The following is a 57,671-nucleotide window of genomic DNA, read 5'->3' as shown; positions in this document are numbered from 1 at the left end:
GAAAGCATTTTAAGATAGGCAGACCTGTTGGCCTTATATTCCGTACCTGCCATTTCAATCGTCAGCACTTCGGCTTTCAGCTCATCCAGATTGCTTCTGAATGCAACACCGTTGGCCAGAGCAGCTTCTGTTTTCCGGACCTGGGTCTGGTAGCTGGCTTTGTTGAGCTCGTTTTGTTTCAGCTGGGCATCCATCAGTAATATCGAGAAAAACAGGGTATTGATCCTGCTGTTCAGAGTATAGAGACTGGCTTCAAGATTCTGCTCCTGCAGTTCTGTATTGGCTTTGATCAGTTCCTTCTGGTTTTTTGTACTCCCTCCATCATAGAGAAGCTGGCTGATTTCTCCCTGAATTTTATACTGATCTTTACTGATGGAAGGAAGCGAAATACCTCCAGGCAGTGCAGAAAGTGCATCAGGAAAACTGACGGTCTGTGACTGATAGGTAGCCTGTCCGGAAAAACTGACCTGCGGGAGGAATTTTTTATTCGCGTTCTGAATATCGAATTCGGCGGTTTTTGAGATAAGGTCCATTTTTTTAATGGCCGGATAGTTGGCTTTTGCCAGCCGGTAGCATTCTTCAATAGTTAAGGTCTGTCCGGCGGTACTTATGGTCATACATAAAAGACCAACCGTTAAAATCATTGTCTTAATCATTGTTTTTAATTTTATGATTTAATCATTTGATTAATCTATAGGCAAAAAAAATTATTCCGCCTGCATCATGGCTTTGATCCATACAGGAACCAAGGTTTTGCGTTTTTCCATCATCTCATTAAAAGCTGTTGCATTGGTTTCACTGGCACCCATTAACAAAGGTTTTGCGATGAAAGGGAAAACAATCAACCCCATGAGGTTCATTAAAAAGTGTAGCGGATTAGGCTCTTTTATTTTTCCTTCAGCGACTGCTTGCTGATGCTGCTTGAAAAAGACAGAATTCATCAGAACCTCTCTGATGGGAAGCTTGTTTAATAATAAAGCAGGATTGCTGCGGATTTCCGAAACAATAAAGGTCGGGATTTCCGGTTCCTCCGTAATCAGATCAATATACCTCGTGGCAATTTCTGAAACTTTATCATCAAGATTTGTTTTTTCATCGTTCAAAACAGTGATCATATTTCTGACAAATCCGGACAAGGTCTCGATCATAATGATTTCAAATAACTTCTGCTTGGACCTGAAATAATAATTCAGCAGGGCAAGATTAATCTCCGCTTCTTCAGCAATATCCCTGGTACGGGTGGCGGCAAATCCTTTTCTGTAAAAAACAATTCTGGCTGCTTCCTTTATCTTTTCTTCTGTTGAAAAATCTTTTTTACCCGAATCCTTTGCTTTTGCCATTGTGTTTTGTTTCTAGAGCAAATATATAACTTTTTTTTGATTTAATATATTGTTTTAATCATTTGATTAATTTTAGGATCTGTTAACTTTTATGTTAATTAAGTAAATAATAATGAAAATATAAGACACTACTTAGTGTTTTGTTTGTATATTTGTCCGGAATGGAAAAATCTGCAGAATATCGCTGCAACCTTACAATAAGAAAAAAAATCAAATAAGATTTTGAATATGATAGCACTAATAACCAAATTTTTTCTTTTAATGTTAAACCTGATTTCCGGCATTGGATCCCTGTTTTGGACTGCGGTTCCCAATCAACATGAACGGCCTCTTTTAAAAAAAACTGATTCTGTTCTGGTCGTAACCTCAGAAAAGCAAACACTTCATCAAAAGAATGCCGACTCATCCGTAAGTATTCTTTAAACTGACTTTCAGTGATAAGTTTAGAAAAATAATCCCTTTGCAGAAATATGTGAAGGGATTTTACCTGATAACAGAAGATCTTCAAAATCAGTAGTATTGCCGGTTAAGTTATAAATTCTTATTTTACCCTACCCAATTTCCGATCGTCTAAAAACTTAACAATCATGAAAAAAATACTGTTCACTGGCTTCCTTCTGCTGAACCTTTTCATTTTACAGGCACAAACTATAGAATCGTCCAGCCGCAGTACGACGGGCTATATCCAACCGGACGGAACTATTGAGAACAGCAGCCGTTCCACAGTCGGGTACATTAAATCAGACGGTACGATTGAGAATAAAAGCCGTTCTACCATCGGTTACATTAAAAGCGATGGAACGATAGAGAACAGCAGCCGCTCTACGGTAGGTTACGTTAAAGAAGACGGAACGGTGGAAAACAGCAGCCGATCAACTATTGGATACATTAAAGAAGATGGAACAGTAGAAAACAGCAGCCGGAGCACGATTGGTTATGCTAAAGGCATTAAGAAAGAGTGGGCTGCGGTGGTGTATTTCTTTTTTAAGCTGGATTGATGAGGTGAGAAGGTTGTTTTTTGTTTTTTTGTTGCTGGTTGCTGGTTGCTTGAAACTGAGTTTCTAAGTAGTGGAGTAGAGGTTCAGGAGTGAATCAGGACCCGGATGTTTCCATGGTCATAATGTATTTATCAATTCCTTTACTGAATCCATCCGGGACAATCTCTACCGTTTTAAAACCGTTCCTTTCATAAAACCCGGCGGTATGCTGTGACGTTTCAATAGTGTAGGGCATGGAAGGGTAGGTCTTTTTAAGCAAATCAATCCGGTATTGGGTAAAATCTTTTCCAATGCCTTTTCCATGATAGTCCGAGTGAACCATTCCCCAGGATAATCCTGCCAGATTCTTTTCTGTATCTAAAAAAATGCCGCCACATCCAATAATCTTACCATCCATTTTAACCACGAAGTAGTTATCTTCAGTATATTCATCTAAAAAGCTTTCAAAGATTGGTAATTCTTCTATCGCAAAAAATTTAGGCAAATTACTCCTGAAGATTTTAATGCAGTCTTCCCTGAAAATTTTTGTGTAATTGATGATTTTCATAGTGTTAGTTTAGTAATGGAAAGATACGGGAAATTTGGTTATTGATGTTGGAAAATCGCAAAGACGCAAGGTTTTTAAACTGTGTAGATAGTTTAAGGCGCAAGAAAATCAAAGATTTTCAGCTATGTGATAAATGGTGGGATAAGGAAAGCAGTATTCAATTTTATCAGAGATAAAATCTTTGCGCCTTAAAAACGGTTTTTGAATATAATTTTGCGTTTTTGCGATTTTCCAATAAAAAATCAATACAGCAACCGACTATATTACTTAAATTCCCGCTTTTCCAATACTCCGTTTTTATACAATTCAGTATAGATCAATGTTCCTTTTTTCCTGGTATTTAAGATAGGTTCTCCTGTTTCTTCATTATAGTTTTGCAGTAATTTATAGAATCTCCAGGTTCCGGTGGGTAATCCATTTTTATATTCTGCTTCCAGATAGGTGTACGGATCTGTAAATTCCGGATTTTTTTGTAATTCTATAGCGTTGTTTGCTTTGGTTTCTGTCCATTTTCCTTCCTTAAGGTGGTTTTTCACTGTGCCCTGTTCCTCATTATTTTTATAGGAACCATCACGATCATAGTATCGGGCAAATTTTCCGGAAGGCAGAATCTGGTATTGCTGTACAGGTTGTAACTGAAAAGGGTTTTCCGTCAGTTCATAATCCTGGAGAGAAATAATATAATTTTTATCGATGTTGAACAAAGTATAATTGGCAAATCCCATTTCTCCCTGATGATTAAGGTATATCCGCTTCATATCGATAAGCTTACCACCTTTTGTTGATACTAAATATATTTTTTCAATAAATGGCTCGGCATAAAGGACGGTATTATAAACCGCCATAAAATACAGGGAATGGTCTCCATAACACAGAAAATCAGATGCCATGCTAATGCGGTCATATTTTTCATTGACGCTGGTGCCGAATGGCAAAATCACATTGTATTCTTCGGAAAGTGTTACGAGGTCCTTTTTTACTGATTTTTCAAACCGCAAGTCATTAAGTTCTTTCAGTTTATTTTTATCATCGATGGCAGACATAACGGATTCAACGGTGGCCCGTTTTGAAAGATCTGAATATCCGAAGGGCAGCGTTATACAATCAGCTTTATTGGTATTCAATACCATTGATGCCTGATCTGCTGAACGGGCATCCGCAGGTATTGCCTTATTTTCCGTCTGAGCCTTAGTCTGGCAGGAAAAAAGGAAAAACAAAACCGTACAACAAAGTATATTAATTTTAGGCATATATATCTGATATTTGATTAAACCCGTGAATATGCAGGTGATTATTATGCCGGGGAGTAGCGGTATGGATGGTATGAGGCAGCCGTGAATTGGCATTATCTGCGGTGCTGGCGTTTGCAGTATTGCTGAAGTTTTCTGAGCGGCCTAACAGAAACCCGAAATCATACAGAATATTCCGGAGAATTACTGCATTGTCATAATCAAAATTCGCTGCGGTGAGGACGGTATTGACTCCATCCTGCTGAGTCGTTAATAAATTCAAATCTCCCGCTTCTCCATTCACGTGTTCTGCGCTGGGATAGCACGACGCATCAGCATAGGAAAACCCCTGGGAAACAATGTAATGAGTGTGTCCTTCCTGTCTGAACTGTGCCAATGACCCTAAGAAACCGGCAAATAGATCCGGCTGGATGCTCCTTCTTCTGGTATGCTGAAATCCATACCGGATGATCACGCCGTTCTGATTATAATTGAATGCTTCAAAAATCTGCGGCCCAACTCCTGCGTTCCCGATAATATCCATATTGACCATGTCTACATTTCCCGGTTGGTTAGCATACCATTTGTCGGTGGCTCCATCCCCGAGAGTTCCGTTGGAATACACCCGTAAATAATGGGCATCTATATTTTCTCCGGCAGCTCTGTTCGCTGTATAATCTATGGTTTCCAGAAGAGTTCCTCTTTGGGCTACCGGTGGAATGGTATTGACTCTTCTTTTTCTGGTTACACTTTCTTTGGTTCTGGCGCAGATCCTGTGCTCGTTGTCGTTTTGATCGTAATAGAAATAAATAACTTCGGTAGAATGGGCATTCTGAACTTTCTGAATCCGTCTTCTCCCTCCGGTATTATTCTCCGCGAGGGTATTGTACGTATTGCTGCCGTGGAATATGGTGTATATATTTTTATTGACCACTCTGAATCTTGCGGTGTCATCATCCAGGAAAGTACCGGCTCCGTTTACCTCTTCCTGTCCGTCCTTATAGGCACAAGGGTTATTGTCTGTTCTTTCTACTGCCACTTCCAAATTAATACTGCCGTCTGCCAGTCTTTGGCTCCACTCATCAAAAGTTGCCCTGCCATCCGGCCTGAGCTGCAGCTTAATAATGGCTTTGTTGATATGGTCAGCCTGTAAATTGGCGTAATGATCATGTCTGCCGTTCCTGTTGTTAAGGGCATCAAAATTTCCTACCTGTACTGTGAACATTCTCTGGACCTCATACCGGTCAGGAGATACAAAACGCATGAGCTGTAAGGTATCTGTATTTTCCGTCATGGTATTGGCTGATGGTCTTATCACCACATCTATGCTGAGGTCTGTCATATTGGTAGTTTCTATGACCAGATACACCGTTTTTCCTAAAACGGAATCATATGGAATCGCCTGATTCTGATCATCCTGCTGGGCGTGGGCAGAATCAATTTTTGTAAAACTCACCCTTGTTCCATCGTCTGTCGTCACTTTTTTGGCAAAATAAACATCGCTGATCCGCTGCAGTGAATCATCGGGAGTATCCGGCGCTAATGGAGGATTTAACGTCTGTGTTTGCCCGGAATCTGTTATTGTAATACGTGTCGCCATGTTAAGATTTTCTTTTTTAATATGGAATTTTGAGAGTTCCTTAGATGATCTTCGGTTTTATTTTCTTAAATGAGTCTATCCTGTTTTTTATACTTCATCATAGCTTACTTCTTTGATATGATAGATGATTTTCTTCTGGTAGTTTTCTCCGAGGGAAAATTCTATCGTAAGCTTATGCTCCAGCACTTCTTTGGTCACAAAGTCCAGTAAGATCTGCCCTTTGTATTTGTCCAGTTTTGGGACATCTGTTTCCCTGTTATAAGCTACTTCCTTTCGGTTCATTTCTCCGTAAAACATTTCCCAATTTTTATCTGATGGAATATTTCCGGTATATTGTACCAGTAATAACTCCTCATCACAACGCATAGCCTCTGTCTGTACGGTTTCGTCTATATCTATTACGGTATGGGTCATAAAATTAAGGTAACGCACCGTATGTTTTCTCTGATTCTCTTTTTCATACCTTCCGTAGAATTTATGGAGGATCATTCCAAAATGATTGTTTTTTAGAAAATCCTGACCTACTACATTTTCATTCCGGTAGAATGCTTTTAAATTCTGATAAGAATCTTCCGCCTTTTTGCCGACATAGGACCGGGAAAGCTTTTGTACCGTTTTTTCCGCTCTGTCCTGAAGAGCCGACAATTCCTGTACATTTTTTAATTTTGCATATTCATCCGTAATGAGCACTACATCATGATTGATCTCTGCAATTTTGGCTAAAAAATCTTTTTCGGACAATGAGAGTTCCTTATCCTTGTGAACCCTGTCAAACATTTCAATATGATATTCAAACCTATCTTTTTCCAAACGTTTCAGCGTCACATGAAAAATTTTGTTGAGTTCGTTTCTATGGGTTTTTCCATTAATGATGGTATATTCATTGCAGGAAAAGCGATAGAATTTCTTTCCTTCCAAAAGACTTAACTGAATATTTATAGGAAATACAGGCTCCATATTATTTCACTTACTTTATAACTTATTATAGCCCATTCAACTATTATTTTCCCGCGAAGACTACTTTTCCTCCGGAGGAAACCCACTGGCTTTTTTTGTTCCATGATCCGTCACAATCCTGCTGCATCTGTTTGATTATTTTGGCTTTTTTCAGATCAATAATGGCACAGGTGTAGTTTTCATGCAAGGTACTGTCTTTATCACTTTCGTGCACATATTCCTTGATAATGGCATCCACGACTACATAGTTTGCGTTGGGAGACAGGGAAGAAAAGAGCTCACTTCCGGTACCTTTGAATTCACTTCCTTTACCTACTTTTATCTTCTTCTTTTTATTAATGATATGGAGGTTATACCAGAGTTTCATAGGGCTGTTGTAGGAAGCATAGTACAATGAGAACGTATCATTTAAAACAATGATGGTGTCTTTCTTTGCTGCTTTATCCTGCACCTCATGATTTCTGTAGGAAGCCGTGTTTCCACAGGTGATGCAAATGACCAGGATCATCAGGATGGATGTAATTTTTTTCATGACAAGTTTGAATTTTTCTGCATTTTTTCATACCGCTGATCCATATCGGTACCTCTTCTTTTATTCCCGTAATCATCAAGGATTTCCTGCTCGTATTGACCGTGCTTATCTCCCCAGTCGGCAGGGTTCCTTGATAAATTTTCTAATTTTTCACCTTCTTTTTTAGTTTTGTTTTCTTTGGCCGTATTGGCGTCTTTTTTTGCGAAAAAACGGTCCAGCGCGGCACCGAAATCATCTTTTACAAATCCCGGGCGGTTAATGTGATGATCCAGCGCGGTGGCTTTTCCTAATTTCGATTTTAAATAATCCGACAGTTTATAGGAATATCCTGTAGGTACCAAAGGAAGCACTACTTCTTTTAACCTCTTAATAAAATCCAGCACCTGCTTTTCCTGGAATGTTTTATCAATAACCGCGTTCACGATCGGCTGAAGAGGTTTACATTCCACGGTTTTTCCAAATAAAGATTCCTTACAGTTTTCCCTGATCTTATCGGATAATGTATTTCCTGTAATTTTCTCTGCTTTGGAATCTGCAGTATCTTTATAATACAGGATCCCGGATTCTACCGTCCATCCGCATGTTACGAACAGCTCGTCATATTTTTCAGGATACTGCTCTTTAAATTCTTCAACCTGTGTGGTAAATTCTCCTTTTCCGGTATGGTCCACTGTTTTCTGCATGGCCCCGGCCGTTAAGATCATCTGCTCCCCGGAAAGGTCCCAGTCATAGGATTGAACTGAGTCCAGTTTACCTTCATTTTCAGACATTCCGACCAGAATAGACTTCTCTTCCTCTGTAATTTTCTTGTCTTCAATCAAGGTATCCCAATCGGCATAATTTTCAAGCTTTTTCGATCCCCAGTAGGCCGGGCCATATCTTTTGCTGTACCGGGTACAGGTGATGTCATAATTGTTTCCGCAATTACAGTACCTGATCTCAAACCTGTCGTTTTCTTTATTTAAAAACTCATGCGTATCATCCGGAAATTTCACTTCATCCTCTGTTCCTGTTACTTCAGCTTTGAAATATAAAAAGGCGTTAAGGTCCGGTCTTTTACTGAATTTCTCTATCAGTTTCTTTAAATCTTCATCACTTTTGGGACGCATGGTTATTTCTTTGGAATAGACCAGTGTACCGTCAATCGTGAATTCAATTTTGCTTTTTTCCTCTTCGCCGTCTAAAAACTTCACAGGATTTTCATAGACATTTTCTGCATTTTCCAGTTTGTTTTCATGGATCTCCACGGACAGCTTTCCGCTGGCTCCCTGACATTCTGCCACCACCCATACTTTCTTTTTAATGGTAGTGCTGTTTATTCTCTGAAAATCAAAATCGAGGGTGCCATCCGCTTTTTTGGCCTGTACTTCTTCTTCCCAGGTGATTTTCACCGATTGTTTTGCGCCTAATCTTACAGAATCATCCTTATCTGCCTGGATGTTTCTTCTTCCTTTTTTTTCATACTTCTTTTTCACATCAGATACCTGGCCGCCCTTTTGGACGGAATACGTTTCTTCCTTACGTTCCCAGATCATTTTAGGAACTTGTTTCGCAAAATATATTTTCACCACATTCACTTCATGATCCACCTGGTGCGGCGTATCATAAACCTTCTGATTGGGATTTGCAGAATAATTGTCTTTCTCTTGTTCTTCACTCATACCATTTTATTTTAAGCCGGTTATTGAAAATCGTTTGAGCTGTTATATTTTGTTTCCAGGTCTTTCATCAGTTTTGATTTTACTTTTGAGGGTAAATCCTTTAATGTAATGTTCAGATTGTTATTCAGTTTGCATTTGCCGTCTTCTCCGCAATAGTATTTGATATGATACAGGTATTTTTTATGGTTGTAGAATATCATATAGGAGACTTTCGTATCATTGTCCCAGTTTCCGCAATACGTAAAAGGGATGAATACTGCCTGGCGTTTATTGATGGTATAATCCGAAATATTATCTTTCTTTAAATTGATTAAACCTGATTGTGCATGGGGATAATTGTAAACGATACTGTCACTGTAATTTTTATTTTTAACCGCAGCGCTGATTATGGTGACCGCGCCGTCAAATCTTTCCTTTTCAGCGTTACACGGATTGATTACTTTTACGGTAAGCTTATTGGATACCGCCCCGTCTTTAAAGCCCTTATGGATCATCAGTGAGTCCTGATAATACACTTTCAGACTGTCATTCACAGACTGTTGTCCACAAACTGAAACAGAAAGAAATACGATAAAACTAATAGCTAAGCTTTTCATTTTTTGTATAGTAAATTGGTAATTCATCATCTTCAGTCTTTTTGGTATATTCTGTAGGGTAAATGGAAGAAGTTCTTTGTCCAAAGGTTCCCACGCATACTTTGTTCCCCTGATTTCCTCCAAGATAATATATGGTTTTGCCGTCACTGCTCTTTCCGACTGCCATGCTTACGTGATGTTTATTCAGTAAAACACATATGGAACCCAGTAAAGGCTGATTACCTGCTATCAATTTTCCCCATACCGGATCATCAAATTCTTCTTTTGCCAGGCCTTTTTTATCTGTCGGGTTTTTCTTGTATCCTGCTCTGTACCGGGTGTTTTCATGTCCGTAAGAATAGGCACCGGGATCTAGCTGGGCAGAATATCCGGATTTATTTAAACACCAGCCTACAAATGATGCACACCAGGAGCTGTTGTCGGTATTTGCGCAGGCAGTAGGTTTATTCTGCCGGTTTATGGCATGATATTCATCTACAATTTTTTTACAATGGGTGGATTCTGAAACGCCAAGCTCCTGTTCTTCACGGGCTTTGACAATCCATGGCTGCTCAAAATATTTTATTTTAAAATACTGACCTCCATTCAAAAAGGTGTTTTTTAAGCTGTTTTTACCTTCCTGACCAAGATATTCAATTTTGGGTTCATCAGAAGTGACTTCAATATAAACCGATGCTTCTTTGTCAGTGCTTGCTGCAATCAGTTTGGCAAGATCGAATGATAGATCATCAGCCCGTTGATTCAGCATCAGCCTTACTACGGCTTTATTTTTGAATTCTGCTGAATTTTCTATAGTGGGATCATTGGCAAAATTATCAACAGCCACTTCAAATTCAGTTTTTGCTTTTATACCCGCATATTTTGAAGCATCCGTTACCTTTTCCACATCGGTTAGATCAATTAAACCCAAATCAGCATCCACGTCTGTTAAAACCTTTGTTTTCCCGCTTTTAACCTTAACTTTTATCTTTTTCCCGGAAAGACCTTCCGTCTCAACAATTAAAGCAACCTGATAGCTTAATCCCCGTTCTGATATTTTTTCTGTAGCTATTTTCGTGGTTTCTACTTTCTTTTTTACGGTAACTTTCTTGCCCTTTTGCTTGCTGTACACTTCTTCCTCTTTTTCAACAGGGGTGCCTTTTTCTGAGGTCCATTTAACGAAATAAGCATCAAGAATTTTAGGCGCATCATCAGTCTGAATCTCACTTTTTATACTCGCAGCCTGCGGAATTGCTGAAGGAGAAGCCGTATTAAATTCAGGGTCACAATTGATAAAAGATTCTTTTACCAAAGCGGTCTGTTCCTGTATCACAGAGGTTCCCAGGTTCTGCCACGGACTTAATTTGATCACGCTCATACAAGGTGGGGGAGACATATTTCTTGCCGGCCATTTTGGGTGTCCACAGGTTCCTTTGAACTGAAGGTTGACCATATTGTTTCCATCACCCTTTGTGGCAAATATTTTATCCTGAAGATTGATTTCGTTAGACGTCACTTTCAACTCCCCGGGGCCTTGGGCATAAGGACACTTCAGCTCGGCTCCATGCAACACCATTTCCCTTTTTTCTGCAGGAGAATCTTCGCTGGATTTTTTTTCCTTTTCTGCTCTTTTTTCAGAAAGCTTATCATCGTGCGCTGAAGTATTTGGATTTTCCATGTGTTAGTATTTTGGATTGGGCTCAATTGCTGAAGCTGGAATCAAATTCACCGGCAACAATTGAAAATTTACTTTCATCACCCGTCATCATTAACCTTTACTTACTTTAACGTCTTTTCCGCCCTGGAATACAGCCAATGTGGTTCCTCTCAGCTTTAAATCACCTTTGGAGGTCTGTATATCGGCCTCTCCGGAAATACTTTTAAAGGCATTACCGGTGCTTTCCGTCTGGTCTTTTTTAACGGTAACGATTTTGTTTTCGGAGGTCTGAGTATATCTTTTGGTAATGGATTCGGTATGGTCATTTCCAATGTACATATTACTGTCTTTCCCGATCTTGGTGGTCATATTCCTTCCCACTGAAATATGCATATCTTCCCCTGCGGTAAAGGTCATATTTTTCGGCGCAGTAACGTTAATATTACCTTGGCCATCCATAAAATAGGTATTTCCGCTTGGATCTTTAATGGTAACACTTTTGTCCGCGTCATTCATTAAAACCTTAATCCCGCTTCTTGTCTGTATAGATTTCAAATGATTGTTTACGCCTCCACCTAAGCCTACCTGCCCGTGAAACATGCCACCCATGGCAAACGGAAAATCGGGATTGTGGTATTCAAATCCCACCATCACCTGATCGCCAATTTCAGGAACAGCTACAAAACCGCGGTTTTGTGTGACAGCATCCGTTCCACCTGCATCGGGACTCATCATTCTGATAAAGTGTGTGGTATCATTTAACTGCCAGTCAAAGCGCACCTGTATTCTGCCCTGATTCAATGGGTCTACATTGGATATGACGGTAGCCACCTGCGGTTCTGCACTGGGCATTTGAAAATCCGGTTTCGGCATAAATCCGGTTCCTTCTGCGATGGCTTCAAAGCTTCCCGTATAGTATCCTCTCGCATCAACTTCATGGCTTACTTCTGTGATCATCAGCGTTGTGAAATGGGAAGTGTCATTGCTGCTGGTCTTTCTCATGGCCAGATCTGCAACACAGCCAATATATAGAAACGGAACGGTGGTTTGCCCTGAAACGGTAAAAACCTCTACCGCTTTGCTTCCCCTTGCACTTTTCTGGGAATCATCCACATCACGGAAAATATTGGCGTTGATGGGAGTAGGGGTCAGAGACCGGGTTGTGAAAATAGTGTCATTCAGGTCATACGCCTTGGAAGATAATTCTCCCACATGTTGTATGCGGTCATCAGAGCCCGTCATTTTAGTATGGCTGCTGCTGTTATAGCCAAAGTATTCCGGTTTGGTATGAACGGCTTTCAGTTCAACATTCACATCATTTACATTACTTCCATAGACCAGCTGGATTGGTTTTTCAGAGGCGGGGAGTTTTCCGAAATGAAGGATTTCACCGTCATAGTAAAACTGTTCTCCGTAGGCTTCTGCAATCCGGGTCAGGTAATTGTAATGGGTTTCGTTGTATTGTGCGCTGTAGCTGATGTAGCTTTTGTTTTGGGTATCTACCCTGAAATCAAATTTGTTGGTCCCTAATGTCTCTTTGATAATCCGGTTGGCAATAATGTTGGTATTCACCTCCTGGTTTCCTCCGAAACTTTGGGTATGCGGAGCAGAATCCATGAGAATAGTGGGACTTTTTCCTTTCAGGATAATGTTTCCCAGACTCATCTTTTCCTGGCTGAATGCTACTTTGGTAATGAGGCCCACAAATGTTCTTTCGGGGCTTTTATCTTCAGCATCTTTATATTTAAAAACAACGGTAATTCTTTTTCCTAAAAACTTCTGGGCCTGTTCAAGGTTGTGGTTTTGTACCTCACCTAAAGAATCATGGGCCAATACCAGTTCAAAATCATGGTGCGTTCTTGCACTCTGTTGTAAACGAAAGTGTTTAAAGTGATTGACAACCTTGCCCTCAACCACAATCTCCAGTTTTACCACACGGTTGATGCCCGCAATGTGGTTTTCTGAAACTTTATCAGAATTTGAGGTATTTTTCATAGTATTTTATGCGTTTTGTTTGGTATTATGTCACCTAAGTTAGATAAAAATCAGAATCATAAAGGAAAAAATATATTAAATTTTGAAAATTGTAGTAAAACTACGACTGAGTGAAAATTTTACTGTAAGTGGCTTTAAATTAATAAGTAACAGGGAAATGGGATTGGGAGGATGGAAGCCGGAAGAAGGAGGCTGGAAGTAATACCAGACTTAATATTAAACACCAGTCCTGGAATTTAATTAAGCAGTTTAGAGAATGAATAAAATTGAATTAAAGTTCTGTTTTTATACTTCAATAACTTCCATCTTCGGGCTTCAAACTTCCTGACAATATTTTGCTTGTGATTAGGACATAAAAAGCCCGTAAACAGGATTAATATTTGCGGGCGATTATTTTTTTTGAGTACTGTTATGTTTAAACCGGATCAGGGTAAAGAGGCGGACAGCTGTTGCGATAGTCGCATCTCATATCAAAAATCTCACATTGTCTTGGAGTACACATCGGCTGAGATAAAATAGGTCCGTCTCCTCCAAAGATTTTTTTCAGTTCTTTTTTCGTAAGCTTACCGGATCGGTTCTTTAAATTTTTCATAAAATATGGTATTTGGTATTAAAATATTTTTTAATCAAAATAGAAACCCAATATACACAAATAAACCATATGAAATGATTGATTGTTAATGCAATACAGAAAGTAATGTGCTGTGATTTCCCGGGAAGCTTAAAAATTACTTGAGAAGCGAATAGATTAAAACCCCAATTCCTGCATAAGCGGTAACCGTAATAATATCAGCGATGGGCTGTGAAAATCGTTTTTCCGCAATTCTCTCGCTATTGATCTGGTTTTTATGAAATTTCAGGATCTTTTTCGGCTGGTGAACGGGGTGTGCAACGAGGCTGTCGCTTTCCCATTTGTCAACAATTACTTTATAGCTCTTGCCATCAACCTCAATCTTAACATTTTTATTAGGGGCCAGCTTCTCCTGAATATTGACAGGAACAGGCACCGGTGGTGAGTTCGGGATCTGGGTTTCCGCTGCTGCATTTTTCATTTGCAGAGATGTATTATTGTCAGCAATACCTGCCTTTTTAGATTCCTTCTTATTGTCAGCCGCCGGATCCGCCGGCTTTTTTATCTGGTAAGTATAGCAGCTGCTAAGCGTCAATAATAGAATGGTGAGATATAGATTCTTTCGCATGAGCCAAATTTAAGAATTAAACGGAATATTTGGTATTTTCTTTTGAAAGATGGTGATTTTTGGAAAAAAATCGGCTGTATAAAGGTTCTGCTGGCGCAAGTGTCTCTCCAACGTTAAGAAGGTTGTTAAGATAAGGCTGAGAAGCGTGAAGTTTATTTAAACCATTAAGATGTATTAAGCTATGAAGTTTAATTAAGATAAATCGAAGATTTTAATAAGCAGAACTTCTTAAGGCACAGCCTGTCTTAATATTATAAAAACCTTAAACCAATCTTAATGGTTTAAAATTATATAAAAGTTTGCTGTTTGTGAGAATATTGCTTTAATATAACGCAAAGGTTTCATCATGCAATCTAATATTTTAAGGTAGCAAAGACAGAATCAATTTCATTGATTCTTCCTAAGCGCACGCATATCCATTCCCCTTCATTAGCGACTATGTCGCCCTCTTAGCTTTCTTAAAATCTACGCTATAAACCCTCAACTTTGCGTTTTAAAAAAGCACCTGATCCAAAGAAACAAAAAAGCCCTTCAAAAAAATTGAAAGGCTTTTAAAATACAGGAAATCTATTATTTAAAAATCTGCTGATCATACAGAAGATTATCATCTTCATCAAAGCTTATGATCAGAACTTTATATTGTTTTGCACTGTCGTTGTTGAAAAACTTAATTCTTGGCGGAACGTAATCACTGTCAAATAAATTAGGATTCCAGTACAGGGTTTCACGGGTATCGTTTTCAACTTTCTTTGCGGGATCATCGTTATCCAGCATTTCAACCGGGAATTCCGAAGGTTTATCATATCCTTTTATGACCGATGAATTGTTCTTTTGCGCTGGCTTTTCATTACTTTTGGTTTTCATATTGCCTTTCATGGTGTAGACCGCTACGGCATCACCTATCAAACCTGCTCCTTTTAAAATTTTTACCATTGCAATATTACTGACCGGTAGATTGGCGATCATGGAAGGGTCACTGGGGCTTTCATCCAGATACAGTTTAGCCTGCTGGCCGCGGATATAAGGTACGGTGACCCCTGAGCTGTTTCTTTGAAATGTTAACCCTGCAGCTCTTCCCTGCAGCCAGTCCAATATATTTACTGATCCGGAAATATGCTGGTCTTCATTAACGAAATCGAAGATCGTGGAGTTCATAGAACTGAACATTCCGGTGGAGAGCTGTTTGTCTAATTCTTCTTTTGGGTCCTGCTTTTTTCCAACCAGTTTTACTTCTTCAATTTCTACGTCTTCGGTTCCGGTTTTTTTATAGTTTTTCTGGGTATTGAGGGCTCTGGAAATGCCTGGGGGAAGGGTTTTCTTTTCACCGGATTTTACTAAGGTGTATTTTGTACCCGGGAAATTCCCTTTGAATGAAGTAGGATTGACCAATGGTTCTATATTGACAAATAAATTATCCGTATTGGATTCCTTATTTTTTTCTGAATTAACGAACAACGAAACCTCCAACGGTTCATCATAGTTTAGATTATTCAGATAAACATATCCATTCTGATCCGTTACAAACTGGTTGATGCCGGGTTCGTTTTTACCTAATTTCAGCACTAAACTTACAGTAGTGTTGGGCAGGAGCGAACCGTTTTTAATAGGTTTTACCTTGTAAGAAAGATATTGCTGAGTATTAGGTTTAATGGCCGGTGCAGATCCGCTGAGTACGGAATTCCAGTCGAATCTCTGCCACTTTTCAGAAATAAGGAGTGCATCCAGGGCTTCGGTATTGGCATTTTTGGAAAAATATTGCGCCGGGCTGTCTATTTTTGAAGTAAAATCTCCTGTTAGCCACAATCCGCTCAATAAATTATCTTCTTCAGGATTCTGCGTGCCGTTGTCTTCACTTACCAGAACCGTATAATTTTTGAAATAGGACTCCGGGGAAAGATCAATGCTGTTGAAAGATCTTGGGGTAGTTTTAATATTCTGGCCTATAACTTCCGCTTTCTCCATCTTTAGCTGACCGGGTTTTATAAAGCAGAGCCTTTGGGCAACCAGATTGTCCTGGTCATCAAAAATAGCCAGTTGCAGAACACAGTTCGCACCGTTGCTGATCTTTACAGGAATAAGACTGGTTGCTTCATTCGTTAAATTGTTGATATTGGCTTTGTAGGCAAGATGGTTATTGATGGTTCCTACAATTTTATAATTCTGAAGCTGCTGTTTTAAGTTGACGCCTTTCAACGTATATTTAATCCCTTCTTTAGAACTGGAAACGGCTAAATTAAGACCGCTTTCCGCAACCGGTGGCAGATCGATGGTTTTACTTTTCCCTGCATTATCCTGAATAATAACCTGGTATTTTTTTCCTGAAGCAGGCGTTATGCTAAAAGAGGCCACGTTTCTGTCAAAAGATTTAAAGGTTGTTACAGGAATATTAGGATTTTGTGTATCAACTACTTTTCCGGTCCAGCTTTCCGGCAGGGAAGTAGCGGCTGATAATCTAACCGCAAATTTCGAAGGTATACCTTTAATGAAAGTTCCTCCTTCAGGAAAAGCTTTTGCAGACCAGTCCGAACTTTTCGCAACCACCAGTGATTCTGTGGATTCAGGATTGTAGACCGGAATCGCTTTTACAATCTGAAAATCTTCACTAAAATTGGTCATATAAGGCGTATAGGCCCGTACAAAATAAATCTGTTCCGGAAGGCTTTCTTTGAGTTGAAAATCTCCGCTCCCTTCACCGTTGGTCAGAAGTATCGTTTTCCAGTCTATTAATTTTTTATCAGCATTGTATAATTCAACGAATAGAGTGGTAGATAAGGCAGAACGGTTGTAGCCGTCAAATACAAAGCTTTTAAACCAGATCTTATCGCCGGCTGCATACTGTGATTTATCGGTAAGTAAGTATACTTTCTCCTGCTCGTAATTATTCTCCAGATTGGTGATTGCTTTTTCTAATTTAGTTTGTGCCAGTACAGGTTGCACCATGGAGAGAAGCAGTACACAGAATATATTTTTCATAGAAATCTTAACGCATTTTAAATCCGGAGCTAAATTACTTAATTAAAGATTTCAAAATCTGATAATTCATCTTTTAATTTGAAAAATAAAGTAGATTTTTAATTAATTGATCAGAATTATGGCGTTTGTTTTTAAAGCAGGAGATAAAATTTCAGATTCTACGATGAAATCACTGCAAGAACCTGATCTCTGCGATTCGATAATGAACCGCTTACTTTAATAACCTCCACTCCAAAATCTTCACTCCAGTCATGAAGTACATTGTTGACCTGAGCTCTGAGTTCTGGCAGTTCAATCTGATCGGCAGGGATCAGATCCGGCTCTTCAACAGGAATAAACACCAAAAGATCAATTTCAGCCATGATGGTTTGAGCTTTTTCAAAAAGATGTTGAATGTTTCTGCGGGGATCCAGAACATGAAGATAGGCTAAGAGGTCAACCACACATCGGTCCAATATCACGTCGTCTCCGCTTTCGGAAATCAGCTGGGCGGAGTAATTAAACTGTTTCACGAAATCCTCAGCATCAGGATCTTCTGAAAAATCATACCCGGAAGATTCCAGTTGATGATAGGGTTCTGCTTCGAGGGTATACCCGGGAAGATGCTCCAGAAGTTCTTCTGCCAATGTGGTTTTACCAACGTTATGGGCTCCGGATATTGCAATTCTCATAGTTCAGTTATTTTGTTTTGGGCGGGCTTATACATTTTTGATATTGTAACAAGAAAAGCCAATCGTAAAATTAGCTTTCTTTTGCGGACTTTATATGCTGTTCAATCACCTTTACTGAAGATATGGGAATGTTTTGGAAGAATGTGGTTTTAAATCAATACGCTAAATGTATTATTTTAATATCCTTTTTAATGTGTTTCAACTAAAATAAACGATTTGTATTTTACTGAAACATTCTCCGCCATTTGGTCATCGTATTTTTGCTTATTCCAAAGTGTTCAGCTACCTGAAGATTAGTCATTCTGTAATTTCTCTGGTAATTAAGGATGCGTAGAATATCCGATTCATTGTAGGAACGGAGTTTCTGATTCATCTTTTTGAAATCCTGGTCTTTGGTACCAAAGATTCTGTTATTCAGCTCCACAATATCCAGGGCAGAAAGTGTTTTTTTTCCTAATAGTTTTTCACATTCTTTTTGTTTATGAGGGAATTTCCGCTCAATAATGTCTGAATAGATTTTTTTATAATCAGGTTGACTTTGTTTTTTCATAGCATGATTTTAAAATTCCAGATAGGCTTTTTCCATTGATAAATATTTTTAGCTTTTCATTTCTGATCCTATGCTGTTATTGATTATGTTTTGCAACCCATTTGCATAAAGTGGTATAAGGGATTCCATACTCATCCGTAATCTGGCGTTTAGTCTTTTCCTGCTTATCTATCAGTTCCAAAATGAAATCTATTATTTCCCGGGTATAGATGTTCTTTCTGAAATGGGGAAGCTTTGAAGAACCGGATTCCCGGAAAGAAGCAGAAGGCGGTGCATAAAGAATCAGGTGTTGGGAATATAGTCTGAAGAAATCATATTCAAGCAGCTTGCTCCATCTTAATAAAATATGGGTAGACAGGTTTTCCTGCATGTACATTTCGTTGATTTCAGTTTCCGTACATTTCAAGAAGTTGCAGATGCGGGGGAGGTCAATATTGTTTTCCTTAACCCGCTGATGTATATATTTTCCAATATGAATATTTCTAAAGTTTGATTTCATAAGTTGTAATTCCACGTTTGTTTTACCTTCAGGCTGAGGTCTGACTGGTATTCTTTATTATTTTACGGATTTATGATCAAGGTTAATCCATTACAGTTTTGCCCTCCTGCCATTATGTTCACAGAGGTCGTTCCGGAAGCAACTGGCGCACCATTGATGTGATATACCAGGTTTCCGGTTCCTATACTGAAGTTTCCGGCTGTAAGAGTAAACGTAAGGCCGTTCTGGGTAAAACTTTGGGCAGCATATGTCCCTCCATTGCCCCCAATATAAGGTATAGTAAGTGTACCCGTATATGCTGCTCCCTGAGTAGCCGCTGCGGGAGCGAATGATGCCGAGGAACACGTAAATCCCGAAACACTGCCGGAGACCGAGTTCATACAACCGGACCACTTTGGCGGATTATCCTGGTATGCTTTTACACATTGTTCAGATACATCATAAACCATCATGCCGGGCTGTGGGTCGCTGATAGAAGCAGTATTGGTTACCCTGTTCAGATAAAGAGCTTTATCCACGGCGCCCAGATCAACGTCAGAGCTGGCGTGTGGGGTTGGCGTGCCTATGCCGACCTGGCTGTAGGAAATAACTCCGATGATGAGTGCAGCGCCGGTCGTTATTCTTTTTAATATAGTAATAGATTTCATTGATTGTTTTTATTGGTTTCAGATTACACCAAACCTTACTGTTGCTGACTTTCCATTTTCCAGGAAAGGGCTGTTGACAACTATAGTGTTTTCCTGGTAAGGTTTGGTGCTCTTATAGTGAATAATGTTCGTTACTCCTGGATGCAGCGTACGGATTTAGCTTTATCTATTTCAGCGTTACCTGTATTAGCTGGGTATACAGTACTGTTCATTAAAGTATTTGTGCCATTGTATACAGCATTGTAGCCATCTGATACAGAATAAACGGGAACAGTAGGGTTAAATATTACTGCAGCATCAGTACCCTCGCCGGCATATGTTAATTTTAATTTTTTGGTTGCGGAATATATACCTCCGCTGCCGGATGCAGTGATTACCGCCTGCCATTCGGTCTTTACGGGTACCTTGTAGCCTTGTGGGCATGGGTTGTTAGGGGAAGAAGCCAGCCATCTGTCTCCTTTTGGGGGTACGGTAAGCGATGTCCATTCACTGGGAACGTTATTGGGTGTTGAAAATATTCTGTAAGGGTAAGTGGGGCTCCACGTTGCTACCTGCCCATATACAACTCCATATTTAAAAGTTCCGTAATTTGAACCACTAACATTTCTTTCCATCAGTTCATGTCCGTCGGCTTTTCTGCCCCACTGCAGGAGGGAGCCCATAGCATTTACATCTGTAGTGGATGTGGCCTGCTGGGTAAGGTTGAAAGCCGGATGGTCGAGATTGGCATAATTGGCCCCGAGATTATTGTTCAACCATATTTTGCCGTCCTCAGCCTGTATTGGCAGATATAGGAAGTTGTGTTCATATTTGCCGGCATTGTCTATCTGGCCAAACATTCTGTCCGGGATTCCAGGTATGTCACGCAACTGATAAGTAGTGAGTGCACCGGTCTGGTTGTATGGGTATTGGAAAGTTCCTAATAATAGTCCCAGATAATCATTCCCTATTCCTGCATTGATATCTAATTTCTTGGCATTCAAAGTTCCGCCAATGGCTTTAAGGGTAGCAGTAAGAACCGTGTTGGAAGAGGTAAGGGTTTGTGCAGCCCAGGATAACTGGACCTGTCTGGATGCACCGTCCTGTGTAAAGTTTGCCGGGATGGTGATCGTATTGCTCCATGCGGAAACCGTTCCGCCACTTCCAGTGACAGTAGCCGGGATATAGACTGTAATGCCTGCAGTAGTAAGGCTTCCCTGTATATCAATCAGGGGGTCTGCATTGCCATCAGCGTTGATTGTGGCTGTAGTGGCAGGTCCTGTAGGAGCAGTGTAAGGCAGATAATCATCATCATATGCGGAAGCGATCCAATAGCGGCTGTTTTGTGCTAATGTAACGCTTCCCGGCAATACACCGCCCGGATTTTCTGTTGCCGGATTTACATTAATTGAAACAGCATTGGCTCCGGAACAACTTTGTCCTCCGATACTTATATTTACTGAAGTGATTCCGGCTGTAACCGGAGTACCGGTAACATGATATGCCACAGTGCCGTTTCCGTTGGCAAAAACACCTAAAGGAAGGGTAAATGTAAGCCCGTTTACTGTTGTGGTTTGTGCAGGATATATTCCACCGTTACCTCCGGTGTAAGGAACGGTTAATGTTCCGGTATAGGCCTGGCCTGCAGTGGCAAAACTTGGAGTAAAATAAGCACCGGCACAATTGATCGTTGTGACCGTTCCGGTAGGTCCTCCGTTTCCTATTATACAGCCTGACCATCCTGCAGGATTACCCTGGTATGCTTTTACGCATTTATCGGTCAGGTCATAAATAAGCATCCCGGATTGCGGATCGGTGATGATTGTAGGATTAGCCACTCTGTTCAGGTAGAGTGCCTTGTCTGTTGAAGCCAGCTCAAGAGAGGCGCTGGAATGCGGGTTTGGTGTATTGATGCCTACTTGACCGTAAGCAGTCATGCTGAGAAGGAACATCGCTAATAAAGTAGTGTTTTTTTTCATTTTGTTAAGGGATTAAATTGTATATCCGGATAAAACCTGATATTTTTTATTCATTCAAAGGGTTGTTTAAAGTTTAGGACATTATTATTTGTGTCTGCATACAGTCTGTATGATCTGAAAATTGGCTGACAACAGGAGTAGAAGGGAAAATCTTCTCCTTCCAAATGAATGCAGGGAGAAGACTTGGTTCATCATGTTATGTTCAGAATCGGTTATCATTTCGGTGCAATATTATCAATACCATAATGCCTGCACAAGCCTGATACAGGAAAAATTCGGAAAGTTTCATATGCTGTTTGAACTGTTTTACAAATTTGATATATTGATAATCAATTGGTTGGAATATTTTAAGGAATTTGTTGAAATTTTAAAAATCCCAGATAGGTATTTGAATTTTTGGGACACATATTTCATTAAATTTGTGCTGATGATAATTATTAAAATGATTTTTAATAGGAAATAATGGACCTTATAAAGGATTCTTGAATATTGAAACCAACAATTGGTAATTAAGAATTTATTGGAAATAAAAATTTATTGATCAATTTATGATAACCTAATCTTCCTTTGGGAAATGCAGAGTTGCCCCCCATTTCATTGCCTTGCTGCTTAAATCTTTGCTATAAAAACTAATTCCTCTTTTTCTCATGAAAAAAAACTACTTATTTTTTATTCTTTTTTCCTTTCATCTGATATTTGCCCAAAATACAACACTACCGGCAAAATCAATTTCAGAAACAGAAATGATTGATGCCGAAATCAAGAAGGCTAAAGCTTCTGCATAATGTCCAGTCTATTTTAACTTACGGAAACAACAGACTGACAATATTCCAGTAAGATTCATGATCTCAGTTTTAAGCAAAAACCCCAAAAAAGAGGGCAGTTTTTTATAAAATGATCTTGGTATTGGTATTTTAAGTAATTTCGAAGACAGTTTTCAATATTTTTATCATCATTTTATTGTAAAATATGAAAAGCCTTCAGTTTTCAGTTCCGGCCAATATCAATACGAGTATTCGTGTCCAGGAGGATGTGATGAATAATTTCTATCCTTATTTTCACCGGCATAATGAAACTCAGATTATGTGGATCGTAAAAGGCCATGGCACTTTGGTAGTAGAGCAGAATATCCTGGATTTTCAGTCAGGTGATATCTTTTATCTGGGAGCCAACCAGGCACACGTCTTTAAAGCAGATTTTAATAAAAATGAAAAGCATATGGTGCATGCCGTCTCTATTTTCTTTGAGCCGGAAAAAAAGATTTCAGCCATATTTGATCTGCCGGAATTTGAAGAGCTTAAAAATTTTATCGCGGATTCGGGGATAGGATTTCATGTAGCCACTGAGGTAAAAGAAGACCTGGGTATGAGTATCAGAGAGCTGCAGCGCTCAAAAGGGATCAGCCAGATGCTGAATTTCATTAAGATATTAGCTGATCTGATGCAGAGCAGACATTTGCATATTCCTTTATCAGCAGGGAAAAATTTACCCGCCTCTATTTCAGATAATGATCAGCGGATTATGGATGCACAGGATTATATAAAAAAACATTTTACAGAACATACTTTAACGCTTGCTGAGGTAGCCAGGCAGGCTTGTCTTACGCCCCAGGCTTTCTGCCGTTCCTTCAAGAAAAGAACAGGCGTTACCTACACCCAATACCTTAATGATCTGCGGGTTCACCGGGCCTGTAAGCTGCTCACCTCTTCCAGCATCAGCAGTATTTCTTCCATTGCTTTTAATAGCGGTTTTAACAGTTTAACCAACTTTAACCGTGTTTTTAGAATGATTATGAAATTTTCACCGAAAGAGTATCTGAAGTGCTATAAAGATACCGTTGCGGGGTAAAAACAGTAAGGTGTTAAAATATGGTTAGGATTCATTAAAATATTAGCATTTCCCGGGTCTTTATTCTACTAGTTTTGTAGAAATATTAATTGAATATGAGTACAAAACTTAGCTGGGAAGGAATATATCCTGCTGTGCTGACTCCTTTTAACAGGGAGGGTGAGATCGATTTTGAAATGTTTGCTAAAAATACAGAAGCACAGATTAAAGCCGGTGTTCATGGGATAATTCTGGCAGGAACATTGGGCGAGGCCAGTACGTTAGAGACGGAGGAAAAATTTGAGCTTTTAAAATATGCCAAAAAAATAACAGCCGGAAGAATTCCCGTTATCCTGAACCTTTCCGAAAATACCACCGGAAACGCGGTCAGCTTTGCAAAAAAAGCTGCAGAGCTGGGCGCCGACGGTTTAATGCTGCTCCCGCCCATGCGTTATAAAGCGGATGACCGTGAAGTAATCGAATATTTCAAAGCTGTGGCCACAGCAACTGAGCTTCCCATTCTTATTTATAATAATCCTGTAGACTACGGAACCTATGTAACCCTTGAGATGTTTGAGGAGTTGATTCATTATCCAACCGTTCAGGCAGTCAAAGAATCTACAAGAGACCTGGCCAATATTACCAGAATGATTAACCGCTTTGGAAAAAGAATCAAAATTCTTGGCGGTGTAGATACCATCTGTCTGGAGTCCCTGATGTTGGGAGCAGACGGACTTGTGGCGGGACTCGTAGATGCCTTCCCGAATGAAACCATGGCGATGTACAATTATATTAAGGCAGGAAATTATCCTGAGGCTGTAGCCATCTACAGGTGGTTTATGCCTTTACTTGAGCTGGATATCCATCCAAAGCTGATCCAGTATATCAAGCTTGCAGCCACTGCTGAAGGAATCAGCAATGTCTATGTAAGAGCTCCAAGATTGGAACTTCAGGGCGAAGAAGCCATAAGGATCCAAAAGATCATTGAAGAGGGAAGGGCCAGCAGACCGATATTAGACTAACTTCTAAATCAAGACTATGATTGAAGAAACATCAAAAGAAGCTATTGACCTTCAGATTCAAAAGGCGGCAGAAGCTTTTCAGTTCCTGAAGAAAATAACGGTGAAAGAACGGGCTGTCTTTATGAATGCCGTAGCCGATAAGATTGAAGCTTTAGGAGAAGAGCTGCTTGCCGTGGCACATGAAGAAACATCTTTACCCCTGGCCCGGCTGAGTGGTGAAAAGATCAGAACGGTGGGACAATGGAGAAGTTATGCCAAAGCCGTTTCCACAGGAATCTATACCGAAGCCCGGATTGATCTTGCCCAACCGGGCACCTTAAAAAGTGATCTGAGGAAGTATAATACGGGAATCGGACCTGTTGTTGTTTTTGGAGCAGGTAATTTTCCGCTGGCATTTTCTACCGCTGGTGGTGATACGGCCAGTGCTATCGGGGCAGGATGTCCGGTCATTGTAAAAGCCCATCCTGCCCATCCCAAAACGTCAAAGATAATGGCCGATACTATTGCCGCTGTGGTAGAAGAATCCGGATGGCCGGAAGGAGTTTTTAGCCATATCACGGGGACATCCCACCAAACAGGAACTTATCTGGTTACCCATAAAGATATAAAAGGGGTTGCTTTTACAGGCTCCTTTCAGGGAGGGAAAGCATTATTTGACCAGGCTAACCAAAGAGAAGAACCGATTCCTGTATTTGCAGAAATGGGGAGCATTAATCCTGTATTTGCTTTTCAGCACGCATTGGAGAGCAGAGCTGAAGCATTGGCCAAAGAATATGCTGTATCCTTAACATTGGGCGTGGGGCAGTTCTGTACAAACCCCGGTGTATTCGTTGCCTTGAAGAGCGAAAGTCTGAACAGGTTTATCACCACTCTGAAAAATGAAATTCATTCGGTAAAACCTATCAGTATGCTGCACTATGGGATTTTTGAAAACTTCGAAAAGCGTAAAGAGCTGACTGTGAGCTATCCTGGAGTATATCGTATTGCAGAAGCGGATACGGAAGCTGCCGAATGGCAGGGAAGGGCGATGGTTGCTGAAACTACAGGTAGAAATTTTATAGAGAACAGTATTTTGAGCGAAGAAGTTTTCGGGCCTTTTGGAATGATTGTGCAGTGTGAAACCGCCGAAGAAATGATGCAGATTGCAAAAAATTTAAAAGGACAGCTGACGGTTACTGTTGCGGCTTTGCATGAAGATATACATGAAAATATGGATTTGATCAGTCAGCTGAAGGATAAATGCGGAAGGTTTTTATTCAACGGGATGCCAACCGGTGTTGAGGTTGTGCATGCCATGCAGCATGGCGGGCCGTTTCCCTCTACAACTGATGTTCGTTTTACATCTGTAGGCCCGGATGCTGTTAAAAGATTTGTTCGTCCGTTTTCTTTTCAGAACTGGCCGGACGAATTTTTACCGGACGAGTTGAAGAACAGCAATCCTTTACAGATTTCACGGATTGTAAACGGTGAACTTATTTCAGGACCCATAAAATTGTAACAAAGTGAGTAAAACATTTTTTTGTATAGATTCACATACCTGTGGTTGCCCGGTACGTCTGGTAGCAGGTGGCGCACCGATATTGAAAGGAAATTCCATGATGGAGCGCAGGCTTCATTTCATCAAAGAATACGACTGGATCCGTAAAAGCCTGATGTTCGAGCCCAGAGGACATGATATGATGAGTGGCAGTATTCTCTATCCTCCCACTGATGAAGCGAATGACATTGGCGTTTTATATATCGAAACCAGCGGGTGTCTGCCCATGTGCGGCCACGGAACCATAGGAACGGTAACCATTGCGATAGAAGAAGGTTTGGTTTCTCCCAAAATTCCCGGAAAATTACGTCTTGAAACACCGGCTGGCCTGGTGCTGATAGATTATATTCAGGAAGGCCGGAAGGTGAAGTCTGTAAAGCTGACCAACGTAAAGTCTTTTCTTTATGCTGAAGACCTTGTGGTAGATTGTCCTGATTTAGGCCCTATAAAAGTAGATGTTGCCTATGGAGGTAATTTTTACGGAATCATCGATCCTCAGGATAATTTCAGTGATATAACAGATTTTAGTGCCAGCCAGTTGATTCACTACGGAAAGATCATCAGAAAACTGCTCAATGATCAGTATAGCTTTATTCATCCGGAAGATGAAAATATAGCAGGATTAAGTCATATCCAATGGACGGGTAAACCTACAGATCCCACGGTCAGCGGGCGAAATGCCGTTCTGGTGGGGGAAAACGCGCTAGACCGGTCCCCATGCGGCACGGGAACTTCCGCAAGAATGGCCCAATGGTATGCCAAAGGAAAACTGAAAGAAGGAGAAGAATTTATCCATGAAAGCTATATCGGGTCCCTTTTTACAGGGCGGATCGAAAAAACAGCCACCGTGGATGGAAGAGCAGCCATTATTCCTTCTGTTGAAGGCTGGGCTAGGATCACAGGTTATAATCATATTATTATCGACGATGAAGACCCTTACTGGTTGGGTTTTCAGGTGATGTAAACAGAAAGATGATACAGAACAAAGGAAAAATAATCGTTATAGGGGCGGGAATAGCAGGATTAAGCTCGGCATTTTATCTCCACCGGAACGGCTGGGAAGTAGAAATACTGGAACAGAATGACCTGACCAATAATTGTTCCTACGGAAATGCAGGGATGATTGTTCCCAGTCATTTTACCCCATTGGCGGCACCCGGCGTTGTAGCTCAGGGAATCCGGTGGATGTTTGACAGCAAAAGCCCGTTTTATGTAAAACCTGTGCCCACTGCAAGCATGATATCCTGGGGGTTGAAATTTTTAAAGCATTCCAATCAAAGACATGTGGACCGGTCGGCCGCCGCCATCAGAGACCTTAATCTGGCGAGCAGCCAGCTGTATAATGAACTTGCAGAAAATGAGGAATTTGATTTCGAGCTTACGCGGAACGGAATCCTTATGCTCTATAAAACAGAAAAAACAGCTGAAGAAGAGATAGAGCTGGCCCACAAAGCCATAAGCCTGGGACTTCATGTAGATATTCTGGATCAGCAGGGAATACAGAAACTGGAACCTGGAATTAAGCTGGACGTCCTTGGTGGGATCAATTATACATGCGACGGCCATATGAATCCGGTAAAACTGATGAGACAGATGATTGCTTATCTTAAAAACAAAGGAATTATTTTTCATACCAACCATAAAGTAACAGGATTTGAAACCTCGGGGAATACGGTGAAAGCAGTTTTAGCCAACCATAAAAAATTTACGGCAGATCAGTTTGTGATGACGGGAGGTTCTTTTCTTCCGGAGCTGGCCCATAAAGCAGGGATAAAGATACAGTTGATGCCGGGGAAAGGCTATTCATTCACCCACCGGCCGGAAGATCCTGGAAAAAGACTGGAGCACGCAGCACTGCTTCTGGAAGCAAGAGTGGCAGTGACTCCAATGAATGGGATGATCCGTTTTGGCGGAACCATGGAACTTGCCCCTCATCGCAATAAGATCAATATGAACAGGGTAGAGGGAATTGTAAAATCCATCCCGAAGTATATGCCCGATTTTCAGGTAGAACTCCCCGAAGAATCTGAGGTTTGGTTCGGCTACAGGCCATGTGCTCCGGATGGGCTTCCTTACCTCGGACAATCCCGGAAGCTCCATAACCTGCTTATTGCAGGGGGCGGCGGAATGATGGGGCTGAGCCTGGGACCTGTATTCGGAAAAACGGTTTCTGAAATAGCAGAAGGGCAGAAGCCTGCTGTTGATATAGGGATTTTTAATCCTGAGCGGTTCAGCTGATCTCAAACTTAACACCAAATTTTTTAATATATGAAAACAACCATTTTAGCAAATTATCTTTTAAGAATTGTTTTCTTAATGGGTTCCCTGTTTTGTTATTCCTGCGAAAGCAGTGAATCGGCTACAGCTAAGGATCAGCCATCGTTACAGTCCGGTGCTGCTTCCAGAAACGCTCCCGGCAGCGGCCAGAAAGTGCATACTTTTTCACCCGAAGCCGGAGGAGAAAGAAGCTATTATATTTCCGTCCCTTCCGATTATTCAAGTACGAAGAAATACCGTCTTGTATTTGTATTTGCGGGGACAGATACTACAGGACAGGAAATGTACACCTGGCTGGGCCAGGGCTGGAATTCCAATACACCTGGTCTGGAGAAGCTCATGGACAATACCATTTTTGTGTACCCGGACCAGAAGTATAACTGGGGCAATGTAAAAGGCTGGGCACTGGGAAATTATGCGGATCCTTATGACGGATGGCATGATATCCAGTTTACCCAGGAGCTGCTTACGCTTATTAAAAACACTTACTCCATTGACGGTGATCGTATTTTTGCCACAGGCCACTCATGGGGTGGCGATATGACCAACGTTACTGCCTATTTTCTGAAAGGCATATTCAAAGCCGTGGCCCCGATAGCATCCAATGAGCCTTTCTGGTTCAGAAACAGCAGCGGAAGCTACGTAAATGAACCCGGCTATACCGGCAATACCGCTGTGTGGATCTTTTTTGGCCTCAATGATGACCATTTTGGAAACAGCAGTGTGAATGGTGATTTTGGAATACAGCAGGCAGATTTCTGGATCCTTAAAAACGGAGCAGACCCGGATCAGTATACTACCACCCAAATTGGAGGGCAGGGAGATGTCACAAAAACTTATTCAGGAACCTCACCGGTTAAGCTGACCCTGTATCAGGGCGGGCAGTATTCCGGCGGCGGCGGTCTTTTGGGTCATCAGCCTCCTGACTATTACTTCCAGGCAGTGAGCAGTTGGTTTATGGCTTTCTGATTTTAAATAAGCAATGTTCCTCCGATATATAATGATCAGTGATGATCATGGACAGCCGATAGAAGTATCGGCTGTTTTTATTTCTGCTGCTCTTGTTTTTTTGAAAAATTATTTCTGTTTACGGATTCTGCTTAATGTTTCTTTTATCTGCCGGTAAGTTCATTCAGGCAGGAACATTTTACATCTTTGGAATATTGTCCTTTGCAATCATCAGGATTTCTGTGTCTTCACAAATTTCACAGATTTTTTCAGAGACCCGATGCTTTAAGTTTTTCAATGAAATAGGAAGGTGTTACACCATGCTCATTTTTAAAGGCAGCTACAAAAACTTTATAGGTGACAAATCCGCTTTCTTCAGCCAGATAACTGATTTTATATTCTCTGTATTTGGGTTCATTATAGAGTTTATCAACAATGAAATTAATCCTTAGGCCGTTGATGTAATTGGAAAAGTTTTTTTCTCTGTAGATTTTAATAATTTCAGAAAGATATTTGGGATTGGTATTAAGATGATTGGCAAGCCAGGTAAGGTTAACTTCTTTTTTCAGGTATTTTTCTGATGCTTCAAATTTATCTAATTTCTGAAGCAATGATTTTACCGTTTCATCCGGGATATTAAGAGAAGTTTTAACTTCACTATCTGTTAGAATTTTGACTGAACTCATAGCTGAATTTTCTCTCCTGCTATTTATTTTAGCAATAATCTCTTCATATTTCCTGTGAAGACGCTTATTTTTTCTTTTCCAGTAAACAATTACAGTAAGGACCAGTATAATTGAAATTACCAGTAAAATAATCATTTTAAATGAAAATTTTTTCTCTTCCGTTTTTTTCGAATCCGAAAGCAGGATATTAAACGAGTGGTCGGCATTATTTTTTTCAGCAATTCTGAGACTGTCTTTAAGATGAGAATATTTGTCCATATATAACTTTGAATTCCTGGTATCACCTAGCTCAGAATAGGCACTCGCGAGGAACTCAAAAGATTCAACTTTATTTTCCGGAGCCGGGAATTTTTTTTCGATACTCAAAGCCTGGTACGCATATTCCATCGCCTTTTTATAATCTTTTTTTTCTATATAAAGCCAGCTCAACTGATTGAGTAATATTGCATTATCTCCTTCTTTCAGATTCTGGTTATTAGTGACAATATTCAGGGCTTCCATCAGGTATTTTTCAGCAATTGCTAAATTTCCCGACTGATCAGCCTCTTCCAGATAGGAAATTGCTAACCGGACGTAATTGAAGGAAATGACATCGTATTTTTTCTCAGCGGTAATCTCTTCGTCATAGTTTTTGATGAGTTTAGCCGTTTCAATACTTTTGTGATGGTAATTTTTTAAAGAATCTATGAAGGTTCTATTTTCGAGTCTTTTGTTGAAAAAATATAAACAAATGTTCTGATAAACTACAGCTACAGTATAATTCCTGGTTTCAGGGTCCTCAATTTTCTCGGCATAATTTACCGCTGTTTTGAAATCTTTTAAGCTGGCGTCATGAAATCCTAAAAACGCAAGAGCCAAGCCACTGGAGCGGTAGATATTGGCCATAGTTCTTACCGCCTGAGGGCCTGCATCAATTTTCTTTAGCTCAGTGGAAAGTTCAATGATGTCTTTATTTTTATTTTGCTTCATGTAAATCTCTATGATCCGGCGGCCGCTTTTTAATATCCCCCATTTATATCCTATTTTCTCAGATTCGGATTTTAATTTTAATAAAGCCTTTTCTTTTTCCGTATCGGAAATCTTAGGATTAAACCGTATTTCTTCTAATTTTTTGTCAATTGCTTCTGTAGGCAGTGCTGTTCCGGATTGTTCATTTTGAGCATTGGCGGAGAAAAAGAATAAAAGCAGAATAAAAAGGTAAAGGGATTTTTTCATTGAATAAAAGTTTGGTTATTAGTTTATTCTTTGACACATCAGGTGTTCAGATGCAAAGGTATAAGATAAATTCAGAATTAAGCCTCAATTGCAGGGATTGGGAAGTTGAGAGTTCATTCAAGCAGGTCTAAAATGGTTCCTGATTTAAATTATTGATAATCACAGGTTATGATTTGTAAAATAGCAAAAACCAGCTGAAATATATTGGAATAATTCGGAAATCGTCAAGTATAACTTTTGTAGGGCAGGTGTGTTCCTCTTAATATTGCTGCAAAATGATTTGTTTATTATGAGGAACATCGTTTTGCAGTACTTAATTCTGCTGTCATTAAAATGTTCTGTATGGTGATAAATACGTTCGCAGAATTAATGTTTGCGGATTCTACCGACAGGTGCAAAACTGATTATAAAAGGGAGCTTTCAACAAATAAAAACACAAAATTAACATCGTTAATATCAATACATATTATAAACCAATGAAAAAAAACTTTATCTTATTCGGAACTTTATTTGTTTCAGGATTTACTTTGGCACAGGTAGGTGTCAATACCGCAACCCCTCAGGCTACATTAGACGTTGTAGGGAAACCTGCAGATACTTCATCTCTTGATGGTGTGATAGCGCCAAGAATTACAGGTGAGCAGTTAAGATCAAAAACCTACGCCGCTGCCCAGCAGGGAGCTTTGGTATATGTAACCACGGCAGATACAGCTCCGGCAGGACAAACAATACATGTTACCAACGCCGGCTATTACTATTTTGACGGAACTTTATGGCAAAAGGCTAAGTCTGATCCCATCAATATTTATAATGCGAACGGTTCCCTTACCGAGAACAGAACGGTAAATCTGAATGGAAAACAGCTTAGGCTTACTTCAGCGGAAAGAGATATTTATTTTGATAATAACGGGCGTATTGCCAATATAGCAAAAGGCACCAATGAGGCGGATATATTTATCAGTTCAGGTTCAGGAAGTACTTACAACCGTTTTGATATTCAGTCTTTTCCAAGTGGCCAGATCAATTTGACAGCAACGGGATCAGGAGCAGAACAAATGCTGATAGGTACTCATATAACCACAAATCCTGCCCCAATATTATTTTCAACAAGTGCAGGAAGCAATGCTTTAGGTACCGAGAGAATGCGCATTACAGGAGAAGGAAATATTGGAGTGGATACTCCGGACCCAACCGAAAAATTCGACAACAATGGAATCACAAGACTCAGAAATCTTCCTCTGGACGGTGCTGCCAATGCTATCTATACAACATCTTCAGGTGGAGCATCGCCGGTTCAGGACCAGACCTTTACCGCTACCCGAACGGTAGTGGCAGATGATAATGGTGTTTTGGGATATGTAAATACCCTGCCGTCCGATGCAGGAACTTCCAGGGTACTTGTACTGGCAAACGCACCGGGTACACAGGATGTGGGAGGGCAGTTTATACCCAATGCCGCTATCGGGCAATTTACCAATGAAAGTCTGGATATTTACAATGCCTGGACCAATAATGTATTTACTGTTCCTGCCGGTTTAGAAGGAGTATATATAATTGTTATGCAAAATTCCAGTACCCACACAAGTACAGGAGCTGCAACACCAACCTGGCATACGGCGGCTTATTATGAAAAAAGTACCGACGGCGGATCCAGCTGGACTACTATGATAAAGGATACTTATTCCAATCTGGCAGGTACCATCGTTGACAATGGCAATACTTTATACTGGACAGGCTTTCTGAACGCAGGAGACAAAATCAGAGTCCGGTTCAGCTGTAATGCCACCACAGCCAATACCATCAATTATGGTGGAATTTCAATCACCAGACTTGCCCAGTGATATCTATATTTTTTTGTAAGCAAGATTGAGTTATCTCCAGATACTTTATCAATCGCTGTGTTGCAAAGATTAACATCCGGTTTTTGATTTAAAACCCTAACAAATAACCCTACAATAAGCAATTGTAGGGTTTTTTATATTTTGAATTAAAAAATTCTTAGAATATGGTAACAACTTGTTGAGCCGGCGTAGCCAAAGTATTGGTAGAAGCGGTTCTGCCTGATGGAGTAGGCCCGGAATTGTACGTAGGAGTACCCGGCTGTACGCAGCCTCTTCCTAATTCAATTGATTCACCATTGGCAAATTCTATTATAATGCTCTGCCAGTTAATAATAGAGGTTAAAGCACTTGGCAAGGTTGCACCGGCATTTACGTTATATATTGCATCAGGAATACCTATATAGTGGGACATAGCATCCCATTGATTGATGGGTGGAGTTTTTGTTGCACTGGTATTCAAAAGATCATAAGTAACAGTGGTGCCCGGTAGCATGGGCCCTGCGGTCTCTCCGGAAACAATCGGATGACAGTCCTGTGTCCATGTTGTTGGGTCTGTGGCTTTAATTTTCATTTTAGTAACAGCAACAGGACTAAAATTATAAACGACCAATGGGTATTGCTGGGCTTTAATTATTACAGCTAAAAGAACTAAAAGTAGTGGAAGAAGTTTTCTCATATTTTTTTTGATGTATTATTGTTTTTATTGATTTGAAATTGAAACAAAGGCTTGTGAAATAATGGCATCATCATCTAAGCCATTAATTTTATCTGCAGTCATTCCTGCTGACAATAAAACTGTTTTTGCCGGTTCTAATAAGATTTTTTTTCTGGCAGGACCGAATCCCTGGTTTCCTGAATTGTTTTCAATTTCTTCTTTAATAAGCGCTGGGTCATTGGCATGAGCTAATGCTTTTTTAAAGTCATCAATTGCCTGATTTTTAGAAATAATTGATTTGTTAATACTTTCTCCTGACTGTTCTTTCATCAGGTTATTTTCTTCAGAACCTTCCAATGAACATGAAATCATGGATAGGGAAGATAACAAAGACAAAAAAAATACTTTTCTCATATTTTATAAATTTATTTGATAGTTCTCAAAAATAGTAAAAAAATAATACACTATGTATTGAAATAGTATTTTTTTAATAATTTTTGAATTATTGGTTTAATTATTTAAGTTTAAAGATGAGATATTTGCATGCATTCCCTATAAATCCCCGAGAATAATGAAGAGGATATAAAGAACAATACGAGCGTATTATTAGTTTATATTTATATCATTGTATAAGTTACCAGCTGCTTTTTCTAAAATTTCTCCCGTTTCATTAAAACTGGTGTTCGTCAATATGGATATTCCCATATTTTTTTTTGGATAAATCATAAGCCAGTTCTGCATTCCGTATATACCTCCGTGATGTCTGTAAATTAATTCATCACCATTTTCTAAGATGTACCAATGATAGCTTTCCCAAAAATCCGAACCTTCTTTGTATAATTTTTGATGAGATTCATTTACAATACGATTTGACTTGTTGAGCTGCAATTTCATATATTTCACTAAGTCCGTGGTCGTAGAGTGCAGTCCTGAAATTCCACCCCATAAAGTTCTACTGAAATTAGGCATTACTTCGTTTTTATCATTATAACCTTTTACCAATCTCTTCCTGTCATTTTTATTGAGTGTAAATTTGGTTTGAGTCATCTTATTGGGTTTCAAAACAAATTCGCTGACTAATTCTTCAAAAGGTTTTTCATATACTTTTTCAAGAATATATGCCGTCAATTCCGGAGCTGTGTTAGAATAGGAATATACTTCTCCGGGTTTTGTTTCAATTTTGATGCGTTTCAATCCTTCAATAAAAGCTTCTTTATTTTCGCTTTTTATGGGGAAATTAGGAAAACCGCTGGTATGTGTGATAAGGTGTTTGATTCTTACAGGTTCGCCTTTAAATTCTAAATTGGGATAGGGTTCCTTAAGATAGATTCTGATATCATCATCTAAATTTATTTTTTTATCAAGTACGGCTTTGGCGGCCACATAGCCCGTAAAAGTCTTAGTTACGGAAGCTAACTCATAAAGTGTGGAATCATTCGGTTTGTTTCTTTTTCCAATAGTTAATTCTCCGAAATGTTTGATGATAGATTTTCCATCTTTAAGTACTGCAACAGAAACGGAATGAAATCTTTTGTCCTCTAATAGCTGAAGAGCATTTTTTGTAATCGCAGTTTCAACCTTTTGCTTATTGGTTTGATGAACACTTTTACATCCAAATAAGGCCAGAAATAGAAAAGCAGATAAATATTTTATAGTCATAATTTATAATTTAAAGGGAATATATCAATCTGCCGTTTCAATGATTGTTTTTTGAAATTTTTCAGATTCATCCTTATGGATTTGATGTCCCGAGTTTTCAAATAAGAATAAATCTTTTTTTGGCGCTTTCAACTGCTTATAGTATCCTTGTGTAATGGAAGTTAATGTTTGAATATCATTTTGACCAACAAAGAAATAAACCGGACAATTGACTTTCTTTAAAGTTTTTGGTAAATCAATTTTCATCACTTCATTCCAGGCAGGTGACCAGGTTTTTGACCACTGGATAAAGCCTTTTTTGAAATCATCAGAGAGTACGTATTCTTTACCATCTTTGTAAAAAAGCCACTTTCTTAAGTAAAACATAGATTCGTCATTGATAAAGGGAAAACGTACTTTTGACAATTCTTCCAGGGCTACAGGATGGTCTTTAAAATGAATTTTTAATGTTTTAAGCAATTCTTTCTCACTTGCCAGCTGACTGATTACCGGATTAACAGCATAATAAGCATATAATAATTCGGGATGATTTCTAACCATATAAAAACCTAAAGCATTTCCCCAGGAGCTTCCTAACAAATAAAGCTTTTTCTGATTGAGTTTTTTGAGAAGGAAATTAATAACTTCATATGTATCTTTTCCCATAAGTTCTACTGACGGCTGGATGGGCGAAGGATTTAATTCCAATGTTTTTCCGGCATCTCTCTGATCCCATTGAACAATCGTAAACTTATTTCTTAAAATATGGGTGAAAGAATCCGCATTTTTCATCATTGAACTTCCGGGACCGCCTGATAAAAATAGTAGGATGGGTCTGTTAACATCATCGGTTTTAATTTCTATCGCCTGTTTTATTCTGCCAATTTCTACTGTTAAAAGAGTGTCCATTTTTACTGCACTTAATTGTGCAAAACAAAATATTGATAATAGAGTGAAGATAAAAAGACTTACTTTTTTCATTATTTCCAAGTTTTAATTTGACTTTAAATTTGTTGGTACAAATATGCTCCGGAAAGTTTTGAATGAAGTACATCAAAAAAAAGTCGGACTCATTTTAATCAATAAATGAGTCCGATTATTTGCAATATAAAGTTTGAGTATTTACAACCGTTTAATTATCAGCTGTTTCTGAATTCTGTGGGCGTTTGGTTTGTATATTTTTTAAAATAGGTATGAAATGAAGATTTTGAATTGAAACCTACTTCATATAAGATTTCTAAAACTGTTACTTCTTTTTTTGTGGGATCTTTTAGAATAGTCATTGATTTTTTAACACGATATTCATTTACGAAATCAAAAAAGTGCTGATTGATGTGATGGTTAATTAATACCGACAAATCGCGAACAGGAATTTTCACCTGATCCGCCAATTGCTGAATCGTTAGCGATGGGTCCAGGAAAGGTTCTTTTTCAACCATATAATTTCTAAGCTGTTCGATTTGAAAGCTTTTTATTTCGTCCGTTTTAATTTGGGTTTCCAACGTTTCTGCAAAATCTTCTGCCGGTTGCAGGGTAGAATCAATTCTGCGGAAAAGCTCAGGATAATTTAAAGCCTTTAGTATAAACCAACAGGAAGTTAATAAAAACACCGTTCCGGCAACAATATTGAGCCAGATAAAGAGATCTCTGTCCTGACTGTATCTTACAATATTTTTTAAAATAATACATAAATGGATAAATAAGAAAATCTTTGTAAGCTGAGACAGCCATTTGTATGATAAAGTATTTGGATTCGTGTAATTTTCAAGATAAATTTTCTTATATTTTTTGAGGACCGAAAATACCATAACAATATAAAAGAAATACTGCAGTTCTGCGATTAACTGATAAAAAAACATTTCAGGAGAGTGCCACATATCTTTAAAAAAATCTTCTTTAGCAGCACCCTCCGAAAGATAAAGCCTTGGAACCAAAATTAAATTGACAGCAATGAACGGAATAAGATGCAGTAAATGTTTTCTTTGTAAGGTGAAATCAGAATAGCAGACAGCATTAACGTACAGATAGAAAAGAGGCATTACCAATAAGTAAGCAGAAATTTTGAAAGCTTTCAAATTATAACTATCCACAAAAAGGTGCATAAAAAGCCCACTGATATCAATGGCGTTAATGATAAGGAACGCTGCAAATAATCTGTTTTCTAATTTTCTTTCTGTTTTTACTGTTAACAGAAATACGGCAAGCAACATTGACGTAAAAGCGGCAATCGCTGCAATAACCTCCAGAAAACTAAATTTGTCCATTTTATCTTTTTGTAAAAATAGGATTTAAGTAGTAAAAAAATGATTGTTAATCATCATTTTTCAAATATTATATTTTGAGTATTCTCAATTTAAAATGAATTCAAAACTGTATTTTATGAGTACCAACAGTTGTTTTATAAAACCTTTTTCTAAGCATTAAATCTGATTTAATTCAAAACATGTTGATATTATTTTTATTTTTTTTATATCTTTAACATATGTATGAAATTGCATTGAAATATATTAATTAGCCTGTATAATTTATATTAATATTTTTTAATAATTAATTATGATTCAAAAATTATCAATGAAAGTTTCTCCGAAAGATTTAATAAATGTACATAATAATAAGTTACATTTTACTGAATGGTCTATTTGTACAATTTTATGCTGGATATATACCAGCAGAATACATTTTAATAATGCAATTTAGCTGCAATAAATCTTCGAAATAGTCTTCTTTTAAATTAACACACCTTAAATTATTATTATGATTAAAAACAAACTATTATTTCTGTTTATGACCATTGGAATTCTGATCATTTCAACTTCCAACATTTTGGCTCATGGCTACGTGATGAGCCCGGCATCAAGAAATTACCAGGGCAGCCTGGACAAAGGCATCCTCGGATATTCCGCAGCTTATGCAAAGTATGGCACGGTTATCAATGAGCCGCAATCCCTTGAATACCTGAAAGGTTTTCCGCTAGCAGGCCCGGCTGACGGAAAAATAGCATCAGCAAACGGTATTCTGGGAGATACCGTATTAGACTTGCAGACTTCTGAACGTTGGAAAAAAACCAACATCTCAACTGGGATAAATTCATTTACCTGGAAATATACGGCCTATCACGCTACAGCAAAATGGCATTATTATATAACCAAGCAGGGATGGAATCCCAACCAGCCGCTTAAACGGGCTGATCTTGAGCTTATCGGGACCATTAATGGCAACGGTTTACCTCCTACGGATAATACACCACATCAAATCACAGTTCCCCAAAACCGCCAGGGATATCATATTATTTTAGCCGTTTGGGATATTGAAGACACAGTGAACGCTTTCTATAACGTTATTGATGTAAATGTAGGTTCGTCAGTAAACCCTTCAGCCCCGGCTACTCCTACGGGTTTATCTGCCCATAATATTACAAGTACTACTGCACAAATTACGTGGACGGCTCAACCGGATGCAGCATCCTATATTGTTTTCAGAAATAATCAGCAGGTTCAGGAAGTGAACGGGGCGTCTTTCCAGGATCAGAGCCTTACTCCCAATACTGCATATTCTTATAAAGTACAGGCAAAATCAGCCTCTGGGCTTACTTCTGCACAAAGTACGGCATTAAACATACAGACATCTCCGGCCAACACTGTAGAAAAGCCAACTGCTCCAACCAATCTTCACTCTATGGGAGTTACTACCCATTCAGTTTCATTAATGTGGGCACCTTCCACCCATTCGCAGGGCATCCAGCGTTATGAGATCTTCCGGCAGGGCGTAAAAGTAGCGCAAACCACGACGACGCAGCATAATGTGACGGGATTGTCTGCCGACACCCAGTATAAGTTCACTGTGAAAGCAGTTTCCCAGAACAATATAAGTTCTGATGCGAGTAATGAACTTACTGTAAAAACCAATCAAAATACAGGAACAGGGCAGATATATTGCGGTTCTGAGGTTTATAATGCCGCCAATGCTTATCCTACAGCCAATACCAGGGTTTTTTATCAGTGCAAAATCTGGAAAAATAAATGGTATGCGAATCCCAATGAACTTCCGGGGACTAATCTCGTTTGGGAAGAAGTCAGCGTGTGTACTGAAGGTCCCGACTGCCAGAACAATCAGCCGGTAACCTACTGTGGAGCCCAGGAATACAACCCTGCCAAAGCGTATACGATTGCCAATACCAAGGTTTTCTATGCATGCAAAATATGGGAGAATCAATGGTATGCGAATCCGGGAGAGATGCCTGGACAAAATATGGTATGGAAACTTGTAAGCAACTGTAATGAGGGAATAAACTGTGTGGGTGCAAAATCTGCTGCTCAGGATAAATTATCAATCCTTGTATCAGACAATATATTAAATCTGGAACCTGTAAGCTCTTATGAAAAAATTAAGGAAGTTAAAATTTTCGATACCCGCGGGACATTGATTTTATCTTTTTCAAAGCCGGCAAAAAACAGCATGTCCATCAGCAGTCTTCCATCCGGAATATATTTTACCGGAATCGTTTACTCAGATGGAACTTATATTACGAAAACATTCAAAAAATAAAGTTTGGATTATAAAATGTTATTAAATCTTTTTTACAGTACTGATCTGGCTGACACTTCCGATCAACTAAAAAATGATTAATCATTATTGTTCATAACAAACAAAATGCTCCATATTTATATCCTTTAGGAAAGGCTGTCTCAAAAATGAGACGGCCTTTTTTGCAGACAAAATCCACGACTTTATCAGCCAATTCAGGAAATTTTGAACTGCTTTATAAAATATATTGTTTATAATTTGTTATAGAGAAATATATATTAGTCCTCTTTGCTTTTATAATATTCGATATTATTGAATTGATGGTAAGAGATTCGCAGCTGCCTCAGCTGTTCGGCAATTATCTTAGAGCTTTCATTACAAAGGTCACCGCTTTTCAAAGCATTATCATATGCTTCAATGGCATGTTTTTCACCGAAAACTACATTTTCCAGGGTTTCTTTATCATTATTACTTTTCGGAATAGAATTCTTAATGTCAATCCATGTCCGGTGTAGATTGCCGGCAAATGATGAGGCTTCTTCATCAGGATTTCCACCTCGTTCAGTAATGAGGTTGATGATTTCATTTTTCATTATCTTAGACTGAGAGATCATTTTATCATATTCCCCTTTCAGATCAGAATAGCTTTCCCAAACTTTTCCTTCCACACTTTCAAAACCTTTAATTCTGTCATTGGTTATATGCAGCAGTTCAGTGAGTGCTGCAATTGTTTTAGTATTTTCCATATTAGTTATTTTAAAAGATTTAATAATAATACTTCGTTGGTGTTTTATTATTTGATGTATGAGGGATTGTTTTTTTGTGATAGTTACAAACTTGAAAATGAAGAAATTCTCAGTTTATTAGCCAGCAGCTCACTCATTTTTTTTCAGTTACTCCTGCAGGCAGAGGTTAAGTTAACCTCACTTAATCTTGTCATAGATAAATTTGGTAACCATAGCACCAAAAATATAATATCCTACGGTCATGAGCTTCTTTTTATTGTTTTCAGCAACCGGCTGATCATTTAAACCCATCTTTTGCGGAAGAACGATAGCTCCGATTCCTGCTACAATTCCACTGGTGAAGTTATGATTTGTTGCAGTTGTTCCATAGTAAATAGCATTGCTGACAATGTCACCTGCTAAAGTTGCTGCATATAATTTATCAGGATCAGAGATTTCAAGTGCTGTAGAATCGGTCACCTTCTTTAAGGCTTCTTCTCCCACTTCATTAATATGTGGAACATTATCAAAATTCTTTCTGACGATTTCGTGGAGTAGGTTGAGTGCGATGGCTCCGCCTAAACCTGCTAACATTTTCTTAAGCATATTATGTATTTTAAAAGTTAATTTTTATTATTTTGACCATTTTTGCCAGGTTGCAAAATCATATTAGCAATAAATAATCTGAAACATCTCAATTCATGTGTGCAACCTCAATGAATGGAGTATTCGCATCACAAATTAAGGGAGGAGAGAAATGGTAATTATTTCTGTCAGCCAGGGTGATGCTCAATTCATTCAATTTGGCAATGGCTTTGATGAAATTAATCCCGGCAAAACTTCCTACTATGACGACAATATGTTTTTTCATAAAAGGATATTTTTGTGATTGGTGTAATAAAATGTATCCAATAATAAGACCAATCACAATAAAAAGTGGATTTGTGGTACTTTTTATAAATAGTTAGATATACGAACATCAATAATCAGAATTTAGAATTTAAAACCGATTGATTCTAAATATTCGCCTTTGGTAAAATCATTATTATTCTTAGATGTAAGAAATTAGATGGATGTATAAAGTATTTTAAAAATTGCACATCTGGCACAATAGATGTTCTATTTGTTACTGAATTAAAAAAAGTAAACATGAAAAAAGAAGAACAATTTCAACAGACTCTATTACGAAAAACAGTCGTAATAACGGGCTCTAGCAGTGGAGTAGGAAGAGCTGCTGCGGAGGCTTTTGCTTTGGAAGGATGCAATATAGTTATCGTAGCAAGAGGACAGAAAGGTATAGATGAGGTGGTTGAGCTATGCAAAGGACTGGGGGTAGAGGTGTTGGGGATTTCTGCCGATACATCAGTTGCTGCAGATATAGAACGGGTAGCGGAAGAGACACTGTCAAGATTTGGCAGAATTGATATCTGGGTAAATAACGCAGGGGTAATGGCGAGTGGAAAATTTGAAGAGATTCCAATGGAGATTCACGAACAGGTTATTAAAACCAATCTGTTTGGATATATGCACGGCGCTTACAATGCCATTAAAATTTTCAAAAAACAGAATGAAGGGATATTGATAAATAATGTTTCTATAGGGGGCTATATGCCGGCACCTTACAGTTCTGTGTATTCAGCTACTAAGTACGGGATCAAAGGGATGATGGATGGTCTTCAGGGGGAGATTTCAAACTACCGAAATATTCATATCTGTAATTTGTACCCTCAGCTTCAAAAATCTACCGGAAATCTTCATTCTGCAAAATATTCGGGGTTTAAAATGGGTATACCTCCCATTGCTTCAGATCCACGGGATACCGCTGCAAAAATGGTTGAATTAGCCAGGGAACCGAGAAAAGATCTATTTCCTGATTTCAGATCTTATGCAATTACATCGATTTATAGGCTTTTTCCCAAATTAGTAATCAATACAGCATCAGCTGGTGTACGTTTAATGATGAAAATTAAAAACGGTCCTGAAGTAGCGGGGAATATACTTGAGCCTTCTCAAGACCCACTCAAAATATATGGTACCCCTCCATTAAATACTTCTAAAAATATTAAAGTAGCTGTAGTAATTGGAATTTTGACCGGTTTTGCAGTAATGGGATTAAAAAAAGGTCTCGTAAATAAGAGCAATTAAGAGTAGTGACTAATGATTACAGGTATTCTCTTATAGAATTTTCTTGGTAGTCCTGTTTCATATTCCTGGGGATAACGTTTTCGCCAGGTCATACTAATATCTCATGCAAATTACATTGAGCTTCCAATGGTTTTTCCCTATCTATAGAATATCCTGATGAAAGGTATTTTACCCATTTTATGAATGGCAGCAGCAAGGAAATGGAACTCGATTTTCTAATGTATCTAATTAGAAATAAAAGCCGCCCTGGAAAATGTTGCTCAATTTACTTTTATAAAAAAAAAGCGCTGCTTGTTTTCAAGTAGCGCTTTTTGATCGTTGGTGATCTTGACGAGCGTATCTTCAAACACTTTTAACGATGATTTGATTCGTTTGAGCCAAATTAAGAAAAAATCGCTAAGCTCACTTATGCCGGGTAATTTTCATATACTTTAAATTACGTACAAAATAATTTTAAGTATTAAAAAAGATGGAAATTGTTATGAATAGTCTTTAGTTAGCTTCAATAGTTTTCTACCCATCGCTGAGGTTTTACAAAAATGTAGTAGAATATTTAAAAAGAATCTTCGTAATTAAAATTAGATTATCTGTCTGAAATACTCTATTACACTTAAAGATTGTTTACTAAACGTATTACTTTCTGACATCGATTTTAAGCTAATTCCTTGCACAAACTTTTGTACTCTTGAAATGAATTTGCAAATTCTTGGGCGAATTCAAAATTACTTATTTGATATTCCTCATTAACACCATTGCTGGAAGAAAACCTTAGCCTTGCATATTGAACGACAGGTATCTGATAATTGCTCTTGAATCTTTTGTCAGGAGTTCCGTTTTTATTGACTTTCGCCCATGTTTTTCTAATAACTTTTGAATCACGAGGAACACAGCTGGTTTCGGTAAAATTTACAGAAGAAAATGTAACATTAAGTTCATCAAATCCAATAATTGCAAAGTTGTGATCACTTTTATACATCAGTATAAATGTTGGATAAAAATATAAATCCGCTCCGTTTACATTTTGAAAATATATGGCTTCATAGTTTGATGTGATGATGGGAAGGGATTTAAAACCAATTCTTGCATCTTTTCTGTTGACCAACGTGCTTGCGCTAGACCGGGCAGCTACACGATCCTGAAAATGCGCTCCCGTAATATCCCATATTTTATGTGCTGTGGTTAGATTTTTAAAAGAATGTTGTAACTGTTCATACTTTCTCTTAGAGGGATCATCGAACTGTATGTCGATATTAACAGCTGAGTTATCAATTACAATCTTGGTTTCTTGTAGAGCTTTTTTTTGTGCATTAATATCCTCATTTATCTGTTGCACAATATTTTTGTTTACCAACCCATATATAAAGATATAACTTGCAACTTTCTTGATCTTGGTAAAGGTTAACGCTTTTTTTATTTTCGTCAGATCCGTCTTCAATTCCACTTTTTGTTGTTGAGCTGTTAAGATAGATTCTTTGATACCTGCCATATTTTGAGATGTGATCTGATGAACATCCGCACTAAAAATGTTATCTGACAACTCAGTGTAAAAAGATTGTGGTTCAGGATAAGATTGCGAGGGAGTAGTTGGTGATGAAGAACCCGAAAGCCTATATGAATTTGAAAAACCTGAAAAATTGGTATTAAGTCTCGTGCCTGATGAGCTCAAATTTATACTCATACCTTTAACCCCAATACTCGTTGAAATTCCTCTTTTGCTGAAATTCAAATGTACACCAGGAATTATTTTGATTCTTTTTCTGTATGACCAAGCCATGATATAGTTTTTAAGATGATTGTAATCACAAATCTAAACTACTACAGGAAGAAAAATTTACGGAAAACCGTAATCTTATCAAGAATTATTCTTTGTTATTTCATTCAGGTTGCTAATCAATTTCTCTTTTTCACCACTTCCTGTAGTGGAAAACCGTACCAATTGAATATTATATTTTTCTAAAATCTCATTCTTCATACGATCTCTTCCGGCTTGCTTGCTTTCCGTTTTATGATACTCATAACCATCAACTTCAATAGCCAATACAGGATTTTTCCCCAGCTTATTATAGATCAGAAAATCAAGATGTGTGGCATGATGTCTAGCATATTTTTCTTCTTCAGGATTTAATCTGGAAAAATCTAATAGTAAATTTCTTAATGGATGATGTAGAATAACGCCATACTTAGAAAATTGATCTAGAGAAAGTATTTCTTTGATAAGTCTATACATTAGATTCTCGCTGTCGAAAACAGATTTCTTTTTTTGATCCGATAAAAGCGCTCTTCTTTTTTCTTCATATCCTTTGTACAGGTAATCGAAAATAGAATGGACTTCACTGTGTATGACCTTGAAATTATTGTAATCTATATAACGGATCAGATCTGAGATGTTCGTGTCATTATCACTTTCATTTCCGTTTACCAATAGAATAAGCTGGTCTTTGGCTCTAGAAATGGCTACATTCAGTCGGTTCGGATTGTCTGTGAATTCAGAGATTTCATTATCTACCGTAGAGAGAATGATTACATCATTTTCTCTTCCCTGAAATTTATCTACCGTATCGGCTTTGATATCTGTTCCCTGAAATGTTCTTTGCAGTGCTAAGGTCTGATTACGGTATGGCGTTACAATTCCCAGATTCACACCCTCTAGCTTTTGCTGTGGAATGATTTCATGAATAATCACATCAATCTGCCGCTGATTCTCTCTTTGTCTTGCATGGTTGCCTTCAGTTGTTTTATAGACTAATAAAGGTTCTCTTTCCGTATGTCCTTCCGAAAGAATAATCAACTGATCATTATAAAACTTAAGGTTACAAAAATCAATGATTTTAGGATGACAGCGATAATGTTCTTTTAAGAGTGTTTTAGGCACATTCGGAAATACTTCTGTGACAGACGAAAGCAGGCTATGATTAGAATAGCGATAAGCTTCCGGAATATCATAGTTCTTAAAGATCTGATCTGTCTTTTCTGCTGTGGCAGAATCCACTACATTGGGAAGCTGTTTTAAATCTCCCACAATGACCGCCTGTTTTGCGCAGGATAATGCGAGTACACCTGTTGCAAGATCCACCTGTGAAGATTCGTCAACAATTACATAATCGTAGACTACATTTTCATCAAGACTTCTCCTTAATGAGTAGGTTGTACTCATAATGACAGGATAATCTTTAATAAATTCTTCTGATTTAAAACGGAGATCCCATTCGGTATATTCTGAACGTTCTTGTCCTTTATATTTTTGGTAGAGTTTGTTTTTAAACAACTGCATCGATCCTTCTGTATATTCTTTCATTTTATCATGGAAGCAAAAATGCTGTAAGGTATTTTTCAACTCTTGCTTTCTGAGAGTAAGCTCTAAAATTTTTACCTCATAGTATTTTGATTGAACAATTCTGATCATTTCTTCATACGATAAGGTATAAAAAATCTTATCTCTCACCCCATACAAAAAAGGAAATATCAGTTTGTGCCACCAGTAAAATCTCTTACCGGTTTTCTCATATTCTTCCAACGTAACCCATAAAGAAAGCAGCTGATCTGAACTAACATTCTTTTTAAAACGGATTTCGGTGGCTAAAGCGACATCATCAGTGAAATGCCGATGCTCTGTTTTGATCTTATCTATTTCCAGTTTAAGCAAAGCCAATTTATTTTTTAATTCTAACTTTTCAGCAAGTTCCGCAAAAAGAAGGGGAAGAGATTCAATAAGAGATTGTTCGTGTTCTTCTTCTAATCTAAAATCTGATAAATCCGGGATTTCAGTCTGAGCATCGATAAATTCTTTTTTATTCTGGCTGCTTCCCAACAATGCCGCTATAAAAGAAACCCCGTTGCTTTCCAGCTTTTCAAAAACATTTTTTGTCGCTGAATTATTGCTTGAAACAACAGCCACACTTTGATTATTCATTACTGCATTGGCAATAATATTAAGAATAGTCTGGGTCTTTCCTGTTCCCGGAGGACCTTCTATAGCACTTAGCGGATTTGAAAATGCATTGTCAACTCCTGTTTTCTGGCTTAGATTAAAACCAAAAGGAAAGATTTCAATAGGAGAGGTGTGGGAATGTTTACTGGGTTCTTTTCCATTAAGGAAATTGTATAAAATAGAAGTCTCAGGAATAAAACGGATACTCCCATAGCTATTGGCAAGAATATTATTGCCTTCCTCAGTCTTCAAGCCAACGCTTGCTGCAATTGCCTTTATGTAAGAAAAAATATTTCCTGCTTTCTCACTCTGAATAGCAGATCTCACCATTTTAATTCTATGTTGAGGATAAGTATAGGCTTTCCCACTACTTTTATATACCACGACACACTTATTCCCCTCAAAAGAATAAGATTCTATCTCATCAGTTTTGTCTTTACTATCAATATAAATAGCTTGTGATTTAAGATTTTCTGTTCTTGCTTTGTGCATGGGTATTAATTGATTACAAATATAAGAAAGTATAATTATCAGATTTTTTCGAAGTAATCCTCATTCGTTGTAATTGACATATATCTTTATAAAAATTTTGCCCGATTATAAACATATCCATTGTAATCTATGCTTTTTAAAATAAGTTTACTGATCAGAGTAAAAAGTTTTGCTGAAACGTAAGCAAAGATTAGCTTTACTTTCATCTTTATCTAGAAAACTTAAAGTGATACCAAGCTGCTCAAAGGTTTTATAAGTTTGTCATTATTTGTTAAATGTTCCTTATTGATCGGTTTATTAATTTCGTTAAGTCTTCTTTTTAATTTTAATGTATTACCATTACTTAATCCGGTTATGATATTAACGAAGAACAATTGGAGGAAATAATGGAAGTTTTATATAAATTGACCTTCAAAGAATTTTTTACATCTGATTGATTATTTGTATTTTATTGACATATCAGAATGATGAATTTCTATAGTGACAACTTTTTTTCAGTGTTACCTACTAAAATTTTTTTAATAAAATCATCAACACGATGAATATAGCAGATTTATACATCCGAGTTTCCACCGATGAACAGGCGGAAAAAGGTTATTCTCAAAGAGATCAGGACGAAAGATTACGTAGATATTGTTGCTCAGTGTATCTGCCAGTATAACAACGGATTTAGGAAATAAAAAAAACCGACATCGAAGAGTGAAATCTTCAAATATCGGTCTTGTGACCTCGACAGGATTCAAACCTGTAACCTTCTGAGCCGTAATCAGATGCGCTATTCAGTTGCGCCACGAGGCCATTCTTAAAGGTTTGCAAATATAGTACTTTTTTCCGTTCTTTGAAAGATGAAACAGAGAATTTTACTTTTATTTACGGTTATAGCGCTAATCTCCTGTAAAAGAGAACAAAAAATTTCGTCCTCAGACTGGACCCAAATCTCAAATCGGACCCAATTCAAGGAGCATGACGGTCTTTTGGAACTGAAATCGGGGAATTTCACGTACAATTTTAAGCAAAATCAGACGCCTTTTAAGAAAATTATTCTGCTCAATGCCAGCATGGCGGGGTATATTGCTGAGTTGGGTGCTGAAAATCTCATCATCGGGGTTTCCAGTCCGGAGTATATTTATTCGGAAAAAATTCAGAAGCTTTTGAAAGAAGGAAAGATTCAGAATGTGGGAAGTGAGCAGAAATATGATGTGGAAAAAATCATTTCCATGAAACCGGATGCTATTTTTACCAATTATATCGCAAGTTTTGATAATGCCTACCAGCTGCTGAAAAACAATGGAATCCAGGTGGTTTTTCTGGATGAGTATATGGAACAGCTTCCGCTTGAGAAAACGGCCTATATCAAGCTTTTCGGAGAATTTCTCGGGAAAGAGAAAGAAGCTGATGCACGATATAAGGAAATTGAAAAAAATTATAATGACCTGAAGCAGCTTGCCTCAACGGCCAAAGAAAAGCCTGTTGTATTAGTCAATGAAATGTATGGAGATGTATGGTATCTGCCCGGTGGAAAAACATCCGTAGCCAATTTTATTTCGGATGCCAACGCTTCTTACATCATGAAAGAAAATAAAGAAGAAAAATCCCTCACCATGAGTTTTGAAGAAGTGTATGCCAAATCCGGAGGCGTACAGTATTGGGTAAATGCAGGAAATCATACCTCCAGAAAAGAAATGCTGGGCGTTAATCCGTTCTACGGAAAGCTGGAGGTATTCAATAAAGGAAAAATTTATACTATCGCAGGTAAAGCAAAGCAGAGTGCCAATGATTTCTTTGAGAGTGGTGTGGTACGCGCTGACCTTGTCCTGAAAGATTATATTAAGATATTCCATCCCGGGCTTCTTCCGGAATATCAGCTGACCTATATGAAAGAGCTTCAATAACTCGACCGAATTGTTTATTTTTGCAGTTCCTTTTTAGAAAAAATTATGTGGAAAAAAGTTAAACAGGCTATCTTCATTATTCTTGTTCTGAATGTAGTCTTCATTATCTGGGGCCGTTTTTTTAATCCGCCTGTTACCATTACGCAGATCGGCGGCCTTTTCGAGTATGGGAAACTGCACCGGGATTATATTTCCTATGATGATATGGGAAATAATGTAAAGAAGGCGGTTATCGCTTCTGAAGATCAGAAATTTTTTAACCACAACGGTTTTGATTACACCGCTATTGAAAAAGCGATGAAAAATAATGAGAAAGGGAAGAAAATCCGTGGCGGAAGTACCATTTCCCAGCAGACCGCCAAGAATGTATTCCTCTGGCAGGGAAGAAGCTGGTTCCGGAAAGGACTTGAAGCCGTCTATACTTTTATTATTGAAAAGGTATGGACCAAGGATATTATTTTGGAAAGATACCTGAACTCTATTGAGATGGGACAGGGGGTATTTGGAGTAGAAGCCGCGGCCCAGTATTATTTTGGAAAATCTTCCAAAGATCTGAGTGCTTCAGATGCAGCCTGGATCGCTGCCGTACTGCCTAATCCGAAGAAATATGATCCTAAAAATCCATCTTCTTATTTAAAAAAGAAGCATAATTGGATCATGAGACAGATGAGGAATGTGAGTTTGAAATAGTATCTTTGTACTAATGAAATTTTTTAATTCCAGCACAAATTTTGAAACCGTTCTTAGAAAATACTTCTCTTTTAAGAATGAAACCCTTTCTCTGGAACCCTTTGCAGAGTTTTTAGAGAGTATAAAAAGGGCCAATTTCACGGATGTTCTCATTTTTTTCAGAACAAACCCGGATTTTGCTGATCATTTTAAATACTATATCCACAAAATTTTTAAGGGAAGATCCTTCAACCTTTCCCTTACCGAAGCCAATATTCTTTCAGAGAACGCCTTCTTTCCGGAGCTGAAAAAGAGGATTCTGAATAAAGTGCTGCCCCCTGTAGAAAATGAAAAAACGGTGTGGTACATGGTGGATAATGTGTGTTTCAGGCCTAAAAAAGACTTGGAATATTTTCATAACCTGCCGGAGAATGAGCTGGATGAATTTTTCCATATTCTGGGAATCTCAGATTTTATCCAGAAAGAGGAAGTAAAAAGCGAACTGATATTCTCAATGAATATTCTTTCCTGGCGCGTTACAGGTATGGCTCTGGAAGTAGATGTGGTAAGGATGGCCCCGGAATACAGAAATTTTGATAACCCTTTTCTGGCACTGCAAAATGAGCTGGAAGCTTTAGCGGCAGAGTTCAAAGAAAATCCAAAAATCCGCTTAAGCTCTAAGGGCAGTCAGTTCAAGCAAATTAAGATTTACGTTGAGCAATGTCTTGATTTTGTGAATATTGCTTTTAAAAACTCATCAGAATATGGTATTTCAGGGAAAATTAACCAGTCGCTTCTGAAAATCCGCCAACAGACGCAAAGAATCTATGAAATTGTACAGTTGCTTGTCATTGACAACGAAGAGGATGTTGTAGTGAAGTCCAAACAGCTGGTATTTAATATTTTAGGCTATAAATCCCATAAAAATAACATCTCGGAGCTCATTAATGACAGTACGAGAATGATTTCCCACCTCATTACCAATCACACCGCAGAAGCAGGAAGTCATTATATTACATCGTCCCGGAAAGAATATCTGAAAATGCTCTGGAGGGCCAGTGCCGGTGGAATTATTATCGGAATCTGCAGTATCCTTAAAATTCTGTATAGCGGACTGTCTACCAGTGAGTTTGGGCATGCGGCCATCTATGCCCTGAATTATGCCATGTGTTTTGTTGTGATTTATTTAATGGGTTATACCATTGCCACAAAACAACCGGCGATGACGGCGGCCACGATGGCGAAGGTGCTTTCCGATGAGAAAAATACCAAAAAAAACTATATTGATTTTGCACATTTTGTTTCAAAGCTTTTCCGGAGCCAATTTATTGCATTTGTAGGAAACGTATTTATTACTTTTTCCTCCGCTTTAATTGTTATTTATGCCCTGGATGTTCTTTTAAATTATAATTACGGAACTGAAAAAGCAGAAAAACTTTTTCGTGATATTGATATGTTTGATTCCAAAGCACTGCTCCATGCCAGTATTGCGGGTGTTTTCCTTTTTATTTCGGGAATTATCGCTGGAAATACAGGGAACAGTTCTGTGTTTTATCAGATTCCGAAAAGGATTGCAAAGAACCCGTTCCTTAACCATTTTTTAGGAGAACATACCGCAAAAAAATTCTCCTCTTATTATGCGAGAAACTGGGCAGGAATTGTTTCCAATTTCTGGTTTGGAGTATTTTTAGGCGTAACAGGTCCTATCGGGAAGTTTTTAGGCATCGACATCGATATCCGCCACATTACATTCTCTACGGGAAATTTTGCCGCAGCTTTATATGGCAGAGGCTTTAATGTAGATTACTACACGTTCTGGGTTTCATTTGTCACTGTAGGATTAATCGGGTTTTTCAATTTTGCTGTAAGCTTCGGGCTTTCAATGCTACTGGCGTTCCGTTCCAGGAAAGTAAACTTCGGTGAAGTAAAAGAAATCTACAGGGAAATTTTCCGGTATTTTATGAGAAGTCCGTTAAGCTTTTTCCTCCCACTTCGGTCCCGCAGGTTGGTGACGGAATCTGAACAGGTGTAAAAAAATGTATTTCCGGGTTCAGGTTAAATAATCCGGATATCATTAAATTGATCCTCTCCAAACTTATCCTGAAACTTTTTAAGATAAAAACCCTTCCTCATCTGAAAGTCATGTTTCAGCAACGGAGAATCAATTTTGATAATGATGCAACCGTTTTCAATATTCACACTTCTGATCTCACTGAAAAGGCTTTCGTCCAGATAATCTTCAAGAAAATCCTTAATCTCAAAAGCTACCAGCTTATCTTCAAAACCATGGATCCTTGCAAAAGATTTAACAAGTTCCGAGGACTGAAATTCACGTTTTTTATTCTTCTTCATAAGGTAGATTTTCGGGAGGAGGGTTTCAGGCTGCCTGCTCTTTATTCAGATGAGGGCAACCTGTCACTCCTGTATATGTTTTAAAATATTATAATTATCATCAACCCATATCGGGTTTATTATTATCTGATCCCGTCCCATACGGAACGCTCATCGGCTCTGTCATCAACAGTAATTTGCGATGCTACATCAAAACGCATGGATACACGGTTATTGATATCATAAGTATCCCAGCCGGGATTGCCGTTGGTAGCAAAGTTAACCCATGCCTTATGAACATTGGTTGCCAGTTCTTGCGGAGGTTGGTTACCCAGCATGTTGGCGAAACCGGGATCATTTATATTGTCAAATACAAAACCAAGCTCAATACCATGGCAGGCACCTAATGAGTGGTCACATGCGGGAGAACCCCATGCAAATTCGTATACATGTGTATTGCTGTGTTTTTCCGCCACCCTTATTGCCGGGATACGGTAAAACCAATCTGTAATAATAGCGCTTAACACATCACCTGGAGACTCATCCGGACGATTTGCCCGGTAAGTTTGAATAGCCTCAGCAGACAGCCCATAAGCAGAAGCTAAAGTATTCAAAGCGGAATCTGTAATTTTAGGAAGGACACCTTCCGGAACAAGAAATAATCTGAATTCCTGGCTATTGGTACCTATAAGAATATCTACATCCTTACCAGCACCATTGGCAATGCATTCTATTGGAGTTGCCGTTAATAACTGACCATCAACTACCGGTTCAAAGGGCATTAGGTTGAATGCAGCTTCACCCCATAATTCTACTAAAGGCTTTGCCAGAATTTCAGATCCCAATTGTCCCTGTGCGGCAAAAATTTTTTCATTGCTTACCTCTCCTATTGCCTCGCGTGTTGGTTCCACACCAAGGATTTCTGCAAGCCTGGTACCGATAAGCTTTGCGGAGGAAGGACTGATGACTGAGTGGCCGGCTCCGGATTCAGCAATTGCCCTCCGGAATAACCCATGTGCTTCTTTCATAGCAATTAATGTACAAACGCTCATTCCGCCCGCAGACTCACCAAAAATGGTCACATTGTCGGGATCGCCTCCAAAGTTGGCAATATTATCCCGGACCCACTTCAGCGCAGCAATCTGGTCCAGCATACCCAGATTGGGTACCCCATCACCAAACCATAAAAAGCCTTCAATACCAATTCTGTAGTTTATAGTCACTGCAACAATACCGTCCCGTGCAAAATTACTGCCGTCGTAACCTGAAACAGCACCGGATCCAAGAGAAAAAGCACCCCCATAAATAAAAACCATAACAGGCTTTTTTCCGGTGGTATCTGAAGTCCAGAGATTAAGGTTCAGATAATCGTCCCCGGGAATGACCACATTGGGCAGTAATTCGGCAAATGGCCCTTCGTTGGGGGTCACCTGGGGTGGAGTAGGTCCATATTCCGTTGCATCCTTTACGCCGGTCCAGGGTACGGGAGGCTTAGGGGGTTGAAAACGGTTGATGCCTACCGGTGGAGCGGCATACGGAATACCTTTGAATGTAAGGATACCTTGTTCTGTCTTAATACCATTAACGTCTCCATATTGAGTCGAAACTGTGTGTAATATTTTCATAATATGTGTAAAAAAATTGCACTATAAGTTAGTACTATTTTGGGGGAACAGAAAAGAAAAAAGGTTGTTTCAGCGTAAATTATTACAAATTGTAAGCGTACCAGAGCTTTTCAGGAGCCGGCTGTCCTTAATAGATTTATCCATACTCTTGAACAGACACCCGAACTCAAAACTCATCATTCAAAACTTATAACTCAAAAATAATACTCTCTTCATTAATCTTCTTAACCACATTCTCTGTGCGTTCCCGGTGCGTATCCGTAATAAAAATCTGTCCGAAATTTTCCTGGTTCACCAGCTCGATCAACTGGGATACACGGGTGTCATCCAGCTTATCGAAAATATCGTCCAGCAGTAGGATAGGCGTCTTTTGGGTCAGTTCTTTTACCAGGCTCATCTGCGCCAGTTTCAGGGAGATCAGGAAGGATTTTTGCTGGCCCTGGGAACCGATTTTTTTGATCAGGACATGATCCATCTCAAAAAGAAGATCGTCCTTGTGAATTCCCTTTGACGTATAGGTGAGCATGCGGTCTCTTTCGATGCTTTCTGCTAAAAGCTGCTGAAATGCCCTGTCAGGCTGAGCGGAGTCGAAGCCTGCAATTAAATCAGACTGGTAATGAACCGCAACCATTTCTTTTCCTCCGGAAATAATCTGGTAGAAATTCTGAACAATGGGCCCAAGTTTCTCCACAAAATTTCTTCTTTTCTCAAAAATGCCGGTTCCGAATTTTGTGATCGGATCATCATAGATCTCCAAAGAATCTTTGTCCCAGACCCTGTTTTTAGCAAAATATTTTAAAAGTGCATTTCGCTGCTGTATAGTTTTCTGATACTGGATCAGGTCAAAAAGATACCCGGAATCCGTCTGGGAGATCATGGAATCTAAGAACTTTCTCCTGCTTTCCCCGGAATCAGAGATCAGGTTGGAGTCATACGGAGAGATCATCACACTCGGCAGATATCCGATATGGTCTGCAAGCCTGTCGTAGCTTTTATCGTTCTTTTTAATGATCTTTTTAGCTTCTCTCGGCTGTGAAATTTTAATGATATCTTCGCTTTCCTCGTTCCGGATTTCAGCATCGATGGTGAAGAAATCTTCTTCCTGTTTAATATTGTTAACGTCAGTATTTCCTAAAAAGCTTTTTCCAACCGATAAATAATGCAGGGCATCCAGGATATTGGTCTTTCCCGCGCCGTTATTTCCCACAAAACAGTTGATCTGCGGAGAGAATTCGAACTTCTTTTCAGTATGGTTTTTGAAATTGTATAAGGAAAGCTTCTTGATAATCATTCGTCAAAAATACTCCATTATTAGTAAAAATAAAAAAGGAAGTGCAGAGCAGGTTTCTATTCCGAATGAAAAATAAGCATCATCCCGCTTGTTTTCAGAGAAATAAATAAGAAAATAGGTCATAATTCCCGACAGAAAAAAAGCGGCAGCATAAATAAACTTAAGATTGAAGATGGCAATGATGATGCTCACAAAAACCAGCAGATACGCAATGTATTTGGTATTCTGAACACCTATCAGCTTCGGAAAAGTCTGTACGGTATCACTATTCATATCCCGGATGTCAAAAGGGAGAACCAATGCGGTGATAAAAAAGAAACTCACCAGAAAAATCGGAAGACTGAATTCAGGAAGCGTGAGCCAGCTGTTCACGAGTGCCCAAACCAGCCCTACATAAAACACTTTCAGCAAAGGAATCTTCCGGATATAAACATCCAGAAAAAAGCTGTTGTACAATAGTCCTAAAACCACAATAATAAACCATTTCAGCAGTCTGATTTCGTTATGGTTGTGAATAATCAGGAAGGCACAGATAATTCCGGCAACAGCGTTCAGAGCCAGTATTTTCAGAAAATGCTTCGTGTACTGATATTTTGTGTAAAGATAACCGCTGAAATAGGTGATGAAAATAAGCAGTACAGTAGGGTAGCGGAAGGTCTCCTGCTCTTTCATAAAAAATACCGCAAATAAAGTTCCCACAGCAGAGACATAAATTTGACTGTCGATAACAGTTTTTTTCAGTATTTTTAAGAAATTCATTTATCAAAATTAATACCTATGAAAATCATCTCCAAATATGGACTGTTGTTTTTTACTTTTTTCAGTATGTTTTTTTCTGCACAGAACTTCTATGAGGAGCAGTGGCTGAAAGTAGCAGAAGGGTATCGCAACGGAGAATTCAAATCAAACCTGCCCGTTATTCTGGATATCCAGAAAAGAGCTGTCAAAGAAAAGAATGCCACGGAGATTATAAAATCATTAAAAGCAGAATTTGCAATCTATAAAGACACCCAGGATGATGCCAAGAATGATTATGCGTCCACTTTTTTTGCAAAGATCAGCAGTACGGAAAGTCAGCTGAAAAAAAATGACCTGCTTCTGTTTAAAGTTCTTGAGGTGGAATTTTTCGAAAATTATTATGAAAGAAAAAAATACGAGATCCAGAAACGTACAGATTTGGATAAGGGAGATCTCTCGGAAATTGAATCCTGGTCAAAGCTTAATTTCAGGAATTATTATCTGAAGAAATTTGAAGAGCTTACGGCAATCGATAAAAAGCTTAAAAAGATCCGCCTTGAAAAGTATAAAGACGCTTTTGAAAAAGATGGTGATTTCGATTTTTTTCCTACCCTTTACGACTGGAAGGTTAAAAAGAATATAAATTTCCTGAACAACAGCGATATTTTTACAAAAAATGAATTGAAAGACCATCAGGCTCCAGTTCTGGCACTGTACCAGGATCTGATTGATTTTAACACGGATAATCCCAAACTCTACTTCCAGCATCAGAAACTGATTTATGAGAATCAGATAAAAAAAGATGATCAGTTTATAGAAAAACAGATCGCTCTGGTGAATTCTCCGATAGTTGGGGATTATAAAATATTAATAGTTAATAGTTTTGCTGCCAGTCTTTTCCAGTCAAAACCTCAGGAAGCGGAAAATCTTATTGATAAAGTGAAAAAAGAATATCCCGGTTCCAGATTCCTGAGCAATATTATATATCTGGAAAATCAGGTAAAAACGCCTGTTGTTCAGCTTTTTTACGAAGTTCATAACCAGCCTGAAAAACCGATTCAGATGGTGGCCCGGCACAAAAATGCAGATCAGTTCACCATAAAGATTTATACCATCAATGATTTCAAAAAAAACCTTCAGTATCTGCAAAACCTCGATTATAAAGAGTATTACAAAAAAATAGATAAAACGCTTTACAGAACGGATGTATTCACGCTTCCCATTAAAAAAGACTATAAGGAGCATACAACAGCCCTGGAAATGAAGGCGCTTCCCAAGGGAATGTACATCTGCGAATATATCAACGGGGAAGATGTTTCTAAATTTCTGTTCTTTGTGACCTCCTCCAGAGTGATTTACAATGAAAAGAAAGACCATATCCTGGTGTCAAGGGAAGACGGGAAGCCTATGCCCAATACTAGGCTCCTGAGATACGGGTTTGGAGATTATTCCAAAGTCAATGAAACACAGCTGCTCATTCAGACCGATAATTTTGCGAGATTTCCGTCTGAAAAGATCGTATATCACTCCGTATCTCCTTATCTGATCTATGATCCGGAGAGTAATGATTTCAATTTAATGGAGGGAGCTTATGTAGCGCGCTCCGATGCCTATCCTTATCCGCATACGCAGCTTTTCCTGGACAGGGAGATATTCAGACCCGGCCAGACGGTGTATTTCAAAGCCATATCTACCATTCCTGATTTTGATAAAAAAAGAGATAACATTATCATCAATAACGAACAGGAAGTGACCCTGTATGATGCCAACCACCAAGTGGTAAGTACTCAGAAATTTAAAACCAATGCTTTTGGATCCTACAGCGGAAGTTTCGTGCTGCCGAAAGACAAGCTGAACGGAAAGTTCAGGATGGAGGTTTCCGGGACGTATAACAATAACCGGATTAGTGATTCAAAATACTTTTCCGTAGAAGAATACAAACGTCCGAAATTTGAAATCACTTTTGACACCATCAAAAAAGATTATAAATATGGTGAAACCATAGAACTGAAGGGAAAAGTGCTTACCTTTTCCGGGATTCCTTTAAGCAATACAAAGGTTAATTTTGAGCTTAAAA

Annotated in this window: 48 protein-coding genes and 1 tRNA gene (2 of these 49 only partly in view); 14 read left to right on the top strand and 35 right to left on the bottom strand. The window is 38.6% G+C overall.

Features of this window, described 5'->3' with window-relative positions; genetic code table 11:
* Window positions 1-656, bottom strand: the 5' portion of a protein-coding gene (locus tag B7E04_RS17235) for a TolC family protein (RefSeq protein WP_139785429.1). The gene continues 613 nt to the left of window position 1, outside the view; 656 of the gene's 1,269 nt are visible here — the first part of the coding sequence; its start codon is at window positions 654-656; the stop codon falls past the left edge of the window.
* A 51-nt stretch (window positions 657-707) separates the two neighbouring features.
* Window positions 708-1,340 (bottom strand): TetR/AcrR family transcriptional regulator, encoded by a 633-nt coding sequence (locus B7E04_RS17230; RefSeq protein ID WP_080779733.1) that lies wholly within the window; start codon window positions 1,338-1,340, stop codon window positions 708-710.
* Window positions 1,341-1,927: 587 nt separating this feature from the next.
* Between B7E04_RS17230 and B7E04_RS17225 the strand changes: the two genes are divergently transcribed.
* Window positions 1,928-2,338, top strand: coding sequence for a 5-fold beta-flower protein (locus B7E04_RS17225; RefSeq protein ID WP_080779731.1), 411 nt, complete (start codon window positions 1,928-1,930; stop codon window positions 2,336-2,338).
* 94 nt (window positions 2,339-2,432) lie between these two features.
* Here B7E04_RS17225 and B7E04_RS17220 read toward each other — a convergent pair whose 3' ends face one another.
* The 17 genes from B7E04_RS17220 to B7E04_RS17145 all read right to left on the bottom strand — a co-directional run bounded on the left by B7E04_RS17220 (window position 2,433) and on the right by B7E04_RS17145 (window position 21,588).
* On the bottom strand, window positions 2,433-2,885 hold the full coding sequence (locus B7E04_RS17220; protein ID WP_080779729.1) for a GNAT family N-acetyltransferase: 453 nt from the start codon (window positions 2,883-2,885) through the stop codon (window positions 2,433-2,435).
* A gap of 263 nt (window positions 2,886-3,148) precedes the next feature.
* Window positions 3,149-4,135, bottom strand: a complete 987-nt coding sequence (locus tag B7E04_RS17215) for a hypothetical protein (RefSeq protein ID WP_139785428.1) — start codon at window positions 4,133-4,135, stop codon at window positions 3,149-3,151.
* Window positions 4,128-5,714, bottom strand: coding sequence for a hypothetical protein (locus B7E04_RS17210; RefSeq protein WP_080779725.1), 1,587 nt, complete (start codon window positions 5,712-5,714; stop codon window positions 4,128-4,130). The genes B7E04_RS17215 and B7E04_RS17210 overlap by 8 nt, the downstream gene beginning before the upstream one ends.
* 87 nt (window positions 5,715-5,801) lie before the next feature.
* The gene (locus B7E04_RS17205; protein ID WP_080779724.1) at window positions 5,802-6,671 is read right to left on the bottom strand and encodes a hypothetical protein; all 870 of its coding nucleotides are present in this window, start codon (window positions 6,669-6,671) and stop codon (window positions 5,802-5,804) included.
* A gap of 43 nt (window positions 6,672-6,714) precedes the next feature.
* A complete protein-coding gene (locus B7E04_RS17200; protein ID WP_080779722.1) occupies window positions 6,715-7,203 on the bottom strand; it encodes a hypothetical protein in 489 nt (162 codons plus the stop codon).
* Entirely contained in the window at window positions 7,200-8,864 is a 1,665-nt protein-coding gene (locus B7E04_RS17195) for a hypothetical protein (protein ID WP_080779720.1), read from the bottom strand. Before B7E04_RS17195 ends, B7E04_RS17200 begins: the two co-directional genes overlap by 4 nt.
* A gap of 20 nt (window positions 8,865-8,884) precedes the next feature.
* Entirely contained in the window at window positions 8,885-9,460 is a 576-nt protein-coding gene (locus B7E04_RS17190) for a hypothetical protein (RefSeq protein WP_080779718.1), read from the bottom strand.
* Window positions 9,441-11,117: a PAAR-like protein gene (locus B7E04_RS17185; protein WP_080779716.1), complete on the bottom strand. Its 1,677-nt coding sequence runs from the start codon at window positions 11,115-11,117 to the stop codon at window positions 9,441-9,443. Before B7E04_RS17185 ends, B7E04_RS17190 begins: the two co-directional genes overlap by 20 nt.
* Window positions 11,118-11,207: 90 nt before the next feature.
* On the bottom strand, window positions 11,208-13,091 hold the full coding sequence (locus B7E04_RS17180) for a type VI secretion system Vgr family protein (RefSeq protein WP_080779714.1): 1,884 nt from the start codon (window positions 13,089-13,091) through the stop codon (window positions 11,208-11,210).
* A 415-nt stretch (window positions 13,092-13,506) separates the two neighbouring features.
* On the bottom strand, window positions 13,507-13,683 hold the full coding sequence (locus B7E04_RS22225) for an RNA-binding protein (RefSeq protein ID WP_165439464.1): 177 nt from the start codon (window positions 13,681-13,683) through the stop codon (window positions 13,507-13,509).
* A 136-nt stretch (window positions 13,684-13,819) separates the two neighbouring features.
* Window positions 13,820-14,290, bottom strand: coding sequence for a hypothetical protein (locus B7E04_RS17175; protein WP_080779713.1), 471 nt, complete (start codon window positions 14,288-14,290; stop codon window positions 13,820-13,822).
* A 570-nt stretch (window positions 14,291-14,860) separates the two neighbouring features.
* Window positions 14,861-17,263, bottom strand: coding sequence for a hypothetical protein (locus B7E04_RS17170; RefSeq protein WP_080779712.1), 2,403 nt, complete (start codon window positions 17,261-17,263; stop codon window positions 14,861-14,863).
* A gap of 158 nt (window positions 17,264-17,421) precedes the next feature.
* Window positions 17,422-17,934 (bottom strand): AAA family ATPase, encoded by a 513-nt coding sequence (locus B7E04_RS17165; protein ID WP_080779711.1) that lies wholly within the window; start codon window positions 17,932-17,934, stop codon window positions 17,422-17,424.
* A gap of 223 nt (window positions 17,935-18,157) precedes the next feature.
* Entirely contained in the window at window positions 18,158-18,484 is a 327-nt protein-coding gene (locus B7E04_RS17160; RefSeq protein WP_080779710.1) for a transposase, read from the bottom strand.
* 76 nt (window positions 18,485-18,560) lie between these two features.
* A complete protein-coding gene (locus tag B7E04_RS17155) occupies window positions 18,561-18,983 on the bottom strand; it encodes a transposase (protein WP_080779709.1) in 423 nt (140 codons plus the stop codon).
* A 62-nt stretch (window positions 18,984-19,045) separates the two neighbouring features.
* The gene (locus B7E04_RS17150) at window positions 19,046-19,630 is read right to left on the bottom strand and encodes a hypothetical protein (RefSeq protein ID WP_080779708.1); all 585 of its coding nucleotides are present in this window, start codon (window positions 19,628-19,630) and stop codon (window positions 19,046-19,048) included.
* Between the two features lie 131 nt (window positions 19,631-19,761).
* Window positions 19,762-21,588, bottom strand: a complete 1,827-nt coding sequence (locus B7E04_RS17145) for a fibrobacter succinogenes major paralogous domain-containing protein (RefSeq protein WP_080779707.1) — start codon at window positions 21,586-21,588, stop codon at window positions 19,762-19,764.
* 969 nt (window positions 21,589-22,557) lie between these two features.
* Here B7E04_RS17145 and B7E04_RS17135 point away from each other — a divergent pair.
* From B7E04_RS17135 to B7E04_RS17110, 6 genes are all read left to right on the top strand, one after another.
* On the top strand, window positions 22,558-23,436 hold the full coding sequence (locus B7E04_RS17135) for an AraC family transcriptional regulator (protein WP_080779705.1): 879 nt from the start codon (window positions 22,558-22,560) through the stop codon (window positions 23,434-23,436).
* Between the two features lie 95 nt (window positions 23,437-23,531).
* Window positions 23,532-24,437, top strand: a complete 906-nt coding sequence (locus tag B7E04_RS17130; RefSeq protein WP_080779704.1) for a dihydrodipicolinate synthase family protein — start codon at window positions 23,532-23,534, stop codon at window positions 24,435-24,437.
* Between the two features lie 16 nt (window positions 24,438-24,453).
* Window positions 24,454-25,935 (top strand): aldehyde dehydrogenase (NADP(+)), encoded by a 1,482-nt coding sequence (locus B7E04_RS17125; RefSeq protein ID WP_080779703.1) that lies wholly within the window; start codon window positions 24,454-24,456, stop codon window positions 25,933-25,935.
* 4 nt (window positions 25,936-25,939) lie between these two features.
* Window positions 25,940-26,938 carry a 4-hydroxyproline epimerase gene (locus B7E04_RS17120; RefSeq protein WP_080779702.1) on the top strand — a complete coding sequence of 333 codons (999 nt, stop codon included), beginning with the start codon at window positions 25,940-25,942 and terminating at the stop codon, window positions 26,936-26,938.
* A gap of 8 nt (window positions 26,939-26,946) precedes the next feature.
* Window positions 26,947-28,212: an NAD(P)/FAD-dependent oxidoreductase gene (locus tag B7E04_RS17115; protein WP_080779701.1), complete on the top strand. Its 1,266-nt coding sequence runs from the start codon at window positions 26,947-26,949 to the stop codon at window positions 28,210-28,212.
* Between the two features lie 30 nt (window positions 28,213-28,242).
* Window positions 28,243-29,220: a CE1 family esterase gene (locus tag B7E04_RS17110; protein WP_080779700.1), complete on the top strand. Its 978-nt coding sequence runs from the start codon at window positions 28,243-28,245 to the stop codon at window positions 29,218-29,220.
* Window positions 29,221-29,468: 248 nt separating this feature from the next.
* On the opposite strand, the gene B7E04_RS17105 is transcribed toward B7E04_RS17110, so the two are convergent.
* Window positions 29,469-31,100, bottom strand: coding sequence for a helix-turn-helix domain-containing protein (locus tag B7E04_RS17105; RefSeq protein WP_080779699.1), 1,632 nt, complete (start codon window positions 31,098-31,100; stop codon window positions 29,469-29,471).
* Window positions 31,101-31,576: 476 nt separating this feature from the next.
* Between B7E04_RS17105 and B7E04_RS17100 the strand changes: the two genes are divergently transcribed.
* The gene (locus B7E04_RS17100; RefSeq protein WP_080779698.1) at window positions 31,577-32,941 is read left to right on the top strand and encodes a hypothetical protein; all 1,365 of its coding nucleotides are present in this window, start codon (window positions 31,577-31,579) and stop codon (window positions 32,939-32,941) included.
* Window positions 32,942-33,098: 157 nt separating this feature from the next.
* On the opposite strand, the gene B7E04_RS17095 is transcribed toward B7E04_RS17100, so the two are convergent.
* The 5 genes from B7E04_RS17095 to B7E04_RS17075 form a co-directional block, all read right to left on the bottom strand.
* Window positions 33,099-33,617 carry a hypothetical protein gene (locus B7E04_RS17095; RefSeq protein WP_139785427.1) on the bottom strand — a complete coding sequence of 173 codons (519 nt, stop codon included), beginning with the start codon at window positions 33,615-33,617 and terminating at the stop codon, window positions 33,099-33,101.
* Between the two features lie 24 nt (window positions 33,618-33,641).
* Entirely contained in the window at window positions 33,642-34,010 is a 369-nt protein-coding gene (locus B7E04_RS17090; RefSeq protein WP_139785426.1) for a hypothetical protein, read from the bottom strand.
* Between the two features lie 192 nt (window positions 34,011-34,202).
* Window positions 34,203-35,255: a serine hydrolase domain-containing protein gene (locus B7E04_RS17085; protein ID WP_080779695.1), complete on the bottom strand. Its 1,053-nt coding sequence runs from the start codon at window positions 35,253-35,255 to the stop codon at window positions 34,203-34,205.
* Between the two features lie 24 nt (window positions 35,256-35,279).
* On the bottom strand, window positions 35,280-36,215 hold the full coding sequence (locus B7E04_RS17080) for an alpha/beta hydrolase (protein WP_080779694.1): 936 nt from the start codon (window positions 36,213-36,215) through the stop codon (window positions 35,280-35,282).
* 158 nt (window positions 36,216-36,373) lie between these two features.
* Window positions 36,374-37,498: a helix-turn-helix domain-containing protein gene (locus B7E04_RS17075; protein ID WP_080779693.1), complete on the bottom strand. Its 1,125-nt coding sequence runs from the start codon at window positions 37,496-37,498 to the stop codon at window positions 36,374-36,376.
* A 490-nt stretch (window positions 37,499-37,988) separates the two neighbouring features.
* Between B7E04_RS17075 and B7E04_RS17070 the strand changes: the two genes are divergently transcribed.
* Window positions 37,989-39,779: a lytic polysaccharide monooxygenase gene (locus tag B7E04_RS17070; RefSeq protein WP_080779692.1), complete on the top strand. Its 1,791-nt coding sequence runs from the start codon at window positions 37,989-37,991 to the stop codon at window positions 39,777-39,779.
* A gap of 257 nt (window positions 39,780-40,036) precedes the next feature.
* On the opposite strand, the gene B7E04_RS17065 is transcribed toward B7E04_RS17070, so the two are convergent.
* The 3 genes from B7E04_RS17065 to B7E04_RS22220 form a co-directional block, all read right to left on the bottom strand.
* A complete protein-coding gene (locus B7E04_RS17065) occupies window positions 40,037-40,504 on the bottom strand; it encodes a PA2169 family four-helix-bundle protein (RefSeq protein WP_080779691.1) in 468 nt (155 codons plus the stop codon).
* 177 nt (window positions 40,505-40,681) lie between these two features.
* Window positions 40,682-41,089 carry a hypothetical protein gene (locus B7E04_RS17060; RefSeq protein WP_139785425.1) on the bottom strand — a complete coding sequence of 136 codons (408 nt, stop codon included), beginning with the start codon at window positions 41,087-41,089 and terminating at the stop codon, window positions 40,682-40,684.
* Window positions 41,090-41,177: 88 nt separating this feature from the next.
* Entirely contained in the window at window positions 41,178-41,354 is a 177-nt protein-coding gene (locus tag B7E04_RS22220) for a hypothetical protein (protein ID WP_165439463.1), read from the bottom strand.
* A gap of 278 nt (window positions 41,355-41,632) precedes the next feature.
* On the opposite strand from B7E04_RS22220, the gene B7E04_RS17055 reads away from it, so the two are divergent.
* Window positions 41,633-42,628 (top strand): SDR family NAD(P)-dependent oxidoreductase, encoded by a 996-nt coding sequence (locus B7E04_RS17055; RefSeq protein WP_080779689.1) that lies wholly within the window; start codon window positions 41,633-41,635, stop codon window positions 42,626-42,628.
* Between the two features lie 652 nt (window positions 42,629-43,280).
* On the opposite strand, the gene B7E04_RS17050 is transcribed toward B7E04_RS17055, so the two are convergent.
* The 3 genes from B7E04_RS17050 to B7E04_RS17040 all read right to left on the bottom strand — a co-directional run bounded on the left by B7E04_RS17050 (window position 43,281) and on the right by B7E04_RS17040 (window position 47,846).
* Entirely contained in the window at window positions 43,281-44,402 is a 1,122-nt protein-coding gene (locus tag B7E04_RS17050) for a DUF4236 domain-containing protein (protein ID WP_080779688.1), read from the bottom strand.
* 78 nt (window positions 44,403-44,480) lie between these two features.
* Window positions 44,481-47,048, bottom strand: a complete 2,568-nt coding sequence (locus B7E04_RS17045) for an AAA domain-containing protein (protein ID WP_080779687.1) — start codon at window positions 47,046-47,048, stop codon at window positions 44,481-44,483.
* 724 nt (window positions 47,049-47,772) lie between these two features.
* Window positions 47,773-47,846, bottom strand: a tRNA-Arg gene (locus B7E04_RS17040).
* Between the two features lie 47 nt (window positions 47,847-47,893).
* On the opposite strand from B7E04_RS17040, the gene B7E04_RS17035 reads away from it, so the two are divergent.
* The 3 genes from B7E04_RS17035 to B7E04_RS17025 are packed head-to-tail and all read left to right on the top strand — an operon-like array spanning window position 47,894 to window position 51,641.
* Window positions 47,894-48,940, top strand: coding sequence for an ABC transporter substrate-binding protein (locus tag B7E04_RS17035; protein ID WP_080779686.1), 1,047 nt, complete (start codon window positions 47,894-47,896; stop codon window positions 48,938-48,940).
* 45 nt (window positions 48,941-48,985) lie between these two features.
* Window positions 48,986-49,630, top strand: coding sequence for a monofunctional biosynthetic peptidoglycan transglycosylase (gene mtgA / locus B7E04_RS17030; RefSeq protein WP_080779685.1), 645 nt, complete (start codon window positions 48,986-48,988; stop codon window positions 49,628-49,630).
* Window positions 49,631-49,643: 13 nt separating this feature from the next.
* Entirely contained in the window at window positions 49,644-51,641 is a 1,998-nt protein-coding gene (locus tag B7E04_RS17025) for a recombinase (RefSeq protein WP_080779684.1), read from the top strand.
* A 23-nt stretch (window positions 51,642-51,664) separates the two neighbouring features.
* Here B7E04_RS17025 and B7E04_RS17020 read toward each other — a convergent pair whose 3' ends face one another.
* From B7E04_RS17020 to B7E04_RS17005, 4 genes are all read right to left on the bottom strand, one after another.
* The gene (locus B7E04_RS17020; RefSeq protein WP_080779683.1) at window positions 51,665-51,961 is read right to left on the bottom strand and encodes a DciA family protein; all 297 of its coding nucleotides are present in this window, start codon (window positions 51,959-51,961) and stop codon (window positions 51,665-51,667) included.
* A 122-nt stretch (window positions 51,962-52,083) separates the two neighbouring features.
* A complete protein-coding gene (locus B7E04_RS17015; protein WP_080779682.1) occupies window positions 52,084-53,565 on the bottom strand; it encodes a carboxylesterase/lipase family protein in 1,482 nt (493 codons plus the stop codon).
* A gap of 187 nt (window positions 53,566-53,752) precedes the next feature.
* Window positions 53,753-54,856, bottom strand: a complete 1,104-nt coding sequence (gene recF, locus B7E04_RS17010) for a DNA replication/repair protein RecF (protein ID WP_080779681.1) — start codon at window positions 54,854-54,856, stop codon at window positions 53,753-53,755.
* 3 nt (window positions 54,857-54,859) lie between these two features.
* On the bottom strand, window positions 54,860-55,615 hold the full coding sequence (locus B7E04_RS17005; protein ID WP_080779680.1) for a UbiA prenyltransferase family protein: 756 nt from the start codon (window positions 55,613-55,615) through the stop codon (window positions 54,860-54,862).
* Window positions 55,616-55,633: 18 nt separating this feature from the next.
* Between B7E04_RS17005 and B7E04_RS17000 the strand changes: the two genes are divergently transcribed.
* A protein-coding gene (locus B7E04_RS17000; protein ID WP_080779679.1) for an alpha-2-macroglobulin family protein crosses the window boundary here: on the top strand, window positions 55,634-57,671 show its beginning. The gene runs 3,839 nt beyond the window's last position; only the first 2,038 of its 5,877 coding nucleotides appear in the window; its start codon is at window positions 55,634-55,636; the stop codon falls past the right edge of the window.

Origin of the sequence: Chryseobacterium phocaeense (assembly GCF_900169075.1) — a bacterium.
Lineage (GTDB): Bacteria > Bacteroidota > Bacteroidia > Flavobacteriales > Weeksellaceae > Chryseobacterium > Chryseobacterium phocaeense.
Note: the sequence above shows the minus strand (reverse complement) of the source record. Positions and strands in the feature narration are given on the sequence as shown.

Coding starts and splice junctions, on each gene's coding strand:
- B7E04_RS17230 (WP_080779733.1), bottom strand. CDS start 1,340: ATGGCAAAAGCAAAGGATTCGGGTAAAAAAGATTTTTCAACAGAAGAA.
- B7E04_RS17060 (WP_139785425.1), bottom strand. CDS start 41,089: ATGCTTAAGAAAATGTTAGCAGGTTTAGGCGGAGCCATCGCACTCAAC.
- B7E04_RS17085 (WP_080779695.1), bottom strand. CDS start 35,255: ATGACTATAAAATATTTATCTGCTTTTCTATTTCTGGCCTTATTTGGA.
- B7E04_RS17090 (WP_139785426.1), bottom strand. CDS start 34,010: ATGAGAAAAGTATTTTTTTTGTCTTTGTTATCTTCCCTATCCATGATT.
- B7E04_RS17200 (WP_080779722.1), bottom strand. CDS start 7,203: ATGAAAAAAATTACATCCATCCTGATGATCCTGGTCATTTGCATCACC.
- B7E04_RS17145 (WP_080779707.1), bottom strand. CDS start 21,588: ATGAAAAAAAACACTACTTTATTAGCGATGTTCCTTCTCAGCATGACT.
- B7E04_RS17225 (WP_080779731.1), top strand. CDS start 1,928: ATGAAAAAAATACTGTTCACTGGCTTCCTTCTGCTGAACCTTTTCATT.
- B7E04_RS17110 (WP_080779700.1), top strand. CDS start 28,243: ATGAAAACAACCATTTTAGCAAATTATCTTTTAAGAATTGTTTTCTTA.
- B7E04_RS17175 (WP_080779713.1), bottom strand. CDS start 14,290: ATGCGAAAGAATCTATATCTCACCATTCTATTATTGACGCTTAGCAGC.
- B7E04_RS17135 (WP_080779705.1), top strand. CDS start 22,558: ATGAAAAGCCTTCAGTTTTCAGTTCCGGCCAATATCAATACGAGTATT.
- B7E04_RS17035 (WP_080779686.1), top strand. CDS start 47,894: ATGAAACAGAGAATTTTACTTTTATTTACGGTTATAGCGCTAATCTCC.
- B7E04_RS17130 (WP_080779704.1), top strand. CDS start 23,532: ATGAGTACAAAACTTAGCTGGGAAGGAATATATCCTGCTGTGCTGACT.
- B7E04_RS22225 (WP_165439464.1), bottom strand. CDS start 13,683: ATGAAAAATTTAAAGAACCGATCCGGTAAGCTTACGAAAAAAGAACTG.
- B7E04_RS17215 (WP_139785428.1), bottom strand. CDS start 4,135: ATGCCTAAAATTAATATACTTTGTTGTACGGTTTTGTTTTTCCTTTTT.
- B7E04_RS17020 (WP_080779683.1), bottom strand. CDS start 51,961: ATGAAGAAGAATAAAAAACGTGAATTTCAGTCCTCGGAACTTGTTAAA.
- B7E04_RS17080 (WP_080779694.1), bottom strand. CDS start 36,215: ATGAAAAAAGTAAGTCTTTTTATCTTCACTCTATTATCAATATTTTGT.
- B7E04_RS17165 (WP_080779711.1), bottom strand. CDS start 17,934: ATGAGAATTGCAATATCCGGAGCCCATAACGTTGGTAAAACCACATTG.
- B7E04_RS17025 (WP_080779684.1), top strand. CDS start 49,644: ATGAAATTTTTTAATTCCAGCACAAATTTTGAAACCGTTCTTAGAAAA.
- B7E04_RS17115 (WP_080779701.1), top strand. CDS start 26,947: ATGATACAGAACAAAGGAAAAATAATCGTTATAGGGGCGGGAATAGCA.
- mtgA (WP_080779685.1), top strand. CDS start 48,986: ATGTGGAAAAAAGTTAAACAGGCTATCTTCATTATTCTTGTTCTGAAT.
- B7E04_RS17160 (WP_080779710.1), bottom strand. CDS start 18,484: ATGAAAAAACAAAGTCAACCTGATTATAAAAAAATCTATTCAGACATT.
- B7E04_RS17075 (WP_080779693.1), bottom strand. CDS start 37,498: ATGGACAAATTTAGTTTTCTGGAGGTTATTGCAGCGATTGCCGCTTTT.
- B7E04_RS17195 (WP_080779720.1), bottom strand. CDS start 8,864: ATGAGTGAAGAACAAGAGAAAGACAATTATTCTGCAAATCCCAATCAG.
- B7E04_RS17095 (WP_139785427.1), bottom strand. CDS start 33,617: ATGAGAAAACTTCTTCCACTACTTTTAGTTCTTTTAGCTGTAATAATT.
- B7E04_RS17050 (WP_080779688.1), bottom strand. CDS start 44,402: ATGGCTTGGTCATACAGAAAAAGAATCAAAATAATTCCTGGTGTACAT.
- recF (WP_080779681.1), bottom strand. CDS start 54,856: ATGATTATCAAGAAGCTTTCCTTATACAATTTCAAAAACCATACTGAA.
- B7E04_RS17070 (WP_080779692.1), top strand. CDS start 37,989: ATGATTAAAAACAAACTATTATTTCTGTTTATGACCATTGGAATTCTG.
- B7E04_RS17055 (WP_080779689.1), top strand. CDS start 41,633: ATGAAAAAAGAAGAACAATTTCAACAGACTCTATTACGAAAAACAGTC.
- B7E04_RS17100 (WP_080779698.1), top strand. CDS start 31,577: ATGAAAAAAAACTTTATCTTATTCGGAACTTTATTTGTTTCAGGATTT.
- B7E04_RS17045 (WP_080779687.1), bottom strand. CDS start 47,048: ATGCACAAAGCAAGAACAGAAAATCTTAAATCACAAGCTATTTATATT.
- B7E04_RS17210 (WP_080779725.1), bottom strand. CDS start 5,714: ATGGCGACACGTATTACAATAACAGATTCCGGGCAAACACAGACGTTA.
- B7E04_RS17125 (WP_080779703.1), top strand. CDS start 24,454: ATGATTGAAGAAACATCAAAAGAAGCTATTGACCTTCAGATTCAAAAG.
- B7E04_RS17155 (WP_080779709.1), bottom strand. CDS start 18,983: ATGAAATCAAACTTTAGAAATATTCATATTGGAAAATATATACATCAG.
- B7E04_RS17190 (WP_080779718.1), bottom strand. CDS start 9,460: ATGAAAAGCTTAGCTATTAGTTTTATCGTATTTCTTTCTGTTTCAGTT.
- B7E04_RS17015 (WP_080779682.1), bottom strand. CDS start 53,565: ATGAAAATATTACACACAGTTTCGACTCAATATGGAGACGTTAATGGT.
- B7E04_RS22220 (WP_165439463.1), bottom strand. CDS start 41,354: ATGAAAAAACATATTGTCGTCATAGTAGGAAGTTTTGCCGGGATTAAT.
- B7E04_RS17205 (WP_080779724.1), bottom strand. CDS start 6,671: ATGGAGCCTGTATTTCCTATAAATATTCAGTTAAGTCTTTTGGAAGGA.
- B7E04_RS17220 (WP_080779729.1), bottom strand. CDS start 2,885: ATGAAAATCATCAATTACACAAAAATTTTCAGGGAAGACTGCATTAAA.
- B7E04_RS17150 (WP_080779708.1), bottom strand. CDS start 19,630: ATGAAATCTATTACTATATTAAAAAGAATAACGACCGGCGCTGCACTC.
- B7E04_RS17005 (WP_080779680.1), bottom strand. CDS start 55,615: ATGAATTTCTTAAAAATACTGAAAAAAACTGTTATCGACAGTCAAATT.
- B7E04_RS17105 (WP_080779699.1), bottom strand. CDS start 31,100: ATGAAAAAATCCCTTTACCTTTTTATTCTGCTTTTATTCTTTTTCTCC.
- B7E04_RS17180 (WP_080779714.1), bottom strand. CDS start 13,091: ATGAAAAATACCTCAAATTCTGATAAAGTTTCAGAAAACCACATTGCG.
- B7E04_RS17170 (WP_080779712.1), bottom strand. CDS start 17,263: ATGAAAAATATATTCTGTGTACTGCTTCTCTCCATGGTGCAACCTGTA.
- B7E04_RS17185 (WP_080779716.1), bottom strand. CDS start 11,117: ATGGAAAATCCAAATACTTCAGCGCACGATGATAAGCTTTCTGAAAAA.
- B7E04_RS17065 (WP_080779691.1), bottom strand. CDS start 40,504: ATGGAAAATACTAAAACAATTGCAGCACTCACTGAACTGCTGCATATA.